Origin of the sequence: uncultured Thiodictyon sp. (assembly GCF_903946935.1) — a bacterium.
Classification (GTDB): domain Bacteria; phylum Pseudomonadota; class Gammaproteobacteria; order Chromatiales; family Chromatiaceae; genus Thiodictyon.
The window spans coordinates 1-55,852 of sequence record NZ_CAJAXH010000249.1 but is presented as its reverse complement, the minus strand read 5'-3'; the positions used below and the strand labels follow the sequence as shown (position 1 = coordinate 55,852).

54 protein-coding genes (1 of these 54 cut by a window edge) are annotated in these 55,852 nt (G+C 66.3%); 20 read left to right on the top strand and 34 right to left on the bottom strand.

Annotation, left to right across the window (positions count from 1 at the left end; translation table 11 throughout):
• From QZX93_RS22100 to tssA, 13 genes are all read right to left on the bottom strand, one after another.
• Positions 1-631, bottom strand: partial view of a uroporphyrinogen-III synthase gene (locus QZX93_RS22100; protein WP_295391320.1) — the 5' portion only. Its footprint begins 152 nt before the window's first position; the window shows 631 of its 783 coding nt (coding positions 1-631); the start codon lies at positions 629-631; the stop codon falls past the left edge of the window.
• Positions 628-1,557, bottom strand: a complete 930-nt coding sequence (gene hemC / locus QZX93_RS22095; protein WP_295391322.1) for a hydroxymethylbilane synthase — start codon at positions 1,555-1,557, stop codon at positions 628-630. Before hemC ends, QZX93_RS22100 begins: the two co-directional genes overlap by 4 nt.
• Positions 1,558-1,919: 362 nt before the next feature.
• Positions 1,920-3,266 (bottom strand): tetratricopeptide repeat protein, encoded by a 1,347-nt coding sequence (locus QZX93_RS22090; protein ID WP_295391324.1) that lies wholly within the window; start codon positions 3,264-3,266, stop codon positions 1,920-1,922.
• Between the two features lie 114 nt (positions 3,267-3,380).
• Complete coding sequence (locus QZX93_RS22085) at positions 3,381-3,770, bottom strand: hypothetical protein (protein WP_295391326.1); 390 nt, start codon at positions 3,768-3,770, stop codon at positions 3,381-3,383.
• A 756-nt stretch (positions 3,771-4,526) separates the two neighbouring features.
• Positions 4,527-7,295, bottom strand: a complete 2,769-nt coding sequence (gene tssH, locus QZX93_RS22080) for a type VI secretion system ATPase TssH (protein ID WP_295391328.1) — start codon at positions 7,293-7,295, stop codon at positions 4,527-4,529.
• A gap of 297 nt (positions 7,296-7,592) precedes the next feature.
• Entirely contained in the window at positions 7,593-8,675 is a 1,083-nt protein-coding gene (gene tssG, locus QZX93_RS22075) for a type VI secretion system baseplate subunit TssG (RefSeq protein WP_295391330.1), read from the bottom strand.
• Positions 8,672-10,561, bottom strand: a complete 1,890-nt coding sequence (gene tssF, locus QZX93_RS22070) for a type VI secretion system baseplate subunit TssF (RefSeq protein ID WP_295391332.1) — start codon at positions 10,559-10,561, stop codon at positions 8,672-8,674. The genes tssG and tssF overlap by 4 nt, the downstream gene beginning before the upstream one ends.
• A 12-nt stretch (positions 10,562-10,573) precedes the next feature.
• Positions 10,574-11,077 (bottom strand): type VI secretion system baseplate subunit TssE, encoded by a 504-nt coding sequence (gene tssE, locus QZX93_RS22065; protein WP_295391334.1) that lies wholly within the window; start codon positions 11,075-11,077, stop codon positions 10,574-10,576.
• Entirely contained in the window at positions 11,070-11,900 is an 831-nt protein-coding gene (locus QZX93_RS22060; RefSeq protein WP_295391336.1) for a type VI secretion system accessory protein TagJ, read from the bottom strand. Before QZX93_RS22060 ends, tssE begins: the two co-directional genes overlap by 8 nt.
• A 107-nt stretch (positions 11,901-12,007) precedes the next feature.
• Entirely contained in the window at positions 12,008-12,496 is a 489-nt protein-coding gene (locus QZX93_RS22055) for a type VI secretion system tube protein Hcp (RefSeq protein ID WP_295391337.1), read from the bottom strand.
• Positions 12,497-12,595: 99 nt separating this feature from the next.
• Positions 12,596-14,098 (bottom strand): type VI secretion system contractile sheath large subunit, encoded by a 1,503-nt coding sequence (gene tssC, locus QZX93_RS22050; RefSeq protein WP_295391339.1) that lies wholly within the window; start codon positions 14,096-14,098, stop codon positions 12,596-12,598.
• Position 14,099: 1 nt separating this feature from the next.
• Positions 14,100-14,621: a type VI secretion system contractile sheath small subunit gene (gene tssB / locus QZX93_RS22045; protein ID WP_295391341.1), complete on the bottom strand. Its 522-nt coding sequence runs from the start codon at positions 14,619-14,621 to the stop codon at positions 14,100-14,102.
• 80 nt (positions 14,622-14,701) lie between these two features.
• Positions 14,702-15,742 carry a type VI secretion system protein TssA gene (gene tssA, locus QZX93_RS22040; protein ID WP_295391343.1) on the bottom strand — a complete coding sequence of 347 codons (1,041 nt, stop codon included), beginning with the start codon at positions 15,740-15,742 and terminating at the stop codon, positions 14,702-14,704.
• A gap of 494 nt (positions 15,743-16,236) precedes the next feature.
• Between tssA and rraA the strand changes: the two genes are divergently transcribed.
• A complete protein-coding gene (gene rraA, locus QZX93_RS22035) occupies positions 16,237-16,725 on the top strand; it encodes a ribonuclease E activity regulator RraA (protein WP_295391345.1) in 489 nt (162 codons plus the stop codon).
• A gap of 4 nt (positions 16,726-16,729) precedes the next feature.
• Positions 16,730-18,463: a bifunctional isocitrate dehydrogenase kinase/phosphatase gene (aceK, locus tag QZX93_RS22030; RefSeq protein WP_295391347.1), complete on the top strand. Its 1,734-nt coding sequence runs from the start codon at positions 16,730-16,732 to the stop codon at positions 18,461-18,463.
• A gap of 57 nt (positions 18,464-18,520) precedes the next feature.
• Here aceK and QZX93_RS22025 read toward each other — a convergent pair whose 3' ends face one another.
• From QZX93_RS22025 to nadD, 3 genes are all read right to left on the bottom strand, one after another.
• The gene (locus tag QZX93_RS22025; RefSeq protein ID WP_295391349.1) at positions 18,521-19,063 is read right to left on the bottom strand and encodes a dihydrofolate reductase; all 543 of its coding nucleotides are present in this window, start codon (positions 19,061-19,063) and stop codon (positions 18,521-18,523) included.
• A gap of 39 nt (positions 19,064-19,102) precedes the next feature.
• Positions 19,103-19,456, bottom strand: a complete 354-nt coding sequence (gene rsfS, locus QZX93_RS22020) for a ribosome silencing factor (RefSeq protein WP_295391350.1) — start codon at positions 19,454-19,456, stop codon at positions 19,103-19,105.
• A gap of 123 nt (positions 19,457-19,579) precedes the next feature.
• Positions 19,580-20,209, bottom strand: a complete 630-nt coding sequence (gene nadD, locus QZX93_RS22015) for a nicotinate-nucleotide adenylyltransferase (RefSeq protein ID WP_295391352.1) — start codon at positions 20,207-20,209, stop codon at positions 19,580-19,582.
• 325 nt (positions 20,210-20,534) lie between these two features.
• Between nadD and QZX93_RS22010 the strand changes: the two genes are divergently transcribed.
• Positions 20,535-20,879 (top strand): phenylpyruvate tautomerase MIF-related protein, encoded by a 345-nt coding sequence (locus tag QZX93_RS22010; protein WP_295391354.1) that lies wholly within the window; start codon positions 20,535-20,537, stop codon positions 20,877-20,879.
• Positions 20,880-20,935: 56 nt separating this feature from the next.
• On the opposite strand, the gene moaE is transcribed toward QZX93_RS22010, so the two are convergent.
• The gene (gene moaE, locus QZX93_RS22005) at positions 20,936-21,412 is read right to left on the bottom strand and encodes a molybdopterin synthase catalytic subunit MoaE (protein WP_295391355.1); all 477 of its coding nucleotides are present in this window, start codon (positions 21,410-21,412) and stop codon (positions 20,936-20,938) included.
• 203 nt (positions 21,413-21,615) lie between these two features.
• Between moaE and QZX93_RS22000 the strand changes: the two genes are divergently transcribed.
• Positions 21,616-22,740 (top strand): glycosyltransferase, encoded by a 1,125-nt coding sequence (locus QZX93_RS22000; RefSeq protein ID WP_295391357.1) that lies wholly within the window; start codon positions 21,616-21,618, stop codon positions 22,738-22,740.
• A 380-nt stretch (positions 22,741-23,120) separates the two neighbouring features.
• Here QZX93_RS22000 and QZX93_RS21995 read toward each other — a convergent pair whose 3' ends face one another.
• Positions 23,121-23,498 (bottom strand): hypothetical protein, encoded by a 378-nt coding sequence (locus QZX93_RS21995; protein ID WP_295391359.1) that lies wholly within the window; start codon positions 23,496-23,498, stop codon positions 23,121-23,123.
• Positions 23,499-23,672: 174 nt separating this feature from the next.
• Here QZX93_RS21995 and QZX93_RS21990 point away from each other — a divergent pair, with 174 nt between their 5' ends.
• Entirely contained in the window at positions 23,673-24,344 is a 672-nt protein-coding gene (locus QZX93_RS21990) for an ankyrin repeat domain-containing protein (RefSeq protein WP_295391361.1), read from the top strand.
• A gap of 33 nt (positions 24,345-24,377) precedes the next feature.
• Positions 24,378-24,680, top strand: a complete 303-nt coding sequence (locus QZX93_RS21985; protein WP_295391364.1) for a hypothetical protein — start codon at positions 24,378-24,380, stop codon at positions 24,678-24,680.
• 3 nt (positions 24,681-24,683) lie between these two features.
• Here the strand turns inward: QZX93_RS21985 and QZX93_RS21980 are convergent, their stop codons facing one another.
• Entirely contained in the window at positions 24,684-25,376 is a 693-nt protein-coding gene (locus QZX93_RS21980; RefSeq protein WP_295391366.1) for an MT-A70 family methyltransferase, read from the bottom strand.
• Positions 25,377-25,571: 195 nt separating this feature from the next.
• Here QZX93_RS21980 and QZX93_RS21975 point away from each other — a divergent pair, with 195 nt between their 5' ends.
• Positions 25,572-25,976, top strand: a complete 405-nt coding sequence (locus QZX93_RS21975; RefSeq protein WP_295391368.1) for a hypothetical protein — start codon at positions 25,572-25,574, stop codon at positions 25,974-25,976.
• 211 nt (positions 25,977-26,187) lie between these two features.
• Here QZX93_RS21975 and QZX93_RS21970 read toward each other — a convergent pair whose 3' ends face one another.
• The 4 genes from QZX93_RS21970 to QZX93_RS21955 form a co-directional block, all read right to left on the bottom strand.
• Entirely contained in the window at positions 26,188-28,506 is a 2,319-nt protein-coding gene (locus QZX93_RS21970; RefSeq protein ID WP_295391370.1) for a tetratricopeptide repeat protein, read from the bottom strand.
• Between the two features lie 73 nt (positions 28,507-28,579).
• Complete coding sequence (locus tag QZX93_RS21965) at positions 28,580-29,065, bottom strand: GNAT family N-acetyltransferase (RefSeq protein ID WP_295391372.1); 486 nt, start codon at positions 29,063-29,065, stop codon at positions 28,580-28,582.
• A gap of 165 nt (positions 29,066-29,230) precedes the next feature.
• Positions 29,231-30,478 carry a polysaccharide deacetylase family protein gene (locus QZX93_RS21960; protein WP_295391374.1) on the bottom strand — a complete coding sequence of 416 codons (1,248 nt, stop codon included), beginning with the start codon at positions 30,476-30,478 and terminating at the stop codon, positions 29,231-29,233.
• 336 nt (positions 30,479-30,814) lie between these two features.
• Entirely contained in the window at positions 30,815-34,669 is a 3,855-nt protein-coding gene (locus QZX93_RS21955) for a DUF3683 domain-containing protein (protein WP_295391376.1), read from the bottom strand.
• Between the two features lie 178 nt (positions 34,670-34,847).
• On the opposite strand from QZX93_RS21955, the gene QZX93_RS21950 reads away from it, so the two are divergent.
• From QZX93_RS21950 to QZX93_RS21920, 7 genes are all read left to right on the top strand, one after another.
• Positions 34,848-35,828 carry a D-2-hydroxyacid dehydrogenase gene (locus QZX93_RS21950; RefSeq protein WP_295391378.1) on the top strand — a complete coding sequence of 327 codons (981 nt, stop codon included), beginning with the start codon at positions 34,848-34,850 and terminating at the stop codon, positions 35,826-35,828.
• A gap of 4 nt (positions 35,829-35,832) precedes the next feature.
• The gene (gene pxpB, locus QZX93_RS21945) at positions 35,833-36,519 is read left to right on the top strand and encodes a 5-oxoprolinase subunit PxpB (RefSeq protein ID WP_295391380.1); all 687 of its coding nucleotides are present in this window, start codon (positions 35,833-35,835) and stop codon (positions 36,517-36,519) included.
• The gene (locus QZX93_RS21940) at positions 36,513-37,511 is read left to right on the top strand and encodes a biotin-dependent carboxyltransferase family protein (protein ID WP_295391382.1); all 999 of its coding nucleotides are present in this window, start codon (positions 36,513-36,515) and stop codon (positions 37,509-37,511) included. Before pxpB ends, QZX93_RS21940 begins: the two co-directional genes overlap by 7 nt.
• 277 nt (positions 37,512-37,788) lie before the next feature.
• A complete protein-coding gene (gene pxpA / locus QZX93_RS21935) occupies positions 37,789-38,535 on the top strand; it encodes a 5-oxoprolinase subunit PxpA (protein WP_295391384.1) in 747 nt (248 codons plus the stop codon).
• A 4-nt stretch (positions 38,536-38,539) separates the two neighbouring features.
• The gene (locus QZX93_RS21930; protein ID WP_295391385.1) at positions 38,540-38,863 is read left to right on the top strand and encodes a tetratricopeptide repeat protein; all 324 of its coding nucleotides are present in this window, start codon (positions 38,540-38,542) and stop codon (positions 38,861-38,863) included.
• 229 nt (positions 38,864-39,092) lie between these two features.
• Positions 39,093-39,296 carry a cold-shock protein gene (locus tag QZX93_RS21925; RefSeq protein WP_295391387.1) on the top strand — a complete coding sequence of 68 codons (204 nt, stop codon included), beginning with the start codon at positions 39,093-39,095 and terminating at the stop codon, positions 39,294-39,296.
• A 127-nt stretch (positions 39,297-39,423) separates the two neighbouring features.
• Positions 39,424-41,022 carry an ABC-F family ATPase gene (locus QZX93_RS21920; RefSeq protein WP_295391389.1) on the top strand — a complete coding sequence of 533 codons (1,599 nt, stop codon included), beginning with the start codon at positions 39,424-39,426 and terminating at the stop codon, positions 41,020-41,022.
• Positions 41,023-41,118: 96 nt separating this feature from the next.
• On the opposite strand, the gene QZX93_RS21915 is transcribed toward QZX93_RS21920, so the two are convergent.
• Together QZX93_RS21915 and QZX93_RS21910 are read right to left on the bottom strand one after the other, a co-directional pair.
• Positions 41,119-42,054, bottom strand: coding sequence for a Gfo/Idh/MocA family oxidoreductase (locus tag QZX93_RS21915; RefSeq protein ID WP_295391390.1), 936 nt, complete (start codon positions 42,052-42,054; stop codon positions 41,119-41,121).
• A 75-nt stretch (positions 42,055-42,129) separates the two neighbouring features.
• Positions 42,130-42,297, bottom strand: a complete 168-nt coding sequence (locus QZX93_RS21910) for a hypothetical protein (RefSeq protein WP_295391392.1) — start codon at positions 42,295-42,297, stop codon at positions 42,130-42,132.
• 421 nt (positions 42,298-42,718) lie between these two features.
• On the opposite strand from QZX93_RS21910, the gene apaG reads away from it, so the two are divergent.
• Positions 42,719-43,093, top strand: coding sequence for a Co2+/Mg2+ efflux protein ApaG (gene apaG / locus QZX93_RS21905; RefSeq protein WP_295391394.1), 375 nt, complete (start codon positions 42,719-42,721; stop codon positions 43,091-43,093).
• A 21-nt stretch (positions 43,094-43,114) separates the two neighbouring features.
• Positions 43,115-43,960: a symmetrical bis(5'-nucleosyl)-tetraphosphatase gene (locus QZX93_RS21900; protein ID WP_295391396.1), complete on the top strand. Its 846-nt coding sequence runs from the start codon at positions 43,115-43,117 to the stop codon at positions 43,958-43,960.
• A gap of 19 nt (positions 43,961-43,979) precedes the next feature.
• Here QZX93_RS21900 and QZX93_RS21895 read toward each other — a convergent pair whose 3' ends face one another.
• A complete protein-coding gene (locus QZX93_RS21895) occupies positions 43,980-44,558 on the bottom strand; it encodes a Uma2 family endonuclease (protein ID WP_295391398.1) in 579 nt (192 codons plus the stop codon).
• A gap of 191 nt (positions 44,559-44,749) precedes the next feature.
• On the opposite strand from QZX93_RS21895, the gene leuS reads away from it, so the two are divergent.
• From leuS to holA, 3 genes are read left to right on the top strand one after another with little or no spacing between them, the layout of a single operon-like run.
• Positions 44,750-47,320 (top strand): leucine--tRNA ligase, encoded by a 2,571-nt coding sequence (gene leuS, locus QZX93_RS21890; protein ID WP_295391400.1) that lies wholly within the window; start codon positions 44,750-44,752, stop codon positions 47,318-47,320.
• A complete protein-coding gene (gene lptE / locus QZX93_RS21885; RefSeq protein ID WP_295391402.1) occupies positions 47,310-47,828 on the top strand; it encodes an LPS assembly lipoprotein LptE in 519 nt (172 codons plus the stop codon). The genes leuS and lptE overlap by 11 nt, the downstream gene beginning before the upstream one ends.
• A gap of 17 nt (positions 47,829-47,845) precedes the next feature.
• Positions 47,846-48,883: a DNA polymerase III subunit delta gene (holA, locus tag QZX93_RS21880; protein WP_295391404.1), complete on the top strand. Its 1,038-nt coding sequence runs from the start codon at positions 47,846-47,848 to the stop codon at positions 48,881-48,883.
• A 170-nt stretch (positions 48,884-49,053) separates the two neighbouring features.
• On the opposite strand, the gene QZX93_RS21875 is transcribed toward holA, so the two are convergent.
• Together QZX93_RS21875 and yeiP are read right to left on the bottom strand one after the other, a co-directional pair.
• Positions 49,054-49,338, bottom strand: coding sequence for a hypothetical protein (locus QZX93_RS21875; RefSeq protein WP_295391405.1), 285 nt, complete (start codon positions 49,336-49,338; stop codon positions 49,054-49,056).
• Positions 49,339-49,361: 23 nt separating this feature from the next.
• Positions 49,362-49,925, bottom strand: coding sequence for an elongation factor P-like protein YeiP (gene yeiP / locus QZX93_RS21870; protein ID WP_295391407.1), 564 nt, complete (start codon positions 49,923-49,925; stop codon positions 49,362-49,364).
• Between the two features lie 143 nt (positions 49,926-50,068).
• Here yeiP and arfB point away from each other — a divergent pair, with 143 nt between their 5' ends.
• Positions 50,069-50,491: an alternative ribosome rescue aminoacyl-tRNA hydrolase ArfB gene (gene arfB / locus QZX93_RS21865; RefSeq protein WP_295391409.1), complete on the top strand. Its 423-nt coding sequence runs from the start codon at positions 50,069-50,071 to the stop codon at positions 50,489-50,491.
• Between the two features lie 188 nt (positions 50,492-50,679).
• On the opposite strand, the gene QZX93_RS21860 is transcribed toward arfB, so the two are convergent.
• From QZX93_RS21860 to QZX93_RS21835, 6 genes are all read right to left on the bottom strand, one after another.
• Positions 50,680-50,859 carry a hypothetical protein gene (locus QZX93_RS21860; RefSeq protein ID WP_295391411.1) on the bottom strand — a complete coding sequence of 60 codons (180 nt, stop codon included), beginning with the start codon at positions 50,857-50,859 and terminating at the stop codon, positions 50,680-50,682.
• 148 nt (positions 50,860-51,007) lie between these two features.
• Entirely contained in the window at positions 51,008-51,499 is a 492-nt protein-coding gene (locus QZX93_RS21855; protein ID WP_295391412.1) for a heme-binding protein, read from the bottom strand.
• A gap of 29 nt (positions 51,500-51,528) precedes the next feature.
• Entirely contained in the window at positions 51,529-52,764 is a 1,236-nt protein-coding gene (gene ispG / locus QZX93_RS21850) for a flavodoxin-dependent (E)-4-hydroxy-3-methylbut-2-enyl-diphosphate synthase (protein ID WP_295391414.1), read from the bottom strand.
• Between the two features lie 68 nt (positions 52,765-52,832).
• Entirely contained in the window at positions 52,833-53,687 is an 855-nt protein-coding gene (locus QZX93_RS21845; RefSeq protein WP_295391416.1) for a DUF4743 domain-containing protein, read from the bottom strand.
• Between the two features lie 301 nt (positions 53,688-53,988).
• Positions 53,989-54,792: a nucleoside triphosphate pyrophosphohydrolase gene (mazG, locus tag QZX93_RS21840; protein ID WP_295391418.1), complete on the bottom strand. Its 804-nt coding sequence runs from the start codon at positions 54,790-54,792 to the stop codon at positions 53,989-53,991.
• Between the two features lie 339 nt (positions 54,793-55,131).
• Positions 55,132-55,332: a CopG family transcriptional regulator gene (locus tag QZX93_RS21835; protein WP_295391419.1), complete on the bottom strand. Its 201-nt coding sequence runs from the start codon at positions 55,330-55,332 to the stop codon at positions 55,132-55,134.
• Positions 55,333-55,852: the final 520 nt, after the last annotated feature.

Below are 55,852 nucleotides of genomic sequence, written 5' to 3'. Positions count from 1 at the left end.
CGAGCAGCAGGTCGCGCCCGGCGGCGCCCAGCATCTCGACCAGATTGAGCAGCACCTCGTCACTGGTGGCAATCGCCAGCCCCACCTGCGTCGGCCACTGTTCAAGCAAAGGGCCTGGGTCGACGGCCGGGCGCACCCGCCGATAGACCTCGGCGAACTCGACCGTTGCACCGCGTGAGGCAAGCACTTCCCCGAGCAACGCACGTCCGCCCTCCCCGCGCACGATCAACACCCGCCGGCCGGTCATGGCCGCCAACTCGGGCATCGCCGTCAGGGTCTCGCTATCGAAGCGCTCGGGCGGGACCAGGTCGGGCGCGCGCCCGGCCGTGGTCAACGAGGCCGCGGTGGCGCGCCCGATCGCCGCGAGCCGGGCCGCCCGCGGCCAGGTCGCGTCGCACCCCAGCGCCAGGGCCAGCTCCACCGCGTTGCGGCTGGTGAAGACCATCAGGTCCCAGTCCTGGGCGAGCAGCGCGCGCGCCGACGCCGGATCGGCGACCGGTTGGATCTCCATGGTCGGGAAGGGCAGCGCCCGACCGCCGGCGGCCTCGATCAGCCGGCACAGGCCGGCGGCCTGGGCTTGGGGCCGGGTCACCAGGACCCCAAGCCCCGCCAGTTGACCGCTGGGGCTCATGACTCCTCGTGCAATGCGCTCAGGATCTCCCCGGCACCCTGGGCCAGCAACGCGTCTGCCACTGCCGTGCCCAATGCCTCCGCGTCCTCCTGCGGACCTTCGGCCTCGGCGCGCAGGGTGCGGGAGCCGTCCGGGTCGCCGACCAGGCCGCGCAGGTGCAGGCGCCCGTCGGCCAGGGTCGCGAAGCCGGCGATCGGCACCTGACAGCCGCCGTGCAGGCGTAGGTTCATCGCCCGCTCGGCGCGCACCCGCAGGGCCGTTTCCTGGTGGTGCAGCGGGGCGATCAGGGCATTGACGCGCGGGTCGTCGGTACGGCACTCGATGCCGATGGCGCCCTGGCCGATGGCCGGCAGGCTCTGCTCGGCGGTGATACGGCTGCGGATGCGCGACTCGAAGCCCAGGCGGATCAGCCCGGCCGAGGCCAGGATGATGGCGTCGTAGTCACCGGCGTCGAGCTTGGCCAGACGGCTGTTGACGTTGCCGCGCAGCGGTTCGATGCGCAGATCCGGGCGACGCTCGGCGAGCTGGCACTGGCGGCGCAGGCTGGAGGTGCCCACGCAGGCACCCTGGGGCAGGTCATCCAGCGACTCAAAGCGGTTGGAGACGAAGGCGTCCCGCGGGTCCTCGCGCTCCAGGATCGCCGCCAGGTGCAGTCCTTCGGGCAGTTCCACCGGCACGTCTTTGAGCGAGTGCACCGCGATGTCCGCCTCGCCGCACAGCATCCCCTGCTCCAATTCCTTGACGAACAGGCCTTTGCCGCCGACCTTGGCGAGCGGCGCGTCCAGGATGCGGTCGCCCTTGGTGGACATCCCGATGATCTCGACCCGCAATCCGGGATGGATGGCCGTCAGGGCGGCGGTCACGTGCTCTGCCTGCCACATGGCGAGCGGTGATTTGCGGGTGGCGATACGCAAGGTCTCGGACATAGTGTTAGATACTCAGATGCTCGGCGAAGCCGCATATCCTAACAGGAAGCTGGAAAAGGCGGGGCGATCGGAACCGATCAGGCGCAGGCGTGGTCGGGTTAGCGCAGCGTAACCCGACGTTTCGATGCCGAATGTCGAGTTACGGCGCGCGTTAGCGGTGGCGGGTCGCCAGCGGGACCGGTCGCCGGGGCGGCGCCGGTCACTGGTGTTCTTCACGCATAACCCGCGCTCATGGGATGCGTCCTGATTCGTGGCCGGTCGGAGCGGTCCCTGCCGGGGTGTCGGTCGCCCTTCGGGCCGATCAGGCTGGCGCGATGCCGAGCGGTCTCCCCGAAGGGTGATCGACGGCGCCGGAACGATGATCAAGCCCCCGGTTGTTGAGCCAGCACCAGCCAGAAGGCGACCGGCTCGCCGCGCTCGTGGCGCAGCGATTCGCGCTCGATCTTAACGAGCGCCAGACCTGCCTGCGCCAGCGCGGTCGTCACATACTCCCTGGAATGGGCATAGCGGCCGTGATGGTACAACTGGTAATCGGTCGTCGCGTCCGGCGCGAGCGCCTCGACCGTGAAGCACAGGTGGCCCCCAGGGCGCAGCGTGCGGGCAGCCGCGTGCATCGCGTCTGCAAGCTCACCGAAATAGATCAAGGTATCGGTCGACACGACCAGATCGTAGCGCTTCGGGTGCGTGTCCATAAAGGCGGTCAGTTCGGCCTGGTAGAGCGCGTCGTAAAGGTCGCGCCGACGGGCGTGCTCCAGCATCCCGGCAGACAGATCGATGCCCTCCAGCCGGGCCGCGAAGGGCCGCAGCAGGGTGGCGCACAAACCAGTCCCGCAGCCGGCGTCGAGCACGGCGAGGTCGGTGGCCGCGGCGCCGAGGTGGGCGGCAATCGTCTCGCCCACCCGGGTCGGGGCGCGGTATTGCAGCACCGCCAATTTCGCATCGAAGCTATGTGAAAAGGCGTCGAATACGCTTTGTACATAGGCATCGGAGGCACGCACCGGGACCCCTTCACCGGTACAGGCAGCCAGATGGTGCAATGCCCGCGGGTTGTCGGGCTCGCTGGCGAGCCAGTCGTGAAAGACCGCGGCCGCCTCCTCGAAACGCCCGAGGCGGAGATAGGCCATGCTCTGTATCTCGCGCGCACGTGCGTCCAGCGGCCGGCGCTTGAGTACCTCGGTGCTGTGCTCCAGCGCGTCCTCGCTGCGCCCGTACTGGTCATAGAGGCTGGCCAGGGTGATGCAGGCGTCGGTGAAGTCCGGCGCGAGCTCGATGGCGCGTAGCAGACATCGCTCGGCCTCCCGATAGAGTCCGAACGCCCGCAAGAGCACCGCGTAGTTATGCAGCGTGTCGGGGCGGTTCTTGTCCAGCGCGAGCGCGGCACGATACTCGCGGTCCGCATCGGCGAACCGCTCGTTTTCGAGCATCAGGTTGCCGAGATTGTTGTGAAAGCCCGCATGATTCGGGGCCAGCTCGACCGAGCGGCTCATGAGCCGGAGCGCCTCCGGCGTGTCTCCCTGGGCATGGACCAGCATTCCCAGGAAATGCAGCGCATCCGGATGTTCGGGCGCCACCTCCAGTACGCGCTGGTAGATCTCAGCCGCGGGCTCCAGATGACCGGCTTCGTGCAGTGAGATGGCTAGCGATAGTGCCTCACCGATGGTCAGTTCTTGGTGCGGTTCTGCCGTCGGTGGTGCGGCGGTGGGTTCCATAGGAGTCAAGCCCCGGTGTGTGTCTCGACTGGTTGCCGGACGCGGCCGGCCCGCCTATCGCGAACTCGTGGCGAGCGGGCTTACCGCGAAAGTTGCGCCGGGAGCGCGCTCCAGTCACTGGTAGTAAACGCTGGTAAGGCTACCTCGTTCCATGAAGGATATTTCGATGATGCTGAGTTGGCCGCTATTATTCTGCTGCACGTAAAAGTGATAGGCGCGCCCACGATCGTTGCGCATGGTAAAGTGCAATGTGAAACCACCTTGCCTGAGGTCTTCCGGTTGGTGGACACCTTGTTCAACTAGCACATCATGCACCCCTTGGGGTGAGGCTGCGTCATCTAGGATTTCTCTTGTCCAGGGATGGCGGAAATGTCCGGCCGCGTTCCAGAGCGCCAGCATGACCTGTTGTTGGTTCACCGAGTCCAGAAAGACCTGGTAATTACCAAAACGCTGCGAATAGGTGGGATCGGCCACTTTCCAGTCTTTGTCGAATAAGATTCCCATGTCTCTGAACCTCATCTTTCGGCGTGGCAGTGAAAATGTATCAGCGCCATTTTCCAGCCACAATTTTCCGGACCCATGGCGCCGTGCTGGCGTTTCTGCCAAGACAGCTACCGGCCGGCACTGGTCACTCTTGCGGACCCGGGATGTGTGTTCTAATGAGCCCGCAAGTATAATTGAAAAAGCCGGCAGATCCCTTTGTCGGACCCCGGTGAGTATTCCGTCGGCGGCGGATAGTACGCGAGTCAAACCGATCGCGCCACTGAAGGTCAATGCCCTTGGTGGCGGAGATTAGGCCGATGCGTCGACTTGACAAGGCAGCCGCCAGCATTTTTTGCGACCTACTCGTTCCCCAGGCAGACGAACGCCAAAGCGCCGAGCGCGAGTGCGTGGCGAGCGAAGGGTATTGCCCCATTTCCCCGTCAGTTGATGCCCAAACTTATGGTCTGGGGACTCCGTACAGTCTATATATTTCGCCTTAAGCAAATGTCCGCAGAGGTTCGGGCCGTCGCCGCTCACGGCCGCCACTGCGATGGTCGAGCAATCGATGTCGATCAATCCGCATTGATCAAGTATTTCACCGTGATAAGCCATATCGGAATCCCCCTTGTCATGGTAAACTTGAAGTTTCGCCATACCATTGAGTACGGTTGGCAGCGAAAACGGCAGTCGCTTCCCGGCGCGGAGCGCCTGACACAGGGGTGACACCGCCGCAGCGGTGTCACTAGCGCGAGGTGTCCGGAAAGGAGGGCGGCGTCCTCAGGCGTCGAAGCTATAGCTGAACCCCGCATCGGCCACTCCGATGCTGATCCGCTCGATCTTCTTCCCCTCCATCGTCCGATTCAAAATCTCCCGACTGATGGCCGGCAAGACCGTGTTGGTCAGTATAGCATCGACCACCCGCGCCCCGCTCTCAACCTCCGCGCAGCGCTTGGCGATCAGGTCCACCGCCGACTCGTCATAGCGCAGCTCGGCCCGATGGTTGTCGGCAATGCGCCGCACGATGCGGTCGAGCTGGAGCCGGATGATGGTCCCCAGGATCGCGTCGCTCAATGGGTAATAAGGGATGGTGACGATGCGCCCCAGAAGCGCGGGCGGGAAGGTCTTGAGCAGCGGTGCGCGCAGGGCCTGGGCCAGTCCCTCCATATCCGGCAGCAGCTCCGGGTCCTTACACATGCTCATGACCAGATCGGTGCCGGCGTTGGTGGTGAGCAGGATGACCGTGTTGTGGAAGTCGATATAGCGGCCCTCGGCGTCCTCCATCCAGCCCTTGTCGAAGACCTGGAAGAAGATCTCGTGTACGTCGGGGTGGGCCTTTTCCACCTCGTCCAAAAGCACCACGCTATAGGGCTTGCGGCGTACGGCCTCGGTGAGGATGCCGCCCTCGCCATAGCCGACATAGCCGGGGGGCGCGCCTTTGAGGGTGGAGACGGTATGGGCCTCCTGGAACTCGCTCATGTTGATGGTGATGATGTTCTGCTCGCCGCCGTAGAGTGCCTCGGCGAGTGCCAGCCCGGTCTCCGTCTTGCCCACGCCGGAAGGTCCGGCGAGCATGAAGACACCGATCGGCTTGTTGGGGTTGTCGAGCCGGGCGCGCGAGGTCTGGATGCGCGCGGCGATGGCCTCCAAGGCATGGCGCTGGCCGACGACCCGCTTGTTGAGGGTCTCGGCGAGGTTCAGCACCGCCTTCACCTCGTCCTTGACCATGCGACCCACCGGGATGCCGGTCCAGTCGGCCACCACCGAGGCGATGGCCTGGGCATCGACGCTCGGCAGGATCAGGGGGCTCTCGCCTTGCAGGGCGGCAAGCTCGGCCTGGAGTGCGCGCAGTTTCTCCAGGGTGGCGGCGCGCTCGGCGTCGGTGAGTGCGGGTTCGGCGGGCGCCCCCTCTCCCCGACCCTCCCCCACGAGGGGGCAGGGAGAAGTTTGACTGGCGGCCAGCTCCAGTGCGCTGCCGGTCCCCTCGACCGGAGCGGTGTTGCCGCGCAGTTGGGCGCGCAGGTCCAGGATTTGCTCGACAACGCCCTTCTCCGCGTCCCAGCGGGCGGTGAGTTCCACCAGGCGCTCCCGCTCGGCGGCGATCTGTTCGCTGGCCGCGCGCTCCCGCTCCGTGGTCTCGACACCCACCGCGGACTCGCGCCCGATGATGCCAAGCTCGGTGGTCAGTGCCTCGATCCGCCGCCGGCAGTCCTCCACCTCCGGGGGTTCGGACGACTGGCTGATGGCCACCCGGGCGCAGGCGGTATCGAGCAGGCTCACTGCCTTGTCAGGCAATTGGCGGGCGGGGATGTAGCGGTGAGAGAGGCGCACCGCCGCTTCGAGGCCCTCGTCCAGGAGCTGGACCTGGTGGTGGTTCTCCAGCGTCGAGGCGATGCCACGCAGCATGAGGATCGCCTTCTCCTCGCTCGGCTCGTCCACCTGGACGACCTGGAAGCGGCGGGTCAGCGCCGGGTCCTTCTCGATGTACTTCTTGTACTCGGCCCAGGTGGTGGCGGCGACGGTGCGTAGCGTCCCGCGGGCCAGCGCGGGCTTGAGCAGGTTGGCCGCATCCCCGGTGCCGGCGCTGCCGCCGGCACCGATCAGGGTATGGGCCTCGTCGATGAAGAGGATGATGGGCTTGGGCGACGCCTGGACCTCCTCGATCACCTGGCGCAGTCGATTCTCGAACTCGCCCTTCATACTGGCGCCGGCCTGGAGCAGACCGACGTCGAGCGTGCGCAGCGACACCTCTTTGAGCGGCGGGGGCACGTCGCCGGCGGCGATGCGCAGCGCAAAGCCCTCGACCACAGCGGTCTTGCCGACGCCGGCCTCGCCGGTGAGGATCGGGTTGTTCTGGCGGCGGCGCATCAGGATGTCGATCAACTGGCGGATCTCGTCGTCACGCCCGACGATGGGGTCCAACTCCCCGTTGCGGGCGCGCTCGGTGAGATCCACTGAGAATTGCTTCAGCGCCTCCTGCTTGCCCATCTGGGCCGGGGCCATGGCGTCGCTGGACTCCCCCGGGGCCGCGCCGGCGCCCAGGTGGAAGCCGTCGCTCGCCGTCATGCGCTCCTCCGGGGAGCCGGAGACGATCTCGGCGAAGCCATCGGTGAGTGCGTCGGTCTGCACCTTGTCGAACTGGCGGGAGATGCCGAGCAGCCCGCTGCGCAGTCCCTTGGTCTTGAGGATGCCTACCAGCAGGTGCCCGGTGCGCACCTGCGACTCGCCGAACAGCAGCGTGCTGTAGGTCCATGCCCGCTCCACCACCTCCTCGACATCGGCGGAGAGGTCCGAGATGGAGCGCGAACCGCGCGGCAGCCGGTCCAGTGCTTCGGTGAAGTCGCGCGCCAAGCCCGCCGGGTCGAGCTGGAAGCGGCGGATGATGCGGTGCAGGTCCGAGTCCTGGAGCTGGAGGATCTGGTTGAACCAATGCACCAGTTCCACATAGGGATTGCCGCGCATCTTGCAGAAGACGGTGGCGCTCTCGATCGCCTTATAGGCGAGCGGATTGAGCTTGCCGAAGAGGGCGGTGCGACTGATCTCGGTCATGGTCGGGCTCCGGGGCGCTGTGGTTGGACTATAGTCGGGGCATGGGGTTGATAAAAAAAGAGTATTTGTCCGCAAATAAACGCCAATAAACGCAAATAAAAAAGAGCTGGATCAGCTGCCCTGCGGCGCGGCGCGGGACGGGGTATTCACCCCGTCCCGAATGTTTAGGAAGTCGGTCGGCACCGGCGCAACGTTTCGGACGGGGCGCATGCCCCGTCCCGCCCGAGAGCGCAACCGCGTCCTTTTTCTTATTTGCGTTTAGTTGCGTTCATTTGCGGACAATACTTTTTCTTCGGCCTACCGCAGCGCGTCGCCTTGGTCAGTCTCGTGCCTGGTCTCGGGCCGCTCTCGATTCGGGTCGAGCTTCAGATCGTCCCCATCCCGGCCGAGCGGGCCGCTGGTGAGCCAGGTGGTCCAGCCCAGTCGCTGGCCGGCGCCCAGGCGCAGCCGCGGGACCTCGGCGGCGGCCAGCACCGGATTCAGTTCCCACTCCAGCGCGTCGCCGGTATAGTTGCGAACCGCCGACTTGACCAGCGCCAGGGTCGCGTTGCCGGGCAGCAGGCTTAGATAGTCGGTGAGTCTCACCGGGCCGACTCGCACACGAAACTTGGACTGGTGGTCCCAGACCCGGGCGCCCAGCGTCGTGGTGGCGCCCAAGGCCCCGGTGTCCGGTGTCTCGCCCAGCCGCAGTCGGCAGTCCGCGGGCAGCACCAGCCAGCGACCGACGAATTCCTCAATGCGCACCGGCAAGCCCAGCAACTGCCGCAGGATGGACTCAAGCCCCTGCGGATGACGGGTCTGGCAGGACAGATGGCCGGCGTAATGGCGTTTGGCCAGATCCGGCATGGCGTCGCGGGCCTGGCAGGCGGCCATGGCGTTGCCGCTCAGACTGGCGAGATAGGTGCCGAAACGGTCTTGGTCCGGCCGGTCGAAACTGACCGCCGGTTGCGCCTGGGCCCAGGCCCGGTAGAGCAGGGCGAGCATCCGGTGATGGAAGATGTCGAGAAAGCGCGCAAAGGTGGGGTCGGCGGCATTGCGAGTCCGGTCACGCGCGTATTCAGTCAGGTGCAGTGGCAGGGGGCCATTCGGCCCGAGCAGGCCGAGAAAATAGACCTGCAGGCGCGGCGCCCGTCCGGCGACTGACTGCTCCAGGGCGGCCAGCTCCGCTGGGGCGAAGCGCATGGATGGCCGTTGTCCCAGGCGGATCGGGTCGTCGGCCGGCCGGACCGTGGCACCGATGCGCGGACGCTCCGGTTGCAGGCAATCGAGCCGGCGCAGCGTCTGGCAGAACCCGAAGTCCCAGGGTGCCGCGGCGAGTTCGGCGAGCAAGGCCGAGCGCGCGCGCTCTCGGTCGGCGGCCGATGGGGCGGGCGCGGTCATAGGGCCGGGCGGGCGCCGATGGTCGCCGGCCAGCGCATGAGCTCCCCGCGGCCGGTCCTCAACACGGTCTCGGTGAAGGCATTGATGGTGCAGTAGCGGGCGAAAAATCGGGCCAACACCGCACCGAGCAGGAAGGCGCCGGTACCCTCGAAGGCGGTCTCATCGCACAGCAGCGTGATCTCTAATCCACGCCCATAGGTGACTGGTCGCACCCCGGGCATCCGCCGCACGATGGGGCGCGAAGACACCCGCCGAACGCCCTCCACCTGTTTGCGCACGTCGGCGTCGGTGAGATCCCCATAGAGCGCCAGCAGTTCCCGTAGCGCCGCGGCGCCCTGGCCGCCGTCGGTGTCGGCAATCGACAGATAGTTGAGCGAGAGGTGGCTGATCAGCCGCCAGGCGGTGTCCCCATGGGCGTGGGAGGGACGGGGCGGGGTTGGTCCGCTACGCACGCGCACGGCACGCACCGGCGCACCGGATTCCAAGGTGAAGTCGGTCTTGCCGGTGCCGACCGGCATGTGCAGCGGGAGGTCGCGATTGGTGCAGAGTCCGGCGACACCGAGCTGGCGCAGTTCGGCGGACCAGGGGGCCGCGGCCAGGTCCGCCAGATTGACGAAGACCTCGCTGCCGACATAACTGGAGCGTGTTCCCTGGCGTTGCTGGCGTGTCGACAGGCGTCGCGGCAGGCGGTGGACGCTGTAATAGGCGGGCTTATCGCCCCCCGGGTCCAGGTTGGCCGGGGCGTAGAAGGGGCGGAACTCGCGGGCCTCGGTGGTGCCGGTCCCGAAGCCGGTCACGCTGTCGACCCGATAGACCTCGAAGTCCAGCGGGCGGGTTCGATCCGGGACCAGGTGGTACTCGGGTCCGGTCGAGTCGAGGTGGATGCGGTCGAAACGCTTGGGAAAGAGGTTGATCGCCGGAGCGCAGTGCAGGCCAAAGTTGGCCGCGTCCAGTACCCGCTCAAGGGCCGGCGCGCTCTGGCCCAGGAGCAGGATCAGGTCGACCTCGGTGGCCGCGAGGCGCTGCAAGACGGGTCCTAGTCCGTCGATGGCCAGGAAGAGGTAGCGCTGGGGAAAGGCGAAATATTCGTGGAGGTTGCGATAGCCCTGAAAGGATACCGGGGCGTAGGGCAGCAGCGACTCATCCTCGGCAAAGCCCAGGGGGCGCAACGCGGTGGCCGGCAGGGTCTCGATCCAGGGCACGGGGCGTTCGGTGGGCTGCACCAGGACCCCGACCGTATCGCCCAAGAGCCGGGCATAGAGCTCAAAGGGCAGTTGGTCCGCCCCTTGGAGAAACAGCACCAGTTGGAAGCGTTCCGGGCGTCCCGGGGCGAGTTGGGCGAAGGTGAGGTTGGCGGTGATGCGCAGGCGCAGTCGAATGCCTGCCTTGCTGCGTTTGAGAACCGGCAGGTCGGACCGCGCGACCGGTCCGGTATGGCTGAAATATTCGGCCGCGGTGAGCTCCATGGGCCACAGCCGCACCGGGTGGGCGGTGCGGTACTCGCAGGCGGTCTGCGCGTCCTTGCCCAGGGTGCCGTGCAACACGGTGTCCCGGGGGATGTCGAAGCCCTCGGCGAGTGCCCCCTCCGCCAAATCCGGCTGCAGTTCCACTACCGCCATCGACGGGGTTGGGGCCAGATAGTGCGGATACACCATCTCCAGGAAGTGCTGGGTGAAGGCGGGGAATTCGGCGTCGATCTTGAGCTGGACGCGCGCGGCGAGGAAGGCGAAGCCCTCCAGCAGCCGCTCCACATAGGGGTCCGCGCACTCGAAGCTCTCCAACCCCAGCCGCGCGGCGATCTTGGGAAATTCGGCGGCGAATTCACCACCCATCTCACGCATGAAACGCAGTTCGCGGTTGTAATAATCAATCAGGCGTGGGTCCATTGCTTGATACCCTTAGCCCGCGTACGAGCTCACCTTGACGTCGCCGATGTCGAAATCGATCTCGGTCTTGAGATAGAGCCGCAGCGGGACCGGCTGCGCCCATAGGTCGCCCTCGATGAAAAAGGTCATGGCGTTGTGGTTCATCTGGCCCTCGTTGACTTCCAATCGTACCCTCAGTGTCTGGCGGATGATCCGTGGCTCGAAATCGGCGACCGCCTGGCGCAACGTGCGTTCCAGCACCGCCGCGTCGGTGCCGGAGACGGTGATGCCGGAGAGGTCCGGTATGCCGAAGTTGATCACTGAATTGGCGGCCTCGGGGTAGGCGCCAAGGTCCTGTGCGGCCGCCAGATTGGTGGTGTTGAGTAGCCAGGCCAGATCGCGCAGGACGGTCTCGCGCAGCCGATTCAGTGAGAAGTCTCGCTGCTCACGCGATTCCCGTGTATTTCCCGGCTCGTAATCGGTGAGCCGATCAAGCAGCGAGGGTTGCAGCCGCTCGCGGTGAGTGAGCTCAGCCAAGGGCTTCGCCAGTCGCGGCCGGCGCCTCATCCGCGGGTGAATCCAGATCGATGGCGCGCACATCCATCAGCGAATAGTCGCCGCCGTCGGTAAAGAGCATCCGCTGGCCTTGGCCGATATAGGCCCCCCCGGGCGCCTCAAGCCATTCGGTCCGCCGTGCGCGGCGCAACTCCGGGTCCGGCGAGCGTTCCGAGCCGGGGTAGCGAGTCGGGACCAGACCCACCGATTCGCCCCCGTTGGTCCAGGTGAAATGTGCGGGCATCCAGACCAGGTCACGCAGGTCCTCGGGCTTATCCAGGCGGATCGAGCGAATGCGCTGGAAGGGTACCCAGTAATACTGCCCGTTGGCGATGACTTCCAGGATTGGCCCGAGCCGGGTGTCGCCATCCATGATCCAATCGAAGGCGGTCCCGTCAATGGTGCCGGCGGTGGCCGGGGTCAATTCCAGCGCGCGCTCACGCAGACCCCGCGCCTGTTCATCGGCGCCCTGGGCGAGTTGGCGCTGGGACTCCACCAGGAGCGCCACCCATTCGTCCGGCTTGCCGAAGACCAGGGGGGAGCGCTTGCCGGCGAAGACCTCTGCCCGCAGGGCCTCGCAGCGTAGCGCCTCGCGGTAGGTCTGCACCATGGCCAGGGTCCCGGCATCCAATTCGCCGGCCACATTGAGTTGATTAAGCGCGCGTTCCCACTGTCCCATGAGGGCCAGGAGTTGAAATAAAAAAACCCGAAATTTTGCATTCGCGGGTTCCTTGCGTACCTGATCCTGGATTGCGCGCAAGGCTTCATCCAAATCGCCCGTGCGCCATAGGTCTTCGGCCTGCATGATGTTCTCTCCCGGCAGGTGCGGTGGCAATCAGGCGACCGGTCGCGTCCGTGCCAAGCCACGAACGCGGCCCGGATTGCCGCACTGGGGCAGGCCGTGCCCCGCGGTTACTTCTTGACGTTTTTCGCGATGTCCCAGCCGTACTTGATGGCACCGCCGTCCGCGGAACCATCCTGCTTTTGCGGTTGGTAGTCCACATCGACCTCGGCAAAGTTGAGGCTGATGTTCTCGGTCAGCAGGTCCTGACCACCCGAGCCGCCCGTACTATAGGATGTGACGATCACCTCGGTCATCTTGATTTTCAGATACTCCAAGGGGTCGTCGCCACCGGCCTTGCGCACGGTCAGCAGGCCATCCTTGAACTGTTTGCCGTTGGAGCAATACAGCATCAGGACCGGCGATGACTTGTCGATATACTTGGTGATCGACAGGTCCTGGATCGAGACCTTGCCTGAACCGCCGCCTCCGCCGACGTGCATGCTGCCGGACTGACTCATGCCCCAGGACCAGGCGAGTACATCGATCTCCTTCCCGTGCTTTGAGTCTTGGGACTCACCAGTGACACCGTCGAGTTTGAGAAACATGTCGACAGCCATTTGCTATCTCCTCTTCGAGTTGATTGATCGAACCGCGCACCCGGGTGGGTGCGCCAACCGCCGTACCGCCATCGTTGCAGATCGCCCGATGCCGGAGTGCTAGCCGCCCTTCGCCGACGGTAGCTTGGAGACCAACCGCAAGGAGACGGTCAGCCCTTCCAGCTGATAGTGCGGGCGCAGGAAAAACTTGGAGGTATAGTAACCGGGATTGCCTTCCACCTCCTCCACCACCACCTCGGCCGCGGCCAACGGACATTTGGCCTTGGTGTCCTCGCTCGAATGCGCCGGGTCCCCATCGACATATTGGAGTATCCATTTGTTGAGCCAGCGCTGCATGTCGTCGCGCTCCTTGAATGACCCAACCTTGTCGCGCACGATGCACTTGAGATAGTGCGCAAAACGGCAAGTGGCGAACAGATAGGGCAGGCGCGCTGCCAGGTTGGCGTTGGCCGAGGCATCCGGATCGTCATACTCGAACGGCTTTTGCAGCGACTGGGCACCGATGAATGCGGCAAAATCGCTGTTTTTCTTATGAATGAGCGGCATGAAGCCGTTCTTCGCCAACTCGGCCTCGCGCCGATCGCTGATGGCGATCTCGGTCGGGCACTTCATGTCGACCCCGCCGTCGTCCGTGGGGAAGGTGTGGCTCGGCAGCCCCTCGACCGCGCCGCCCGACTCGATGCCGCGGATGCGCGAGCACCAGCCATACATCTTGAATGAGCGATTGATGTTGACCGCCATGGCATAGGCCGAGTTGGCCCAGCAGTATTTGCTGTGCTCGGCGCTGGCGGTGTCTTCCTCGAAGTCGAATTCTTCGACCGGCGAGGTCTTGGCGCCATAGGGCAACCGGGCGAGGAAGCGCGGCATCGTGAGCCCGAGATAACGCGCATCGTCCGACTCGCGCAGCGAGCGCCAGGCGGCATACTCCGGGGTCTGGAAGATCTTGGTGAGATCGCGCGGGTTGGCCAGTTCCTGCCAGGATTCCATCTGCATCACGGCGGGTGCGACCGCGGAGATGAAGGGGGCGTGAATGGACGCGGCGATCTTGGCGATCTCGCCCAGCAGTTCCACGTCCGGCGGGCTCTGATCGAAGTGGTAGTCGCCGACCAGACAACCGAAGGGCTCGCCGCCGAACTGGCCGTATTCCTCTTCATAGAGCTTCTTGAACAGCGGGCTCTGGTCCCAGGCGGTGCCCTTGAATTTCTTGAGGGTCTTGAGTGCATCCTTCTTGGAGATATTCATCACCCGGATCTTGAGCATCTCGTCCGTCTCGGTATTATTGACGAGATGACTCAGGCCGCGCCAGGCCCCTTCGAGCTGCTGGAAGTCCTCGTGGTGGATGATCAGGTTGACCTGCTGGGTGAGCTTGCGGTCGATCTCCGCGATCATCGACTCGATGCTGCGCACCGCGTCGTCTGAGATCAGCGCGGTCTGCGCCAGGGCCTGGGAGGCGAGGATGGCGACCGCGTCCTCGACCGCCTCGCGGGCCTTGTCCGAGCGGGGCTTGAATTCCTGCTGGAGCAGGGCGGCAAAACCGCCGACCTCAATGGTCTCGGTTTGGCCCTGGGGTTGCGCCGCGTTCTGGGTTTCGGTGTCGGCCATGTCAGTTGCCCTCTGCCGGGGGTTGGTCGCTGGGCTTGGGTGCCGTTGCCAGGGCCTGCAACAGGGTCGGGTCTTTCAGGACCTTGGCAATCAATTCTTCGGCACCGCCTTTACCGTCCATATAGGTCAGCAGGTTGGCGAGCTGGGTGCGGGCCTGGAGCAGCTTGTTCAGGGCGTCTACCTTGCGTGCCACGGCGGCGGGGGAGAAATCGTCCATCGATTCGAAGTTGAGTTCGACGCTGAGATTGCCCTCGCCGGTCAGTGCGTTGGGCACCTGGAAGGCCACCCGCGGCTTCATCGATTTGAGTCGGTCGTCGAAGTTGTCGACGTCGATCTCCAGCATCTTGCGATCCGCGACCGCCGGCAAGGGCTCCGCGGGCTTGCCGGAGAGGTCGGCCAATACCCCCATGACGAATGGAAGTTGGACCTTCTTCTCCGCCCCGTAGAGTTCCACGTCATACTCGATCTGGACCCGCGGGGCGCGATTGCGGGCGACGAATTTTTGGCTGCTCTCTTTCGCCACTGGCGTTCTCCATTGGTTGTGTTAAGGGGTCCCTGGGGAGCGTCCCAGGCGCGGGGTAGCCGCCCCCGGTGTCGGCCCCGTCAGGACTTCTCGGTGGTCCCAAACACCTTCTCGGCCTGCGATAGCGCATCCGGCGCAAGGTCGCGCAGGATATCGACGAAGCTCCCGGTGACCAGACGCTGCGCCCGCTTCAGCAACAGGGGGACTGGGCTTGAAGGCTCGTAACGTGAGTAGTAATCGCAGATCCGCCCGAGTGTCCTCACCACATCCTCGCGCGAGGCGATCTGCCCCGCGTCGCGCGCGGGCGTGGCGGCCGCGCCCCCGGTGGCCGGCGCCGGTGTGTCGTCCGCGTCCGTTGCGGCCGCGTCCGACCCTTCCGGTTGGCGGGGTCTCAAGTGCCCCTGGAGCAAGGTATGAATGTGTTTGAGCGGTTCGGATAACGGGTCGAAGCTGGGCAACTGAGACCGGTCGATGCGTGCCGCCAAGTCGTCGCCGATTGCCCTCAGGGCAACCAGTGCCGCCTGCGCGGCCGCGGTGGCGGCGACCAGACTCTCCAGTTCGCAGTCCTGGAAGGCCCCGGCGATGCCTGCGGCATCCAATGGTTGAGTGCCCGCCGCGGGCTGGGCCTTGCCCTCCGCCACCTCGACCTCCCGGCAGGAGACGGGACCGAAGACCCGCGAGCGGATCAGTGGCGTGGTGCGCAATTGGGCGAGCAGGGTGTCGCGATCGGTGAGTTCCAGTAACACATTGACCCGCGCCGTGGGGTCGTTGTCGTCGCTGGCGTCGAGTTCCGGGTGCAGTCCGTCCCAAAACTCAACGATGAGCCCGTGGATCAGCTCCAATCCAGCCTGTAAGCCCGGCAGTCCTTGTTGCCCGAGCAGGGCGCGGGTCAGTAAGACCGCGACGCGCAGGTCTTTAGAGCGGCCAAAGAGCGCCGTGCTCGACTCCATGACGCGCCGCCAATCGGGCTCCTGGGCGGGGACCACACTGTCGCCCATTTGCCGTTCCGGGGTGCCGGTGGCGGCCTCAACCAAGGCGCGGAAGTCGGGGTCGTACTCCAGGTCAGCCCCGGTGGGTTGATCCTCAGAGACGGCCTTGAGCATGGACGCGGTGTCGATCATAGTCTTACGCAATGCTAAGTTTAGGGTGGTCAGACATAACCCTATGGTACGCGGTGATCCCGTGCTGTCAAGCTGGGTCGCCCGGGGGACCCTCACCAGATTAAGACAGGATGCATATGCCGCCTCAGTACCGCCAACACAACCATTCCGAAAATTTTCTGCGAGCCCCGACCGGCCATGGTGGCCGTATGCAATCCGTGGTCGCCGACCGGCCGGTGCCGCGGCGGCCCCTTGGCACGCTGTGGCACGGCCCGGTCCGTGCTGGGCGAGGCTTGCGGGGATATAGCGGTGCCGTCTTGCACAAAATCAAAAGCCCCAGGACCCCGTCTGGTCTCGGGTTGGCCCCCGGCTGAGTCTCAGGATGAGGCTAATGGTTGGCATTGCCGCCTTTAATTGTTCTCGGGGCGCCGGCTCCCCAACAATCCCACCGCCGGGGAGCGGTGCTGGCCCCGCGATCCCCCCTAAAGTCTGCCCCCCAACTGGATTGAATCGCCATGAACTTCAAGACCGCCGACCTCTACGACCGCTATGAGGCCCGGGTGCGGGTCTGTGACCCACTCTTGCGGGACTTCGGCGGGCGTCGCGCCTTTTATGGCGAGGTGGTCACCGTCAAGTGTTTCGAGGACAACACGGCGATCAAGTCCACCCTGGCGGAGCCCGGGCGCGGGCGGGTCCTGGTGGCGGATGCCGGCGGGTCGCTGCGCTGTGCCATGCTCGGCGACCTGATCGCCGCCAGCGCGCTGAGTCAGGGCTGGGCCGGGGTGGTCCTGTACGGCTGCGTGCGCGATACCGACGAACTCGCCGGCATGGACCTGGGGGTCAAGGCGCTCGTGGCCAACCCGCGCAAGAGCCAGCGGCGCGGGGAGGGGCAACGCGACCTGCCGGTCACCTTCGCCGGGGTGCGCTTCGCCCCGGGCGACTGGGTCTATGCGGACGGCGACGGCATCCTGGTCGCCGACTTGCCACTGCTGCCGCTGGACTGACGCCATGGCCTGGACCGAGGCGAAGCACATCGCCGAGACCGTCCTGGACGGTTTCGACAGCCACTACCGTGAGTTCCGGGAGATCACCGCGGGGGCGCGGGAGCGTTTCGAGGATGCGGACTGGCCGGCGGTCCAGGCCGCCGCCCGCGAGCGGATCGGTTATTACGACCAACGAGTGGTTGAGACCCTGGCCATCCTGCGCCGGGAGTTCCGGCTGAGTGAGCGCGACGAGCGGCTGTGGCGCCGGGTCAAGGTGGAATATCTGCGGATGCTCCCCCTGCACCTTCAGCCCGAGTTGGCCGAGACCTTCTACAACTCGGTCTTTTGCCGGCTCTTCGACCGTCGCTATTACAACAGCGCCAATATTTTTGTGTGGCCGCTCATCTCCACTGAACATCTGGAGGCGGACAACCCGATTTACCGTCCCTATTATCCGGCGCGCGATGGCTTCTCACGCGTGATCTCGCGGGTATTGGATCGGCTGCACTTCAGCCTGCCCTTTCGCAATCGGCGCCGCGACGTCCGCAATCTGATGCAGGCCGTGCATTATCGCTTTCCGCCCAATCGCGCCCTGGCGCAGAACTTCCAGTTGGCGGTCCTCAGCGAGCCCTTCTTTCGCAATAAGGGCGCCTATGTGATCGGCAAGATCATCAACGGGGCGGATCAGACCCCCTTCGCCGTCGCTATACTCAATGATGAACAGGGCGGGCTCTATGTCGATGCGCTGCTCGCCGGCGAGGATGAGATCTCGGATGTATTCAGCTTCTCACGTGCCTACTTCATGGTCGACACCGAGGTGCCGGCCGCGGTGGTGGACTTTCTGCGTCCGCTGATGCCGCGCAAGACCAAGGCCGAACTCTATACCGCCATCGGCTTTCACAAGTTCGGCAAGGCCGAATTCTATCGCGACTTCCTCAAGCACCTACGTTATTCGGCGGATGAATTCATGGTGGCGCCAGGTATCCGCGGCATGGTCATGTGCGTGTTCACCCTGCCGTCCTTTCCCTTCGTCTTCAAGATCATCAAGGATCGCTTCGCGCCGCCCAAGGAGATGACCCGCGCCAAGGTCAAGGAGAAATATCTGCTGGTCAAGATGCACGATCGGGTGGGACGCATGGCGGACTCCTGGGAGTATTCCCACGTCGCTTTTCCGCTGGCCCGCTTCTCCCCGGAATTGCGTGAACAGTTGGAGACCGAATGCGCGGGCAGTCTGGAGTTCGACGGCGATCAGCTCGTTTTTAAGCATCTGTATATCGAACGGCGCATGACCCCGCTCAATCTCTATCTGCATACCGCCGATGACGACGAGCTGCTGCACGCCGTGCATGAATATGGGGACGCCATCAAGAACCTGGCCGCCGCCAATATCTTCCCGGGCGACTTCCTGTTCAAAAACTTCGGCGTAACCCGCCAGGGGCGGGTGGTCTTCTATGACTACGACGAGCTGTGCTATCTCACCGAGTGCAATTTCCGTGAGATCCCCGAGCCGCCCTACCCGGAGATGGAGATGTCCGACGAGCCCTGGTATACCCCGGGGCCGGACGATGTCTTCCCCGAGGAGTTCGCCACCTTCCTGCTCACCGATCCGCGGATTCGCAAGGTCTTCCTGGTGCTGCACCGCGACCTGCTCGACCCCGCCTGGTGGCGCGCCCGCCAGGCCGTGATCCGCTCTGGGCGGTTGGACGACATCTTCCCCTATCCCTCGGAGCGGCGCTTCAAGCGGCCTAAAAAGGCCTGACCCTGTACCCGATTACCGGTTGTTGTTGGGTCAGTCTCATGGTAATTCCGTGATGCGCTACGCCATCCCGCGCGGGGGCAAGGTCGGAATGCGCCTGAGCTCCAAGAAGGTCATGGCGATGGGATTGCGCGCATCGGCCGGATGGGTGCGGCGGGCGACCTCCTGCCACTCACCGGCCGCCCAGGGCGGGAAGCGGGTGTCGCCAGCGACCTGAGTATGCACCTGGGTGAGATAGAGCCGGTCGGCCAGCGGCAGGGTCTGGGCATAGAGGCTGGCGCCGCCGACGATCATCAATTGCGCCTCGCCGGCCGTGGCGCCCAGCGCGGCCTCCAGCGAGCGCACCGGGGTGCAACCGGCGGCCTGGAAGCCCGGGTTGCGGGTGAGGACCAGGTGACGGCGGCGCGGCAGTGGGCCGGGTAGCGACTCCCAGGTGCGCCGCCCCATGAGGATGGTCTGATCCAGGGTCAGCCGCCGGAAGTGGGCCAAGTCCGCGGGGAGGTGCCAGGGCAGGGCGTTGCCGCGACCGATCACGCCATTGTCGGCGACGGCGACGACCAGGCACAGGAGTGGGTCGGCGGCCGGCGCGCGGTGTGCTCTCATGGCGATCCCTCCAGGGTCGCATGCATTTGCCGTCTCGCTTCAGGCCATCGCGGCGGTCTGGGCGACGAGCGCGGGGGCACCCCAGAGGCGCTCCAGGCTGTAGAAGTCGCGCACCTTGGGCAGCATCACATGGACCACCACCCCGTTGAGGTCCACCAGCGCCCATTCGCCCTCGTTGAGCCCTTCGGTGCCCAGGGGCGCCTGGCCGGCCTCCTTGGCGCGGAAGGCCACGGTCTCGGCGATCGCCTTCACATGGCGATCCGAGGTCCCGGAGGCCACGATCATATAGTCGGTGACGGCGGTCTTGCCGCGTACGTCCAATACCTCGATATCCTTTGCCTTCATATCGTCCAGGGTGTCTACCACCAATTGTTTGAGTGTCTCGAGCTGCATGCGGTATCCTCTGCTTTAGGGGGTCGTGGGTGCGGCTGCACCGATTGATAGGATGTTATGTTTTCCGTGAGCGACGCCATTGCCATAGCGACACGAAAAATGCTTGGCGATAGCGGCGCTGAGTCAGCGATACAGCCCGGTCTCACGGATGATCGCCAGTACCGCGTCCGGGACCAGATAGCGGGCGCTGCGGCCCTGCCGGATCAGTTCCCGCACCCGGGTTGCGGCGATGTCCATCTGGGTCACGGGCTGGAACAGGACAAGCCCCGCTGGTGTCTCCCGCAGCGACCGTGGATCGGCGCAGGTCCTCCCGGCCACCAGGTCGGCCAGTGCCGGGGCCAGGGGGCCGCCGATTCCGGGGCGGTCCATCACCACCAGATGGGCCAGGTCCAGGATGGCGCGCGGCCGGTGCCAGTCCATAAAGCCCCGAAAGGCGTCAGCCCCCACCAGTAGGCACAGTGGCCGCTCCTCACCCAACTGCGCACGCAGCGATTTGAGCGTGTCGTACGAGAAAGACCCCCCGGGCCGCGCTAACTCGCGGGCGTCCGCCATGAGGCCGGGCTCACCGGCAATGGCCGCCTCCAGCATGGCGAGCCGTAGTCGCGCCGAGGCCTGGGGCTGCGGGCGGTGGACGGCCACGTTGAGTGGTATGAGGCGCAACTCGGCGAGTTCCAGTGCCTGTAGGCAATCCAGGGCCGGGCGCAGGTGCCCGAGGTGGATGGGGTCGAAGGTGCCGCCCAGGACGCCGATCATGGGCCGGCGCGCCCGGCTGGGCCGCGCCTTGGCCGCCAGTGAAGGATGGGGGTAGGGCCGCGACGCGTTCGCCGCTCCCGGCGCGACCGGCGGCCGATCCGCTCACCGGTCGGTCGGTCGGTCTGGGGCAAGGTCTCCTGGCTCTTGGTCAACAATCGCTCGGCACGCCGATCAGGACTGGTTTGACGCAACCTTAGCAGAACCCGCGGGGATTGTCCCTTGGCACGCGCGCCCGACGGCGGTCATGGCCCCCGGTTGCGGGCGACAATCAGCCGGTTGCCCCCTATCATTAGGCACCCCATCGACTGCCGAGCGCCACCACCCCATGCCCACACTGCGCATCCTGACCAACACCCAAATTCCGGCCGCCGAGCGGGCCAACCTGATGGCCCACGCCTCCCGCACCGTGGCGGACTTGCTCGGCAAACCCGAGGCCTATGTGATGGTCATCCTGGAGGACGGGCGCGACCTGCTGTTCGCCGGCACCGCATCGCCCGCCGCCTATCTGGAACTCAAGAGCATCGGTCTGGCCGAGTTGCGCACGACCCATTATTCGCAGGTCCTCTGTGACCTGTTGGTCGCGTCCTTGGACATCCCCGCCGAGCGCATCTATATCGAATTCGCCGCCCCGCCGCGACACCTGTTCGGTTGGAACGGCGGGACCTTTTAGGTCCGGCATCCCCAGCGGGCGCGCTGCGCCCCGGGCGTCGGCGTCCGGCGCGTTGCTCAAGGCTCGGCCAGCGCCGCCGCCGACCCCCAGCCGTCTGCCGCGGCTTCGTCAGTCTCGCGCGCCTCCACCCAGCGCGTGCCCGCCGCGGTGGTCTCCTGCTTCCAGAAGGGCGCCCGGGTCTTGAGCGAGTCGATCAGGAACTCGCAGGCGCGGAAGGCCTCCCCCCGATGCCGGCTCGCCACCCCGACGAACACGATAGGCTCCTGCGGGGTCAGCGGCCCGACCCGATGGACGATGTGGATCGCCGTGAGGTCCCAGCGCGCGGCGGCCTCCGCGGCGATCGCCGCCAGCGCCTTCTCGGTCATCCCCGGGTAGTGCTCCAGGGTCATGGCGCTGACCGCCGCCCCCGCGTTGCAGTCGCGCATCAGCCCGACGAAGGTGACCAACGCCCCCACCTGGGGTCGGCCGTGCGCCAGGGCCTCCTGCTCCGCGGCGATGGCGATGGGTTGCGTTTGGACGCGAATGGTCTGCATTGGTGTGGCCTCAGTGGGGTTAACGTGAAAGTCGCGCCGGGAGCGCGGTCCATTTTAGGGCGCAATGGCGGATCGCCCTGCGGGCATCCCCCGACGGCCCAGTCATCCCCCAGCGCGCTGGGATCGACAGCAAGTCCGTTTGCGGACACCCGCTCTTTCTTGGGATCATGGCTAGCCGCTCTGTCCACGACCTGAAGATACCCATGTCCACTGCTCGCGCGCCACTCGCCGTCTTTGCCTCTTTCTCCGGGACCGGCGGGGTGGAGCGGATGCTGATCAATCTGATCCGCGGTTTCGTGGACCTGGGGCAGCCGGTGGACCTGGTGCTGGTGCGCGCCGAGAGTCCGCACCTCGCCCGCCTGCCCGACGCGGTCGAGTGCATCCAGCTCCCCACCAATCACACCCTGTTCGCCGCGCCGGCGCTGGCCCGCTATCTGCGGGCGCGTCGGCCCGCGGCACTGCTGGCGGCCAAGGATCGGGCCGGCCGCACCGCGGTGTTGGCCCGCGCCTTGGCGGGGACCGACACCAGGCTTGCGCTGCGGCTCGGCACCAATCTGTCGACGGCGATGGCGGGGCGCGCCGCGGTCTCACGCTGGCTGCGCTATGCCCCAATCCGGCTCCTGTATCCGCGTATCGAGCGGATCATCGCGGTCTCCGCCGGGGTGGCGGACGACACCGCGCGCATCGCCCGGCTGGCGCGTGAGTCGATCACGGTCATCCGCAACCCGGTCATCACCCCGGAGCTGGCGGCCCAGGCTTTGGTGCCCTGCCCACACCCCTGGCTGAACGACGCTGGCCCGGACGCTGGCGTGCCGGTCATCTGCGCCGCCGGTCGCTTGCAGCGCCAAAAGGACTTCCCGACCCTGATCCGCGCCTTCGCCCGGGTGCGCTCGCAGCGCAATTGCCGGCTTCTGATCCTGGGCGAGGGCAACGCCCGCGCCGCCCTGACGGCCCTGATTGCCGAGCTGGGGCTGACGGGGCAGGTGGCCCTGGTCGGATTCCAGTCCAACCCTTACCCCTTCCTGGCCCGCGCTGCACTCTTTGTACTCTCCTCCGCCTGGGAGGGTTCGCCGAATGTGCTGACCGAGGCCATGGCCTTAGGGGTCCCGGTGGTCGCCACCGACTGCCCCAGCGGACCCGCGGAACTGCTGGATGGGGGCCGCTACGGACCCCTGGTGGCGGTGGGCGATGTGCCCGCCCTGGCCGCGGCGATGACGGCCACCCTGGAGCATTCGTTGCCCGCGGACCTGGTGCGCCGCGCGGTGAGCGAGTATGCACAGGAGCGCAGTGCCAGTCGCTATCTGGAGGTGATGGGACTGGCTACTTGAGGCGATTTAAGCGCTGCTGCGCACTGGCCTTGCCCGGCTGAGGACCAACCGCGGTGCCGTCATGTCCGGTTTTTATGCACAAGCCTCAGCGGCTTGGCCGGTCGCCTCAAGGGCTTGGCCCAGTGCGCCGTGCGCCCCCGGGCGATTGTTGCAAGTGATTCTATAGCAAGCATAACTTGCAATCGGTCAATTTCCGGCCAATCTGTTTCCGGGCCAGTGACGGCGCGCCCTCCGACCGCCTTCCCAGGGGTTGCGCACAGACTTATCCACAGGGGCTGTTGATTGATTCCATAAAGTCTTGCTGGGTGCTGGGTTGCGGCAGGATTGCGAGGCTGTAACGAACAATTCACGGCTAAGTCATAGTGAGCCGCGGCGCCCGCTCAGAAACCCTGGCCCTCGCGGGTCAAAATCATCCGCTCCACATCGGCCAGCCGGATCTCGCGCCCGTCCAGGGTGCGGATGACGCGGCCCTCGACGTCGCGGCGGTACGCCTTGTAAGCTGTGATGGTCCCGGTGTTGGCGTTGACCACCTGGACCTCAACCACCTGATGGCCCAGCGCCCAGCTCCGGTACAGGGACCAGCCGGAGCCGAGCAGCATGATGGCGAGCACCGCGGCGGCGAGTTTGCGCGCGGTGCCGGCGGGCAGCAGCGGGGGCGGCACCTCGCCCGGGGGCTGGCCCGCGACGCGCAGCCGGTGCCGGATGAAAAAAAAGGCGGCGACAATCACCGCGGCGGTCAGTAAGAATTTCCAGATCATGGTGTTTGCTGGTTGGTGGGCCTGGCAAATGCGGTCAAACCGCGGAACGGCTGGAGCGATGGGTGCCCCAGGAGCGGAGGCTAACACGAGCGCGCTGCCGCCTTCTCGGGTTGCGGGTCTGTACCCCGGCCATTTACCATCCTGTTCGTTCACTCGCCGACCCACGTGGAGCCCATGCGCCAACCGCCGACCCTGCTGGTCATCCACCTGGCCCTAGCGCTTGCGGTGTTGCTGTCGGCAGGTTGCGGCCAGTCGCCACCGCCGACCGTCAACCTGTTTCGGGCGCTCCAGGTGGATAACCTGGAGCAGATCAGGCGGCACATCGCGGCGGGGACCGACCTGAACCAGCCGGACCGCCACGGCGACCGGCCACTGCACCTCGCCGCCCGGGCCGGTCAGATCGCTATCCTGCGCGAATTGGCGGACCATGGCGCCTCCCTGGTCGCCCTGGACAGTGCCGGCCGCACCCCCCTGGAGTTGGCCTTGAGTCACGGCAAGACCCAGGTCGCGGCGCTCTTGGTCGAGCTCGGTGCCCCGCTCGATGCCCAGGCGATGTTGGTGACCCTGGTGCGTGCCGGTGTGTCGGATCGGGACAGTGTCGATTTCCTGCTGCGCCGCGGCGCGGACCTGAACCGGCCGGACGCCGCCGGTCAGACCCCGCTGCACCAGGCGGTGATGCTGGGCCATCTGGAGACGCTCAAGCGGCTGATCGCCCGCGGGGCGGACGTCAACCGCCCGGACGGCACTGGCCGTACGCCCCTGGCCCTGGCCCGTGCGCTGGACCCCAAGGCCACGCACACCGCCGATATCCAAACGGCATTACAACAATCCGGCGCCCGCCCCTGACGCGGGCGGCGCCCCACCCGCGGAGAGAGCACGATGGCAGAGACAGTGGATGAACTGACCGTTTCCTATACGGAAGACGGTATCGAGACCACCAAGGAATTGGATAAGGTGATCCTGTCCAAGGGTAGTTGGACCACCATCATCTTTCGCCACCAGGACTGGGACAAGGCCAAGGAATGCTATGGCCCGGACAAATACACCATCCGCCGCTACCAGAAGCGTGCCGGCGAATACCGCCAGCAATCCAAATTCAACATCTCCAGCCGCGCCCAGGCGGAGGGGCTGATCAAGGCGTTGCAGGGGTGGTTGAATGAGGGGGATGGCAGCGCTGATTGATGGTCAATCCGACGCCTTGCCGCGATAGGCCGCCGACGCCTCAGGCAGGCCCAGGTGCCCCTGCGTGTGGCCCGTGCGCAGGGCGACCCCATGGAATGAGTTGCGCTCCACGTCTTCATTGCCCCATTGGTCCCAGCCGTCGCGCTGGAAGCGGGCAAAGAGTTCGAGATAGGGGCCGGGCGAACACTGCTCGATGATGTCAAAGATCTCATCCGGTTTGCGCGAGTGTTCGCGCTTCTGGGTCGAGAGCAGATTGACCTGGCGGCGCCCTGGTGCCAGGGTCCGCATGCCGCCGCGCACGCCGAACAGGATCATCTCGGTGACGTTTCTGAAATAAAAGCCCACACCGCGCCCATCCGGCCCGCCGTCCTTGCGGACCTTGTACCAGATCAGGTTCGATTTATAGGTGAAGCCCCAGGCGGCCATGACGCGTAGACCCTCGTTGAGCAGTGCGTTGGGTATCCAGAGATACAGGTGACTGCGCTCGGCGGCCACCGCCGCTATCGGCAGGTCCATGATTTCCTGGATGCCCATCGTCGGGTAGCGCAGCAACCGCTTGTGTTCCGGTGCCATCTTGCCGGTGCGGTTCTGGAATTGCCAGGGGGGGTCGGCGAGGATGGTGGAGTAGCGCTCGGCGACCTTGGAGAGCAGGTCTTCGCCGGGGGTTGGTTCGGTGGTATCGGCGCCTTGGGGCATGCGGGGTCTCCTTGATTCCAAGAACGGGGTCCGGGAAGAATAGGCAGGCTGGCGATTTCGATTGTCTGGGGGGGGGGCGCGGCGTTGAACAAGCCGCCTGCGGCGGCTCGCCGACAGAATGTCGGCGCTCCCAGGGCGGCGCTCCCAGGGCGGCGCTTCCAGGGGGGTATCGCGAATGTGTGGCGGAGTCGGACGATGAACGATCCAGCCGAATCGCCTAAAGGCTGGTACTCGCGGGGCTATCTGCCCCATTTGGATAAGCCTGGGTTGCTTCAGTCGGTCACCTTCCATTTGGGCGACGCCCTGCCGCGGCAGGTGGTCTTGCGGTTGCAGGCCATGGCCGACGATGATGACCTTGAGCGGCGGCGAGAGATCGAGCGGCTGCTGGATGCGGGTTATGGGGCCTGCTGGCTGAACCGCCCGGAGATTGCCGCGTTGGTAGAAGATTCCCTGCTCCACTTCGACGGGATTCGTTACCGCATGCTGGCCTGGACGGTGATGCCGAATCATGTGCATATCGATCACAATCCGGTGAAGGCCGGTCTGGTGGATCGGCCAGAGGCTTGGCCCTTCGGCAGCGCGCGCCTGAGAGAGTCTTGAGATCGTTGGCGCGGGAGCGCCGACGTCTGGGAGCGCCGACATTCTGTCGGCGAGCCGCCGCCAGGCGGCTTGGGGCTCAGGACGAGGTTTCGGGCGACTCGCGTGGCCATTCTCCACAGTTTGCTGCCTGTGCCCCACACTCGCCGACAAAATGTCGGCGCTCCCAAGCGTCGGCGCTCCCAAGCGTCGGCGCTCCCAGGGCGTTCCCGGGTCAGGGCTGCTTCAGTGACTGGCGTAACTGCTCCACCGCCGGGTCGCCCGGCGCGGCGGCGGCCAGTTTGTCCAGCCAGGCGGTTGCCGCGTCGCGCTGCCCGAGCTTGGCGTTGAACTGGACCAGGGCGACGAGCAACTCGGTATTGGCGGCGTCACGGCCGGCGGCGGACTCCAGTATCGGCAGCGCCTCCGGGGTACGCCCGGCGCCGTCCAGGGCGACGGCATAGACATAGGCATAGCGGGTGTTGGTGGGCGCGAGTTCCACCGCGCGCAGCAGGGCCGGCAGGGCCGCGTCCAGGCGCTTGGCCCGTACCCGCGACAGGCCCAGTGCGTAGTGCAGGTCGGCGCTCTCCGGGTCGATGGCCAGTCCCGCCTCCAGTTGCGCCGCGGCCTCGGTCTCGCGCCCCTGCCCGCGATAGAGGTCGGCCAGGTTGGCATGCGCCGGGATGAAACGCGGGTCCAGTGCCAGGGCCTGCCGATAGGCCCGCTCGGCGAGCTGCGGCTCGCCGGCGGCCAGCGCGAGCAGGCCCAGGTTCAGGTTGGATTCGGGTCGGTCCGCGTTGACGGTGGCGGACACCACCGACTCCTCCAGGGCCGCGGTCAACTGCTCCAGGAGCTTGCCGCCGATCCCCTGCGTCATGAGCGGGGCCAGTACCCGCGCCGCCTCCAGTCGAACCGTGCGCGCCGGGTCGGCGAGCAGGGGCCAGGCGTGTTCGGTGCGGGTGCGCAGATCGGTGAGGTCCAGATAGCGGACGGCGGCGGCCCGTACCAGTGGGTCCGGGTCCCCCAGCAGGCGGGTCACGGTCAACAGCACCTCTGGACTCGGGCGATCCGCGCGGTCATGCAGTCGCTCCAGTGCCGAGGCCCGCGCGATGGCTGGCTGGTTGGCGTCCCCGGCCAGGGCGAGCAGGCGCGCCGGGGCGTCCGCCGCGCCGCTGTCCGCCGCGTGCAGGGCCTGGCCGAAATGGGGTCCGCGCCGCGCCGGGTCCGGGAACCAGCCGGCCACCGCGGCGGCGGCCCAGGCGGCGTCTTTGTCCTGGTGACAGTCGGTGCAGGCATTGGGGGTGCCGAGCTCGGCCGACAGGTCCGGGCGTGGCACCCGCAGGCTGTGATCGAGTCGTGGGTCGACCACCATGTAGCGACGCTTGGGCATGTGGCAGGCCACGCAGGCGGCGCCGGTGCCGCCCTGGGTATGGTGATGGTGGCTCGGGTCGTCATACCGGTTCGCCTGGTGACAGCGCGAGCACACAGCGTTTCCCGCGGCCTTGAGCTTGAGGCTGTGGGGATCGTGACAGTCCGAGCAGACCACCCCCTGGCGGTACATGCGGCTCTGGATGAATGAGCCGTGTACATAGTCCTCATCCTTGATTTGGCCGTCCGGGAAATAGAGTGCCGGCTCCAGCAGGGCGAGCCGGAATCCCTGGTGCAGCGGCTCGCCCGGTGTCAGGGTGTCCCAGATCCGACCGCGCCTGGAGTGGCAGCGGGCGCAGGTCTCGGTCTGGGTGTGGGTGGTACGTTGTACCGTGCGGGCCGGCTTGCCGGTGGCGGCGTCGATTTGAAACGCGCCGCCGTCGCGATCCTTGAGGTCGACCGGGAGTCCGAGTCCCGGGGCAGCGGGCGGCGGTGCGCTGCCGGACGCCTTGGCCGCGGCCGCTGCGCGCGCCCAGTCGACGTGTCGGACGCCGGGTCCGTGGCAGGCCTCGCAGGCGACGTTGAGCTCGGCGGCGTGGGTGTCATAGACGTTGCGCTCGGCGTCGTAGCCCTTTTTGAGGTCAGTGGAGTGACAGTCGGCGCACTGATAGTTCCAGGTCTGGTCCGGTGCAGTCCAGTGCAGCGGGTTCTTGAAGTCCATTTTTTCGTTCGGATAGAGGTGGAACCAACGCTGGCCCCCCTGCTCCTTGGGGCGACTGTCCCAGGCGATGCCGAGACTCTGGAGTCGTCCGCCGGGGAAGGCGATCAGATATTGCTGGAGCGGATACCAGCCGAAGGTATAGCGGATCGGGTAGTCCTTGAGCGTCCCGTCGGGGCCGTCGGTGCGTACGAAGAAGCGCCCGTCGCGCGTGAAGAAGCGGGAGGTTACCCCGTGGGCGGTAAACTCCGCGTCCTTGAAGTCGCCCAGTACGGTCTCGGCCGTCGGCTCCTTCATGGCGCGGTCGTGGAATGAGTTGCGCCACAGGTCGACCTCTTTGGTGTGGCACTCGCCGCAGACCTTCACGCCCAGGTAGCCGGCCTCCTCGGCCACCGCCGGGCCGCCGGCGAGGAACGGGAGTAGCAGCAGGGTGGGCAACAGGGTGCGCAGGTGCATGGCGATGGACATCCGGAGGGTTCTGGGCGAAGGGTGATGAGTATACCCCGACCATCGCGAGTGCATCCGGCGTGACCCACCGGGCCTATCGGTCGGTTCGCTGGATGACCTTGCGCATCAACACCTCGTCCTGCCCAGTCACCACCAGGTCCGCGATGACGCCGACCGCGCGAAAGCCGTGCTTTTCATAGAAGCACCGGGCACCTGCATTGAAGCCGGAAACCAGCAGCCAGAGGTTGGGAGACCGGTCGCGGTAGCGCGACTCGATGAACTCGAGGGCCGCGCGGCCGACGCCCTGACCCTGGGCGGGGGGGAGCACGGCGAACAGTTCGATATAGGGCCCGCGCAGCCAGGGGTGACGCACCACCACCAGGCCTTGGGGCTCGTCGTCGCGCAGCGCCAGATAGCGGGTCAGGTCCGGGTGGATGGCCGTGAGCCCGCGGGCCAGGGCCGCGGCGCTGTAACCCAGGGTCCGCCAGGGGTCCATCCCGGCCAGGGTGTCGGCGATCGCCGCGGCCTGGTCCGGTGCCAGGGCCGCCGTCGCGACGAACTCCAACGCATTGCTACTCATCCTGACTCCGGGAATTGCTCACGCCAAGGCGCCAAGCTCGCCAAGCAAAGAATAAGGTGGATCCAATATCCAGCTCACCCGCCGGATCGCTGGCCCAATGCTGATAACGTACTGAAAAACCTTGGCGAGCTTGGCGCCTTGGCGTGACAAATGCTCTTCGCAGGTTCATCGCTTGCCACCGTGTCTGAACAGGGCGTCATAGCGGCGGCTGTCCCCTGGACGCACCTCAAAGCACTCCTCGACCGCCACCGGGCGGCCGGCGGCCAGGAGTTCGCTGACGGTCACGAAGCGGTAGCCCAGTTTGCGCAATTGTGGGATGAACAGAGGCAGGGCACGGGCGGTGTTCCAGCCGCGCCCGTTGGCATGGGCCACCACGATGGCCCCACGTTGGCCCTTGACCCCAGCCAGTACCGTCCGGGCGATGGCCGCGGCGCTCTGTCCTTTGTCCGGGTCCCCGGTAACGATCGACCACTGGATGGACGGCAGCCCGAGTCCGGCGGCGACGTCGAGCGAGCCCTGGTTGCAGGTGCCGTAGGGGAAGCGGAAGACGGCGGGCCACGCGGGCACATGACTCAGGGCCGCGGGCCCGGCCGCCTGGGCGCAGGGGCGCTCGGCCAATGCGCGGCGCAGGACCTGATATTCGGCCTGGGTCCAGACGATTTGGTCACGTACCGCGGGACCGTCCACCACGCGCAGATTGGCATGGGTCCAGGTGTGGTTGCCGATCTCGAATCGGGGGTCGGCCATGAGTTGCATGGCCTGCTCCGGATGGGTGCGCAGCCACTTGCCGCCGGCCATGAAGGTCGCCTTCACGCCTTGGGCGCGCAGGGCATCGACCAGTTCGGCGTCATAGCCGGCGCGCTCGCCGGCCTGCTCGCAGAGGTCGAAGGTGAGTGCCACCAGGCGTTCCTGCGGGTCCGTCGGTTCGACTGACCGGATGGAGCCTTTCAGTTCAGGCGCCAGGGGTGGCAGGGCCGACTCGGCGGCGCGGACGGCCCAGGCCGGCGGCGGGGTGCGATCGGGCTTGAGTCCGTGCTGGATGGTGCGATCCGTCGGCGACCCGGCGAGTTGGGCGGGGGTCCAGCAGGCGTTGAGGAGGGCCGTCGGGTCGCTCCCGTCGGCGACAGGTTCGCTCCGCTCGTCAGGCGCCGGGTCGACCGTCGGGGCGGGCGCGGCAAGGCCGCCTCGCTTCAATAGCAAATCCAGCCGTTGGACTGGGGGCGGGGCGGCCCCGGGGCTTGACGACGGTGCGTCAACCGGCGGCATCGTCAGATCGGCCGACTCTGGGGCGACCCCCGTCTCGGTCGGCGGCTCCGGCAGCGCTGCTCGCTCGTGCAACGCAAAGGTCTCCGCCGCCGATACCGGGGCGCCGAGGCCGACCAGGACCAACAACAAGGCGGTACGAGGCATCATTACAGACACACCAGCGCCGCGTTATGGAACACTGGAATCCCGAAGTCTTCGAATGAACTGATTTCGCCAAGCGACAACGCGCCCGCCAAAATCGATGCCCCAGCCGTGTCTCGCAATTGATTCAACTCCTCGGTTGCAGTATCGCCCAAATGCAGGCGGCGTCCGGCACAATGAGCGGGCGGTGGTCAAGGCCATACCTTGCAATCCCATCGATTTTTTCGTTTTTGCGCTCCAGCGTGGGAGCTAGACACAAAAAACCATCTATCCGTCGTGCGCGAGCCGCGATCCTCGCCCTCGCGCGGCCCTTCCCGCGCACGACGAATCGCACGACGGATTCTACAACAACACCCGCTCGATTCCGCCCGCCGCTTGTTTCAGGAAGGCGCTCTGCCAGCCCTTGCCGAGCAGTCGCTGGGCCACTTCCACCACGATATAGTCGGTCACGAGTCCGGTCTCGTCGGTGTACTTGGACAGGCCCTGCTGGCAGGCCGGGCAGGCGGTGAGTAGCTTGACCTTGCCGCCCGTCGTGCGGTCCCGCCCGGTCAGGGCGCGCAGGCCATTGGTGAGCTCCTCGTGCTTGCGAAAACGGACCTGATTGGCGATATCGGGGCGGGCGCTGCCCAGCATGCCGGCCTCGCCGCAGCAGCGATCCGACAGTCGGACCTCCTGGCCGATCAGTGCATCCGCGACCTTGAGCGGGGCATAGGTCTTCATCGGGGTGTGGCAGGGGTCGTGATAGAGGTATTGCACCCCCGGCACGCCCCCCAGGCTCAGGCCCTTTTCCATCAGCCATTCGTGAATGTCCAGCAGCCGGCAGCCGGGGAATATCTGCTCGAATTGGTATTTGAGCAATTGGTCCATGCAGGTCCCGCAGGACACCACCACGGTGCGGATATCCAGATAATTGAGCGTATTGGCGATGCGGTGAAAGAGTACCCGGTTGTCCATGGCGATCTGCCGGCCGCGCGCATCCAGTCCGGAGGCGCGTTGCGGGTAGCCGCAGCAGAGATACCCCGGGGGCAGGACGGTCTGCGCGCCCTGGTGATAGAGCATGGCGAGCGTGGCCAGCCCCACGTCAGCGAACAGTCGCTCAGAGCCGCAGCCGGGGAAATAAAAGACCGCCTCCGCGTCCTCCGGGGCGACCCGGGGATCGCGCAGGATGGGCACCTGGGTGCGGTCCTCCAGCCCCAGCGCCTGACGGAAACCCTGCTTGGGCAGGGCCACCCGCAGGGGGCGGCTCACCAGGTCCAAGAGCTGACCGAGTGCGTCGGGGTGGCCGGTGGTCGCGGCGGGGTGTGCGGTGCGGCGCCGGGTGAGTCCCAGCGAACGGGCCACCGCATGGCCCAGGTTGAGCCCGGCAAAACCCCATTTGACGAGTCCCTTGCGCAGCAGATGGATGGTGCCCGGGTTGGTGGTGTTGAGGAACTGCATCGCGGCCCAGGCCCCGGGGTTGAAGCGCTGCTGGCGGCGGCTGACCAGGATGCGCCGCATGCGCATGGTGACATCGCCGAAGTCGATGTCGACCGGACAGGGGCTGAGACACTTGTGACAGACGGTGCAGTGGTCCGCCACGTCATTCATCTCCTCGATGTGACGCAGCGACAGCCCACGCCTGGTCTGTTCCTCATAAAGGAAGGCCTCGAGAATGAGCCCGGTGCCCAGGATCTTATTGCGTGGTGAATAGAGCAGGTTGGCCCGGGGGACGTGGGTCGAACACTTGGGCTTGCACTTGCCGCAGCGCAGACAGTGCTTCACGTCGTCATTGACGGCCCCGAGTTCGGTCTCCTCCAGGATGATGGCCTCCTGCTGGACCAGCCGCAGCGACGGGGTATAGGCCTCGGCCAGCCCGGACCCGGGCATGAGCTTGCCGCGATTGAAGCGCTGATGCGGGTCCACCCGCTCCTTATAGGCGACGAAGGCGGCGAGCTTGACCGGCTCCAGATAGCGCAGCTTGGTGATGCCGATCCCGTGCTCACCGGAGATGACCCCACCCAAATCGGTGGCGAGCCGCATGATGCGGTCCACCACTAGGTCCGCCTCATGCAGCATGGCATAGTCGGCCGAGTGGACGGGGATGTTGGTATGCACATTGCCGTCGCCCGCGTGCATGTGCAGGGCCACGAAGAGGCGCGAATCGCGCACCCGGGCGTGACACTCGGCCAGGCGCTCACGCACCAGGGCCAGGTCGTGCCCGGCGAAGGTCTCGCCCAGGCGCTCGCCGACCTCGGCGCGATAGGATTGGCGCAGGTCCCGGCGCAGCATCAGGTCGAGCAGGGTGTCGCCCGGGCGCCGCCGGGACTGCGCCGCCGCGTCCAGCAGGTCCAGGTGTACCTCGGCCGGGGCGTCCAGGTGGTCCAGCACCGAGTGCCAGCGCTCCCGCGCGCGGGTGACCAACGCCCGGGCGGCCTCGCGCTTGGCCGCGAGGATGGCGAGTGCCTCGGCCGAGTCCTGATAGTCCCCGTCGCGGTGCGACTCGGGGAGTTCGCCGGCCAGGTAGTCCAGCACCGCGGCCATGATGGCGTCCTTGTTGCGGATGGACTGCTCGATGTTGATGCGCTCGATCTCGCGGCTGTAGTCCGCCAGCCGGGGCAGCGGAATCACCACGTCCTCGTTGATCTTGAATGCGTTGGTGTGGCGGGAGATGGCGGCGGTGCGGGCGCGGTCCAGCCAGAAGCGTTTGCGCGCCTCGGCACTGACGGCGACGAACCCCTCGGCGTCGCGCGCCCGGGCCAGTTCCACCACCTGCGCCGCCGCCCGGTCGACGGCCGTTGCGTCGTCGCTCACCAGATCGGCGACCAGCACCATCTTGGGCAGTTCGCGCCGGTCGGCCTTGGTGGTGTAGTCCACGGCGCGGACATAGCGCTCGTCCAGGTGCTCCAGGCCGGCCACCTGCACGTCGGCCAAGGCGTCGATGAAGTCCTTGATCTCGACGATGGCGGGCACCGCCAATTCCAGATCGGTGCCGAAGAACTCCAGACAGACGGTCCGTACCTGCTCGGGCATGCGGTGCAGCACGAAGCGGGCGGAGGTGACGATGCCGTCGCAGCCCTCCTTCTGGACCCCGGGCAGGCCGCCCAAGACCTTGTCGGTCACGTCCTTGCCCAGGCCGGCCTGACGGAAGGTGCTGCCCGGTAGGGTCAGGACCTCGGGTTGGCCGCGTGCTGTGGTGCCATCCGGGGCGAAGCGCGAGAGCCGGAAGCGCACCTGTGCCTGATCGTGGATCTTGCCCAGGTTATGGTCCAGCCGCTCCACCAGCAGCCAGTCGGCATCCGGGGTTACCATGCGCCACGAGGCGAGATTATCCAGCGCCGTCCCCCACAGGACCGCCTTCTTGCCACCCGCGTTCATGGCCACGTTGCCGCCGATGCAGGAGGCGTCCTGGGAGGTCGGGTCGACGGCAAAGGCCAGCCCATTGGCATCCGCCAAATCCGAGACCCGGCGCGTCACCACCCCGGCCCCGCACAGCACCGTCGGCACCGGGTCCGCCACCCCGGGCAGGTTGATCCGCTCCACCCCGGAGAGTTGCTCCAGCTTTTCGGTGTTGATGACGGCCGTCATGGGGTGCAGGGGGACCGCCGAGCCGGTGTAGCCGGTGCCGCCGCCGCGCGGGATCAGGGTCAGACCGCAGTCGATACAGGCGCGCACGATGGGTGCGACCTCGGCCTCGGTGTCCGGTGAGAGGACGACGAAGGGCAATTCGACGCGCCAGTCGGTGGCGTCGGTGGCGTGCGAGACCCGGGCCAGGCCGCCAAACCCCAGGTTGTCCGCCCGGGTGATGCCCGCCAGGGCCTGGCGTAGCCGGTCGCGGGCCGCCTGCTCGGTCTTGAACCAGTCCCGGAAGCGCGCGACGGCGGCGCGGGCGGCGGCCAGGAGTTCGGTCGCACCGGCGTTGTCGTTGAGGCGCAGTTCGAACTGGTCGAGCCGGTGGTCCAGTGCCGCGAGCAGCAGTCGGCGGCGGTCGAGGTTCTCCAGCAGGTCGTCCTGAAGGTAGGGATTGCGGGTGATGACCCACATGTCACCCAGCACCTCGAAGAGCATGCGCGCCGAACGCCCGGTGCGCCGCGTCCCCCGCAGCGCCTCGATCAGCCGCCAGCGGGGCTCGCCCAGGAAGCGGATCGCGATCTCCCGGTCGGAGAATGAGGTGTAGTTATAGGGGATCTCGCGGATGCGCGGCTGGGTATTAGCAGTCATGGGGGTTCGGGTCCGGCGGGCGGGCGTATTGCACTGCACAAAATGGTACTCCAAGCCCGGCCGCTGGTGGCCGTGAATCGGCGGCGCGGCGGGGCCGGGCGGTAAAATAGCAGGACGCTGCCCGGCCACCCGGGATGGTTCCTTGCCCAGACGCCAAGACATTCACACGAAGGCCAACATGAACAGTCATCGCCCCGAAGCCTCGGCCAGGCCGAACCGCCCCGGTCTCGGGGTCTTCCTGGATCTGGCGAGCGTCGACCGCGACGACCTCGACCTGGGGCGGCTCACCGCCGCCTGCGACCGCTGGGCGTTTTGGCCCGCCACCGCGCCGGGGGAGATCGCCGGGCGTATCCGCGCGGCGGAGGTCGTCGTCACTAACAAATGCGTGCTGGATGCCGACCTGCTCGGCAAGGCGGCGGCCCTGCGGCTGGTCTGTGTGGCCGCAACCGGCACCAATAACATCGACCTGGAGGCCGCCGCCCGACTGGGTATCGCGGTGCGCAACGTTCCGGGCTATGCAACGGCCGCGGTGGTCCAGTATGTGTTTGCTGCCATCCTGAGCCATTACACGCGCCTTGCCGACTATCGGGCCGCGGTGGCGGCCGGCGCCTGGTCGCGGGCCGAGCACTTCTGTCTGCTGGAGTACCCGATTGAGGAGATTGCCGGCCGCACCCTCGGTATCGTCGGTCTCGGCGATTTGGGCCGCGGGGTGGCGCGGGTGGCGGAGGCCTTCGGCATGCGCGTGCTGATCGCCCGGCGGGATGCGATGGACGCGCGCCCCGGCCGCATTGCGTTGCACGACCTGTTGGCCCAGGTCGACGTGTTGAGCCTGCACTGCCCACTGACCGCCGAGACCCGGGGGCTGATCGGGGCGGCGGAGCTCAACCTGATGCGGCGCGATGCGCTGCTCATTAACACCGCCCGCGGCGGCATTGTCGATGAGTGCGCCCTGGCCGCGGCCCTGCGCGCGGGCCTGATTGGCGCCGCCGCCCTCGACGTGCTGACCCGCGAGCCCCCGCCGCCGGACCATCCGTTACTGGCCGCGGACATCCCCAACCTGAGTATCACGCCGCATGTGGCCTGGGCCAGTCGCGGGGCGCGTCAACGCCTACTGGACGCGGTGGCGGATAACATTGGGCGTGGGGTGGTGCCGAGATGACCGGATGAGCATGCGCCGGATCGGCCCGCTGGGGGATAGTGCCGTGCTGGTGGAGTTCGAGCGTGACGCCGCTGCCGCGCCGACGGTCCAGGGCTTTTGTGCCGCGCTGCGGGCGCGGGGCTGGCCCTTTATGCTCGACCTGGTGCCGGCCTTCCGGAGCGTCTGCATCCATTATGACCCGCTGCGACTCGACGGGTCCGGTTGGACCCCGGCGACCTGGTTCGCGGAGTTGGAGACGCTGTCATCTGCGCCGGAGACCGGGTCCGGTGCGTGCCTGCATCGGCTGCCGATCTGCTATGAGACCGGGTTTGGTCTTGACTTGGATGCGGTCGCGCAGCAGTTGGGCGCGACGGTGGAGACGCTGATTGAGCAGCACCTGGCGGCGGTGTATACCGTGGCCATGATCGGATTCGCTCCGGGATTTCCCTATCTGGAGGGTCTGCCGGGGAGGCTTCGCCTGCCGCGCCGTGCCACCCCGCGTAGCCGAGTCCCGGCCGGCAGCGTGGCCATCGCCGAAGACCTGTGCGGTATCTATCCGGTGCAATTGCCCGGCGGCTGGCATGTGCTGGGGCGCACGCCGGTGCGGTTATTCGATGTCCATCGCCACTCACCCAGCCTGTTGCAGGCGGGGGATCGGGTGCAATTCGAGCGCATCGATGGCAGGCAATTCGAGTCGTTCGGTCCATGTTGAAGGTCCTGCGGGGCGGGCAGTTGTCCAGCGTCCAGGATGCCGGCCGCATGGGCTTTCAGGCGCTGGGCGTCACGCCCGGTGGTGCCCTGGATACGGTGGCACTGCGGGTGGGCAACTGGCTGGTCGGCAATGCCGATCACCTTGCGGCGATCGAAATGACCTGGGCCGGTCTACAGGTCAGCTTCACCGAGGACGCCCTGATCGCCCTCACCGGCGCGCTGGCTGAGGTGTCCTGTGAGGCGCTGTCGGTGCCTTTCTGGCGGCCGGTATGGATCAGGCGAGGCAGCGTGCTGCAGATGGGCCAGGTCATTGAGGGTGCCCGGGTCTATCTGTGTGTGCAGGGCGGTATCGTGACGCCGACGGTCATGGGGGGGCAGGGCACCGATTTGCGCAATCGATTCGGCGGGCACGCGGGTCGCGCCTTGAAGGCGGGCGATACACTTGTGGTTGGGCCGCAGCCGAACCGCTATCCGCGTTTGCATGCCGGGTTGCAATGTTCTCCGGCGGGCTTCGCCAGTCCACCCTGGCAGGTCTCGATGTGGCGTGACAGCGGCATGCCGGCCGATCGGCCGCTCAGGCTGCTGGCGGGGCCGCAGCAGTCCGGGCTGGGACGTCAGGGCCTTGAGTCCCTGCATTCGGCGCAGTTTCTGGTGCTGCCGCAGTCCGATCGCCAGGCGTTGCGTTTGCAGGGTGTCGCACTCAAGGCGCGGTATGATCGGCAGCCGTCCGCCGGGGTGTGCTTCGGGGTCCTGCAACTGCCGCCGGACGGTCATCCGATCTTGCTCCTGGGCGATCACCAGACCACCGGGGGCTATCCGGTGATCGGGGTCACGGCCAGCGTCGAGCGCACGCGTCTGGCCCAGCTCAAGCCGGGTGACAGCGTGCGCTTCGTCCCCTGCGGGCAGGACGAGGCGCATCGACTGTTGCAGGAGCGTGAGCGGCGCTTAATGACGATCCGCCGCGAACTGGCGCAGCGTGCCGAGTGCGGGTGATCCTAAATCCGGAAATTGCTCACGCCAAGGCGCCAAGCTCGCCGAGAAAGACCATGAGATGCGTCGAGTGTCCAACTCACCCATCGAGTGAATCACCGATCACCGATAAGGGACTGAAAAGCCTTGGCGAGCTTGGCGCCTTGGCGTGACAACCGCTCTTTTTAGGATGATGGGTCTGATCGCGTGACAGCGCGCAACGGTGTCAGGAGAACCGGAGTGCAGTGCGGGGTTCTACCGATGTCTCTCTCACGACGGCCTTTCTGGCTATAGGTCAATCATGGATATCAATGCCGATCTCGGTGAAGGCGGTGACTGTGACGCATTGCTGATGCCACTGATTGACCGCGCCAACATCGCCTGCGGCGGTCACGCCGGTGATCGGGCCAGCATGCGCGCGGCGCTGCGGCTGGTCAGGCAGTATGGCGTCAAGGCCGGGGCGCATCCGTCATATCCCGATCGCGAAGGGTTCGGTCGTATAGAGACCGGTGCCTCACCGGCTGCGATCGAGGCGGACTGCATCCGGCAATTGACCGATTTCCGGCAGGCGGCGGATGATTGTGGCGTCACCATCTCCCATGTCAAGCCGCACGGTGCACTCTATCATCGCTTGATGCAGGACGCGTCGGCCGCCGATGCCTTTTTGCGCGCGGTGAATGCCGTGTCGGTCGACGCCGCGGTGATGGGTCTGCCCGCAAGCGTATTGCAGCGGCAGGCCCGCCTGGCGGGGGTCGGTTATCTTGTGGAGATGTTTGCCGACCGGTATTATGAAGCGGATGGCCAACTGACCCCGCGCAGCCATCCGCGCGCCCTGATCGAAACGCTCGAGACGGCGCTCGGACAGGTCCTGTCGGTGCGCGACGGTGGGGGTGTGCGCGCCCGTACCGGGCAGTTCATCGCGTTGCACGCCGATTGCGTCTGTGTGCATGGCGACGGCGAGCACGCGCTGGTCCTGGCGCGGGCGCTTCGCCGCGTGTTGGCTGGACCGCGTTTTTGGGATGAGCGCGTCGACCACCGAACAGGATGAAGCCATGTCCATCATCGACAATCTCCAAGCCATGCTGGCCCGCGGTCAGGACTCGGCGCTGCTGCGCTACGGGCTGGGCAACGCGTATCTAAAAGCCGAAGCGCCCGCCGCGGCGGCCGAGCACCTGGCTGAGGCGGTGCGGCAGGACCCGAGCTACTCCGCCGCCTGGAAGCTCTATGGCAAGGCGCTCGCCGCGCTCGGCCGGCAGGCGGAGGCGCTTGACGTGTTCGATCAGGGGATTGCCGCCGCCGAACGCAAGGGCGATCTTCAGGCCGCCAAGGAGATGCGGGTCTTTCGCAAGCGTGCGGAGAAGGCCCTGGCGGAGTGACCCCGGGGCGGCGTCGGGACATCCGGCAACGGCGATCGCCGGAATCTTCCGGTCGGCATAAAAGCGCTTGCAAAGTGAGTCGGCGTCGCGTACTGTGGCGCCAGTGCAGTATTTTCCCTGTAGTGTTCCGGTAGTACCTCCTCTCCGCAGTGTGTGGCAGATCCTTCCGTAATATCCCGACAGTTTTCTGCATATACACCGAGTAGAGTTTTATCAAGAGGTAAGCGTAATGGCTTCAGGTACAGTTAAGTGGTTCAGTGACGAGAAGGGCTTCGGCTTCATCGCCCCGTCCGACGGCTCCAAGGACGTCTTCGTCCATCACAGCGCCGTTCAGGGTGGTGGCTTCAAGTCACTGGCCGAGGGGCAGAAGGTCTCGTTCAACGTTGAGCAAGGCCAAAAGGGCCCCAGCGCGACCAACGTCGTTCCCGAGTAAGACTCGGCACCAGGTGCCCGTCACCTGGTCTAAAAAGCCCCGCCCTATGGCGGGGCTTTTTTATGTCCGGTCCGTCGACTGTCGGCGGCCCACCCTCTTCTCGCTCCAGCCTGTGACGGAACCCACTGTGATCTCCACTGCCAACATCACCATGCAGTTCGGCGGTAAGCCGCTGTTCGAAAACGTTTCAGTTCAATTCGGCGGCGGCAATCGCTACGGCCTGATCGGCGCCAACGGGAGCGGTAAGTCCACCCTGATGAAGATCCTGGGTGGCGACCTGGAGCCTAGTGCCGGCAATGTGTCGGTGGAGCCACACAAGCGCATCGGCAAGCTGCGCCAGGACCAGTTCGCCTTTGAGGACCACAGGGTGCTGGATACCGTGATCATGGGTCACGACGAGCTGTGGCAGATCAAGCAGGAGCGCGACCGCATCTATGCCCTGCCGCACATGAGCGAGGAGGACGGCATGGAGGTGGCGCACCTGGAGGTGCATTATGCCGAGCTGGACGGCTACACCGCCGAGGCCCGCGCCGGCGAGTTGCTGCTCGGGCTGGATATCCCGTTGGAGCAGCATGAGGGGCTGATGAGCGCCGTGGCCCCCGGCTGGAAGCTGCGCGTGCTGCTTGCCCAGGCGCTGTTCGCCGACCCCGACGTCATGCTGTTGGACGAGCCGACCAACAACCTGGATATCAACAGTATCCGTTGGTTGGAAGAGGTGTTGAACGCGCGCAGCAGCACTATGATCATCATCTCCCATGACCGGCACTTTTTGAATAGTGTCTGCACCCACATGGCCGACCTGGACTATGGCGAGCTGCGCGTCTACCCGGGCAACTACGACGAATATATGACCGCGGCCAGCCAGGTGCGGCAGCGCCAGTATGCCGACAATGCCAAGAAGAAGGTCCAGATCGCCGAGTTGCAGACCTTTGTCAGTCGCTTCTCGGCCAACGCCTCGAAGGCCAAGCAGGCCACCTCGCGCCAGCGCCAACTGGAGAAGATCAAATTAGAGGACATCAAGCCCTCCAGTCGGGTCAATCCCTTCATCCGCTTTGGCCAGGACAAGAAGCTCTATCGCCTGGCGCTGGAGGTCAAATCGCTGGCCAAGGGCTATGACGGCGTGCCGCTCTTCAAGGGGCTCGACCTCACGGTCGAGGTCGGCGAGCGGGTCGCCATCATCGGCCCCAATGGGATCGGCAAGACGACCCTGCTGCGCAGCCTGGCCGGGGATTTGACGCCCGACCACGGCGCGGTGAAGTGGTCGGAGAACAGCAAGTTGGGCTATGTTGCCCAGGACAACACCGAAGATTTTACGCAGGACGCCACCCTCTACGACTGGATGGACCAGTGGAAACAGCAGGGCGATGACGAGCAGGTCATTCGCGGCACCCTGGGGCGGCTGCTGTTCTCCCAGGACGAGATCAAGAAGTCGGTGAAGGTGATCTCCGGCGGTGAGCGCGGTCGCATGCTGTTCGGCAAGCTGATGCTGCAAAAGCCCAATATCCTGCTGATGGATGAGCCCACCAACCATCTGGACATGGAGTCCATCGAGGCGCTCAACACCGCGCTGGAAGACTATCCCGGCACCCTGATCTTCGTCAGTCACGACCGCGAGTTCGTCTCCTCGCTCGCCACCCGCATCATCGAGCTGACGCCCCAGGGCGTGGTCAACTTCCGCGGCAACTACGAAGACTATCTACAACGCGGCGAGCGCGCGGCGGCGTAAGTCTAAATCCGGCAATTGCTCACGCCAAGGCGCCAAGCTCGCCAAGAAAACCTTGGCGAGCTTGGCGCCTTGGCGTGATGACGGCCCTTTCCACTGTCAGTGCCCGATGCGGGCACGGACCTCCAGTGCGACTTCCAGGGCCTTGAGCCCGATTGCGCCATTCACCAAGGGTGCAGCTCCGGTGCGAACACTCGCGACGAAGGCCGCCAGCTCCTGATCCAGCGGCTTCACCGGCTCCACCTGGAGGCGTTCGCGGGCGATCTCCGGGCGTTCGGCGCCTGGGGTCTCCCTTAGCCAGGCGCGGTCGATGGTCTGGCCGATGAAGTCGAGCGACAGATAGCCGCCGGACTGGAAGACCCGGATGCGCCGCGTCTGCTTCTCCGAGACCCGGCTGGCCACCACGTTGGCCACGGCGCCGTTGGCGAACTCCAGGCGGGCGCTGGCGATGTCCACATGAGGGGTCAGCACGGCCGCACCGACCGCGGAGATGCTGCTGATCTCAGCGTCGATCAGGGACAGGATGATATCGATGTCATGGATCATCAGGTCCGAGACCACATCCACATCGGTGGCCCGCTCGGTGAATCCGCCCATGCGCTGGGCCTCGATATAGCGGGGGGCGCCGATGCGCTCGGCCAAGGCCATGACCCCGGCGTTGAAGCGCTCCACGTGACCGATCTGAAGCAGTGCATCATGGTCGCGGGCCAGGCGGACGATGGTCTCGCCGTCCGCCCGGGTGGCGGCGATAGGCTTCTCGATCAGGACGCCGAGGCCGCGCCGCAGGAAGGGCTCGGCGGCGTCCAGGTGGGTCGTGGTCGGGACCACGACACTGACCGCATCCACCCGCTCGGCCAGTTCGGCGAGTGAGTCGCAGACGGCGCAACCGGCCTCGGCCGCGACCGCCTGGGCGCGCGTCCGGTCGGCGTCGACCACGCCGATCAGCTCAACCCCAGACATCCGCGAGTAGATCAGTGCGTGAAAGCGCCCCAGATAACCGACACCGATGACGGCGACGCGCAGCTTTTGTGACATGGCGGCTACCTGTCGTCGATTCGGGGAAATGGTTGGGACCGATCGGCGGTCATGGGGGGACGCCGCGTCCCGGCCTCAGCCACCCACGCCACTGGCGGGCGGCCCCTGCCTGGCGATCGGGACCGGGTCTCCGCCGTAATACACATTGATCTGGTAGGCGACAGTCACGGACATGCCGAGCGTCACGACGATCAACAGGAGAGAGAACAGATCGGGTTTCCGACGGCTGTGCTTATGGGTCATGGACGTACCGACGATCACTTCGATTGACGCTCAGACAAGGAGTTAGGGTTAACAACTCACGAAACTTGTGGATTTGCGTCCCGGTGAGTACCTCTGCATGGCCACTGACCCACACCGGACTGCTAGCCCCTTAGGCCCTATTATTACCTGTTCCTTTGCGCTTGTCTGCTTTCGTTGATGATTCGTCGATGTGCGCCGAAACCCCTGCAATGTCATGGTCTGGCGTTGCGCCGGGGGATGGGTCGCCTTCCTGCGAGCACCTCCGGTAAGGTACCCTTAAGGTTCGGTGACTCGCTCACCGGGCAAGGGCCTGCGCTGATCCATTGCGTCGGGCAAGCCAGGGGCCTGGTGTCTGCCGCAGACCGCCCGCCCGCTGGCGCGTTCCAACACCCATCCACCGCCATTCCGCATTGAGGTTCAAGTGCAGCGTCACGCGATCAAGGTCTTGGCCCGCAGCCAGTTTCAGCCGGAGCAGTCGGCCCCCGGTGAGGGGCGCTATGTCTTCTCCTATACCGTCACCATTGAAAATCAGGGGAGTGAACCGGCCCGACTGCTCGATCGCCATTGGATTATCACCGACGCCGACGGCCAGGTGCAGGAGGTCCGGGGCGAGGGGGTGGTCGGCGAGCAACCGCACCTGAAGCCCGGCGAGCGCTTCGCCTACAGCAGCGGGGCCATGCTGCCGACCCCGGTCGGCAGTATGCATGGGAGCTACGGCATGATCGGCGACGACGGGACCCGGTTTGCGGCCGAGATCCCCGCCTTTTCGCTGGCCTCCCTCGCCCGGCTGCACTGAGTCGTCCCGCGCCCTCAGCAGATGCCGACCTACGCCATCGGGGACATTCAAGGCTGCGAACTGGAACTGCGGCGGTTGCTGGAGCGCCTGCGGTTCGACCCCGCGCGCGACCGCCTGTGGTTCGCCGGCGACCTGGTCAACCGCGGCCCCGGGTCCTTGGGGGTGCTGCGCCTGGTCCGTTCACTGGATGCCTGCTCGGTCGTGGTCCTGGGCAACCACGACCTGCATCTGCTCGCCTTGGCCGCCGGCAATGAAAGGCACGCCAAAAAGAGCACGCTGGCGGAGGTCCTACAGGCCCCCGATCGCGATGAACTGCTCCACTGGCTGCGCCATCGACCGCTGCTGCACCACGACGCCAACAAGGGCTTCACCCTGATCCATGCCGGCCTTCCGCCCCAATGGACGCTGGCCGTGGCCCAAGACTGTGCCCGCGAATTGGAAGATGCCCTGCGGGGGCCCGACTACCTGGACTATCTGTTCGCGCTCTATGGCGACCAGCCGGCGCGTTGGGACCCGGAGCTGGCGGGCATGGAGCGCCTGCGTTTTATCACCAACGCACTGACGCGTTTACGCTATTGCACCCCGGACGGGACCTTGGCCCTGAAAGAAAAGCGCCCGCCGGCAAGCTGCCCGGCGGGACTGGTGCCCTGGTTCAAGTGTCCGGGCCGGCGCAGTGTCGATGCGCGCATCATCTTCGGTCACTGGTCGGCGCTGGGCTATTGGGACCGGGACAATGTGTGGGGCATCGACAGCGGTTGTCTGTGGGGCGGCCACCTGACCGCCGTGCGGGTGCGCAAGTCCAAGCCGATCGAGCCGTTGCATCTGCCCTGTGAGGGCTATCTGGTTCCCGGCGAGGGCGGGGATTGACGCGGGCGCGGCCGCGCCCTCAGTCCGGAAAGAGCTGCGCCATGGACACCGTAATCCGTGCGCCTTCGACGTCCACGCTGACCTCCCCCGCGGTTACCGAGTGGAGTTGTCGGTAGCGACGGCCAAAGCGGTCGGGGTCACGGTGATCGTGCAGTGTCCGGTGTCGCAGGTCCACCACCCAGTAGCGGCGGATGCCGGCCCGGGCATACTTTGCCAGCTTGGTGCGCAGATCCAGGGCAAGGCTGGAGTCCGCCACCTCGATGACCAGCAGCACGTCGTCGCCGGTGGGGTTTCCTTTCCGGTAGTAGTCGTCGCGGCATTTGAGCACCGACAGGTCTGGATAGAGCTCAGTCCCGTCGTCCAGGACCAGTGCCCCCTGGACCCGGACGATCGCCTTACCGACCAGCTGGGAGGCGAACGTCATGGTGAGGGTGTCGGTGGTGCCCCCGTGGGGCGGTCCGATAGGCGGCATGTCCCGCATCTCCCCGTCGATCAGTTCCAGTCGGTCGCCGTCGCCGAAGCAGCCGGCCTCGATCATCCGGTGGAACTGTTCCACGCTGATGCGGTGAATCGGGTTGCTGAGGTCAAGCGCTGCCATCTTTTTTCGTCCGGGTCTGGGCTTGGATTACAGCAAAAGGTACCAGATTCGGCCCGGCCTGACACGATCCCGGGCGGCGTCGGGCGTGCCCCGGGTCGCCGTGACCGCCCCCGACGCGGTATGCTGTCGCCGACCGTCCGACCGATCTTCAGCACCCAGCGCGTCCACCCGAAGCGAACCCCTGCAACCCTATGCAACACGACTACGACCCGCGCGGCATCGAGGCCGCGGCCCAGGCCTTCTGGGAAGAACACCGCAGCTTCAACGCGGTGGAGGACCCCAGCCGCGAGAAATTCTACTGCCTCGCCATGTTCCCCTACCCGTCGGGGCGGCTGCACATGGGCCATGTGCGCAACTACACCATCGGGGACGTGATCGCCCGATACCAGCGCATGCAGGGCAAGAATGTCCTCCAGCCCATGGGCTGGGACGCCTTCGGCCTGCCGGCGGAGAACGCGGCCATCAAGCACGGCATCCCGCCGTCACAGTGGACGCGCTCCAACGTCGCCTACATGAAGGCGCAGTTGCGCAGTCTCGGCTTCGGCTACGACTGGGAGCGCGAACTGGCCACCTGCGACCCGGACTACTATCGCTGGGAGCAGTGGCTCTTCACCCGGTTGATGGACAAGGGCCTCGCCTACCGTGCCACCGCCATGGTCAACTGGGACCCCATCGACCAGACGGTGCTGGCCAACGAGCAGGTGATCGATGGCAAGGGTTGGCGCTCCGGCGCGGTGGTGGAGAAGCGCGAGATCGAGCAGTGGTCGGTGCGCATCACCGACTATGCCCAGGAGTTGCTGGACGCCCTGGATGGCCTGACCGGCTGGCCGGAGCAGGTGCGCACCATGCAGCGCAACTGGATCGGGCGCTCCGAGGGGGTCTACATGGAGTTCGGCATGGCCGACTCGGGCGAGCCGCTCGGCATCTACACCACCCGTCCGGACACCGTGATGGGCGTCACCTACGTGGCGGTGGCCGCTGAACACCCGCTTGCCCGCCGTGCCGCGGAGAGCAATCCGGGGCTGGCCGACTTCATCGAGTCGTGCCGCCAGGGTGGGGTCTCGGAGGCCGAGATCGAGACCATGGAGAAGCGCGGCCACGCGCTGGGGATCGACGCCACCCACCCGATCACCGGTGAGGCGGTGCCGATCTTCGCCGCCAACTTTGTACTCATGGGCTATGGTACCGGGGCCGTCATGGCGGTGCCTGGCCACGATCAGCGGGACTGGGAGTTTGCCGAGAAATATGGCATCCCCAAGCGCCAGGTCATCCACCCGGCCGACGGCAGCCCCTGCGGGATCGAGTCCTGCGCCTATGTGGAGAAGGGCGTTTTGCGGGACTCGGGGCCGTTCGACGGATTGACCTCGGAACAGGCCTTCGACGCGATTGCGAACTGGCTCAAGGAACACGGCAAGGGCGAGAAGCGCGTTAACTTCAGGCTGCGCGACTGGGGCGTCTCCCGCCAGCGTTACTGGGGCTGCCCGATCCCGGTCGTGCGCACCCCCGACGGCGGCGTCCGTCCCGAAACCGATTTGCCCGTCCGCCTCCCCGAAGACGTGGTGGTCGATGGCTCCGGCTCGCCCCTAAAGAGAATGCCTTCGTTCTCGAATCTCCCCAACGGGGAGATTCGAGAGACTGACACCTTCGATACCTTCTTCGAGTCGAGTTGGTACTACGCCCGCTTCTGCTCCAGCGACTGCACCACGGCGATGCTCGACGAGCGGGCGCGCTATTGGTTGCCGGTGGACCAATATGTCGGCGGCATCGAGCACGCGGTGTTGCACCTGCTCTACGCCCGCTTCTTCCACAAGTTGATGCGCGACGAGGGCCTGGTCGATTGCGACGAGCCATTCACCCGGCTGCTGACCCAGGGCATGGTGGTGGCCGAGACCTGGTACCGTGAGGACGCGGAGGGCCGCAAGGAGTGGTTCAGTCCGGCCGATGTGACCGTCACTCGCGATGAGAAGGGCAAGCTGCTCCATGCGGTGCTCGCGGCGGACGGGCAGCCGGTACATTTCGGCGGCATCGAGAAGATGTCCAAGTCCAAGAACAACGGGGTGGACCCCGAATCGCTGATCGAACGCTACGGGGCCGATACGGTCCGTTTGTATACCATGTTCACCTCGCCGCCGGACCAGTCGCTGGAATGGAACGACGACGGGGTGGAAGGGGCCTACCGGTTCCTCAAGCGACTGTGGACGCTGGCGAGCGCCAAGGCCCATTTGATCACGGGCGACTCTAGGGGTCGGAACCTCTTGGCGGACCCGCATGAGGCGGCCGTCGCCATCCGCCGCGAGATCCACACGGCACTCAAGAAGTCGCTCTTCGACTACGAGCGCCAGCAATACAATACCGTGGTCTCCGGCTGCATGATGATCGTCAACGCGCTCTACAAACTGGATGATTCACCCGGAGCGTTGCGTGTGCTGGACGACGGGCTGAAGATCGTGCTGTGTCTCCTGGCCCCGATTGCCCCCCACGTCACTCACCACCTGTGGCAGGAACTGGGCTTTGGCGCAGACATCCTCAACGCCCCCTGGCCAGCGGTGGACGAGGCGGCCCTCAAGCAGGACAGCATCGAATATGTCCTCCAGGTCAACGGCAAGGTGCGCGGCAAAGTCAGTGTCCCCGCGGACGCGGACCAGGCCGCCATCCAGGCCTCGGCCCTCGCCCAAGAGGGGGTGCGGCGCCATACCGAGGGTGCGACGGTGCGCAAGGTCATCGTCGTTCCCGGCAAACTGGTGAACATCGTTGTCAGTTAATCGCGTTCAAAGCCGGCGGGCGGCACTGCGGGCGCTGCTCCAAGCGCTGTCTTTGCTGCCGCTCGCCAGCTGTGGCTTTCACCTGCGCGGCGCACTCGCGGTCCCGGCAGCGCTCACGCCCTTGTATGTCCAGGGCGGTGCCGGCTCGCCGGTCTTCCAGGCCATCCAGGAACAACTCTCCGGCAGCACCGTCCCGGTGGCCACCAGCCCGAGCAAGGCCAAGCTGATCCTGCGCATTCTGGGGGAGGGGCGTACCTCACGGGTGGTGGCCACCAACTCTGCCGGCAAGGTTCTGGCCTATGAGCTGCACTATCTGGTCACTTACGATGCGGTGCTGGCTGACGGGAAGGAGTGGCTGCCGAGACAGCGATTGGACCTGGTGCGGACCTTCGACAATCCGGACGTGGAGGTGTTGGGTAAGCAACTCGAAGAGGTGCAGATCTATCAGGAGTTTGCCATCGACGCGGCGGATCGCATCTTGATGCGATTGCGCACCGCACTGCACTGAGTCGCGGTACGAAGGCCATGCGGCTGCGCTTCACTCAGCTCGCCGATCAGCTCGCACGGGGCCTGGCCCCGATCTATCTGATCTGCGGGGACGAGCCCTATCAACTCGGCGAGGCCGCCCGGTCGATTCGCGCGCGCGCCCGTGCCGCGGGCTTCGACGAGCGGGAGGTGCTGGACCAGGACGGCGCCTTCGACTGGGGCGCACTCACCGCGAGTGCCAATGCGATGTCGCTGTTTTGCGCGCGCAAGCTCATTGACCTGCGCATCGGCACCGCCAAGCTTGGTAAGGAGGGTGGGGCCGCCGTGCGCGCCTATTGCGAACGGCCCTGCCCGGACAATCTGTTGCTGATGACGGCCCCCGTGCTGGAGCGCAAGGAGCTTGAGACCCAATGGGCCAAGGCGGTGGAGGCGCAGGGCGTGGTGGTCCAGGTATGGCCGCTCAAGGAGCGGGAGCTGGTCCAATGGCTGGAGCAACGGCTCAAGTCCGCCGGCTTCGTCCCGGCGCGCGGGGTGGCGGACCTGCTGGCCGAGCGGCTCGAGGGCAATCAGCTGGCGGCGGCGCAGGAAATCGAAAAGCTCAGGCTATTGCGCGAGCCGGGCCCCCTGGCGGTGGATGACCTCTTGGGTACCCTGGCGGACAGCGCCCGTTTCGACCTCTTTGCGCTCACCGACGCGGCCATCGCCGGGGACCGGGCGCGCGTCCAGCGGGTGCTGGCGGTCTTGCGGGCGGAGGGGACCGCCGCGACCCTGGTGCTGTGGGTCTTGGCGCGGGACCTGCGGATGCTGGCCCAGGCCGCCTGGGCCAAGGGGCGGCAGGGTTCGGCGTCCCAGTTCGTGGCCCAGCAGCGCGTCCCGCGCCAGCGCCAGGAGGCGATCGAGCGCGCCTTGCGCCGTCTCTCAGGCACCCTGCTGCGCTCGCTGGTGCGCCAGTGTGCCCTGGCGGATCGCTCGATCAAGGGTCTAGGCCCCAACGATGCCTGGGAGCGGCTGGCGTTCATCGCCGACACCCTCGCCAGCGGCGCGCTGCGTCTCCCGCCGCCGCCAACCCCGCGCTGAGGGATCGCGAGTCAACCTAAGTCCGGGAATTGGTCACGCCAAGGCGCCAAGACGCCAAGAAAAACAATGCAGTCCCTGTATTGTCGGAGTCGCCTGTGGGGTACATGGCCAATGCGGATAACTCACTGAATAACCTTGGCGTCTTGGCGTGAGCACTGTTCTTTCTGGGGTCAGGCGTCCGGTGCGGACCCGACCAGGCCGTTGCGCTCCAACACCGCGTAGACCTTGCGGCTGGTCCGCGCCAGCCGCGACAGATCGCCAAGCCTTGGCGCCTCCCCGGCGGCCAGGCGGCGTTCCCAGTCGTCGAGTTCGCCCTCCAGAAAGTCCAGGAGCTTGCGCGAGCACCCATCGCACGCGCCGGTGCAGACCCGCGATTGCGGGGCCTCGAACGGGATCGCCGTCCGGACCTGGGCGATCAGGCCGCACATCGCGGTGTTGGTGTCGGGCTTCGTCAAGATCGGGTGGCTGGTGCAGCGCCTCAGACCCGCGACATAAAGTCGCCGGTCAGTGTATTGACCTTGATGGATTCACCCGCGGCCAGGTACTCGGGCACCTGCACCACCAGCCCGGTGCTCAGGGTCGCCGGCTTATTGCGGGCGGAGGCCGAGGCGCCCTTCATGGCGGGGGCGCAGTCAGTCACCTCCAGAATCACCGTGGCGGGCAGCTCGATACCCACCGCCACCCCGTCGACCACCAGGGCAAAGATCCCCTCCAGGCCCTCGGTGAGATAAGGGAGTTCGGACTCCAGGCCCTCCAGGTCGAAACCATATTGCTCATAGGTGTCCCGGTCCATGAAGGTGCAGCCGTCGCTGTCCTGAAACAGGAACTGCACGGCGCGCCGCTCGAAATCGACCGTCTGCACCTGCTCGTCGCCCTTGAAGCTCGCCTGAAACTTCTGGCGATTGACGACGTTGCGCCCGCGCACCTTGTAGAGCGTGTTACCGCTACGCGACGATGCGGTCTGGACCTGGAGGTCGGTGATATAGACCACCGCACCGTCCACCTCCAGGACGCTTCCCTTCTTGATCTCACTGGCTTTCATATGTTCGCTTGCCCACCGGGCTCAAAGATTTTGAAGTCCCATCATACAGGCGCGGAAGGGTCTCGGGGGGCTGGGGCAGCAGTCTGCCGCCACCGGGGACCAGCGACGGCCTACCGGGTCGGCGTCTGGGGTAGAATCCGCCCATGATCCAGGTGACCGCACACATTCGCATCGACCCCGCCGAGCTCCAGGAGCAATTCTGCCGCTCCCCGGGACCCGGCGGGCAGAACGTCAACAAGGTCGAGACGGCGGTGCAGCTGCGCTTCGACGTGGCGCGCTCGCCGTCCCTGCCGGAGGACGTACGCGCGCGTCTGCTGCGGATGGGCGGACGGCGGGTCGACAACTCAGGCGTCCTCACCATCGAGGCGCACCGCTTCCGTACCCGCGAGCGCAACCGCGAGGACGCCCGCGAGCGGCTGGTTGCGCTGATCGCGCGCGCCGCCCACCGGCCCAAGCCGCGGGTGGCGACCAAGCCTACCCGCGCCTCCAAGGAGCGGCGGCTGGAGTCCAAGAAGGCGACCTCAGTGACCAAGCGGCTGCGTGGGCGGCATGCGGGGGAGGACTGAACCCAGAAAGAGCGGTTCTCACGCCAAGGCGCCAAGCTCGCCAAGGCTTTTCAAAGCGTTATCGGCGTTCGGCGACTCACCTGCCGGGCGAAGCCGAGGCGGCGCACATCGCTTTGTTTCTTCTTGGCGTCTTGCGCCTTGGCGTGAGCGCCGCGTGTTCCAGGGCAGATGACTCGGTCATCACCTCCTCATTCCTCCGTCTCCACCACCACCCCGCCCCCATGGCGCCCGGTAATGATCACCAATTTGCCCAGCGTCGGGTGACGGGCGGTGACGACCGTGAAGTCGTCCGCGTCCTTTTCGGCCAGGGTCTCACTCTCGTCCTTCAGGTCACGGATGACCGGGGGATTGGCGTCGAACATGCGCATGGGTTGGCTCCGGGTGGATGGGTGGTCAGCAGTCAGCGCCAGCCAACGATGAGGCAAGCCTGATCAAATAGGCACTGCAAGCGGTGAGATCCAGCGACGAGACCGGATGCAGCGCGTCCGCAGGGCGGACGGACGCTGCCTGGTCCGGCTACTGCGCCCGGTCCAACTCCTCTTGGACCTTGGCGATGCCGGCCAGGGCGCACTCCTCGTCGGTCTCGCCGGCCGGCGAGCCGCTCACCCCGAGCCCGGCCACCAGGGCGGTCCCGCCCACCAGGACCGGTACCCCGCCGGCGGCCATCAGCACCCCGTCGGCATGGCCGAGGGCGCTATTGGCACGCTCGTGCATGGCGGAGGTGGCACCGCTGAAATGGACCGCGGTCTTGGCCTTCTGCGCGCTGAGATCGGCCATCAGGGGGGCGACCAAAGTGTCGCGCAGGGTGACCTGGACGCCGCCATCCCGATCGACCACGGTCGCCGCGACCTCGAATCCCTTGTCCCGACAGGCGGCGATCGCACCCTCGGCGATTTTGAGCGCGGCCCCCATCGACAGGTGCCGGACCTGGACCAACAGGGGGTCCTCGGCCAGCGCGGGGGTGGCGATCAGCAGGGCCGCGGCGGCGGCACACAAGGTCTTGGTCATTGTCGGGTCCTCTGTGATGGGGCGAGGCATTAACCGTAACGCCGCTCGATGTAATCGTCCACCATGCGCTTGAACTGGCCGATGAGGTCGTCCCCCTTGAGGGTAGCCGCCTTCTCGCCGTCCACATAGACCGGCGCGGCCGGGTGCTCACCGCTCCCGGGCAGGCTGATGCCGATGTTGGCGTGTTTACTCTCGCCGGGGCCGTTCACCACGCAGCCCATCACCGCCACTTGCATGGTCTCCACCCCCGGATAGCGGGTACGCCAAGCGGGCATCTGTTCGCGCAGATAGGTTTGAATATCCTGGGCCAGGTGCTGAAAGGTGTCGCTGGTGGTGCGTCCGCACCCCGGGCAGGCGGTGACCATCGGGGCGAAGGAGCGCAGACCCATGGTCTGGAGGACCTCCTGGGCGACCTGGACCTCGCGGGTACGTGCCTCCCCCGGGGCGGGGGTGAGTGAGACCCGGATGGTGTCGCCGATGCCCTCCTGCAACAGCACGGCCAAGGCCGCGGTGGAGGCCACGATGCCCTTCGAGCCCATGCCGGCCTCGGTGAGGCCCAGATGCAACGCGTGGTCGGTGCGGGCGGCGAGCATCCGGTAGACGGTGATCAGGTCCTGTACGCCGCTCATCTTGCAGGACAGGATGATGCGGTCCTTGGGCAGGCCCAGTTCGACCGCGCGGGCGGCGCTGGCGACGGCCGATTCCACCATGGCGTCGTGCATCACCTGATCGGCCAGCTTGGGGGTCGCGGCGCGCGCATTGGCGTCCATCATGCGCACGATGAGATCCTGGTCCAGACTGCCCCAGTTGACGCCGATGCGCACCGGGCGGTCATAGCGGGCCGCGATCTCGATCATGGTGGCGAACTGGCTGTCGCGCTTCTCACCGCTGCCCACGTTACCGGGATTGATGCGGTACTTGGCCAGGGCCTGCGCACACTCCGGGTAGTCGGTTAGCAGCCGGTGGCCGTTGAAATGGAAGTCACCGACGAGCGGGACGGCACAGCCCTCCGCATCCAGCAGGGCGCGGATCGGCGCCACCGCGCGGGCGGCGGACTCGGTGTTGACGGTGATGCGCACCAGTTCCGAACCGGCCCGCGCCAGGTCCGCCACCTGGCGCACGGTGGCGGCCACGTCGGCGGTGTCGGTGTTGGTCATGGACTGGACCACGACCGGCGCCCCGCCCCCGACGGTGATCGAGCCGATGCGCACCGGGACCGTGGTACGCCGCGGGAGCGGGGACTGGGGGGGAGAGACTGAGTTCATACTGACCTCGCCGCGGGGCGGCCTGGGGACTTGGAAAAAAGCCGTGCAAAGATGAACCCTGCGGGGCTTTAGGGCAAGTGCGAGCGTAACCCCTGGATGATCGGGAGATAGTCCGGGTGCTCCTGATCGAGGCCGCCGTGGCGGACCAGGAAGTCGATAATCACCAGGTTGCAGTTGAGCTTGAACTCATCCGTGTCGCGGACCAAGTCCGCCACCGCCGCCAGCGGCAGGCGGGCGAAGGACTCCACCTCGCCGTCGGTGCAGCGCGGTACGAAGTCAGGCGGCAGTTCAAGGTCGTAACAGAACATCACATCCGGCTTCAGCCCGTCCCGGGCCTCCCGGCAATAGGTGACGGCACCGACCGCCACCGCCTGGTCGGCCAGCGCGGGGGCGATGTCCGCCTCCTCGCGGCACTCCTTGCGCAGGTTCTCGCGCAGCCCCACCCCGTGGGGCAGGCCGCCGGCCACCAGGTTGTCCAGACACAGTGGATAGACACGGCGGTCGGCGGCGCGCCGGCCGATCCAGAGCTCGATGCCTGCTGGGGTCCGCACCAAGCCGTTCAGGTGCTGCCCAAAGGCGCGTACCCCGAACCAGGGGGCGGCGGTGCGGTCGATCAGGAGCCGCGCCTGGTCGCGGCGGCCCGGGGTCACGGCGTAGCGCTCGCCGTGCAGGTGGGCGATCAGGCCCTCAGCGACCAGGGTCTCGACCACCTCGGCCAGGCACTGCGAGCGCGCCGCGAACTCCGCCGGGGCACCGACCCAGTCGACCCGCTCGGCGTCCACGCTGAATTGATCGGGCCAGCGCCGAAGTTCCTGCGCAACGGCCGGCCGCAGCGAACCGATGCGCTCACCGGCCAGGGTCCAGGGCAGAAAGCCGGCCGGGTTCCAGGCATTGCAGGCGTGGATCTTATCGAGGTAACTCATTATCTTAAATCAGGAAATTGATCACGCCAAGGCGCCAAGACGCCAAGGAAGACAATCGGATGCGTTTAGTATCCAGATTATCCGCCGGATGAACGCCCGGCCTTGATCATCAATTCCGGCCACGGGCAGATGTAGGTCGCCCTTCAGGGCGACCAAGCTTGCGCGATGCTGAGGGGTCGCCCTGAAGGGCGACCTACAGCGGCCGGAAGGATGATCGAGGCCGAATGCCCCAACACCGAATAATGCACTGAAAAACCTTGGCGAGCTTGGCGCCTTGGCGTGACAACTCTTCTTTCCAGGATCATTCATGCGCTTTGGCGTCTTCCCACAGGTGCTCCATCTGCGCGCGTACGGCCGGCCCCGGCTGCAATCCCTGCGCGGCCAGCCCCGACTCGATCCGCGCAAAGCGCCGTTCAAACCGATGGTTCGCCGCCCGCAGGGCCTGCTCGGCATCCACCCCCAGATGCCGCGCCAGGTTGACGCAGGAGAACAGCAGGTCGCCGATCTCATGCACCCGCTCGGTGGGGTCGACGTGCTCGGCGAGCGTCTCACGGCACTCGTCCAACTCCTCTTGCACCTTGTCGAGTACCCCCGCGATGGCGTCCCAGTCGAAGCCCACCCGGGCCGCCCGCCGCTGGAGTTTTTCGGCACGCACCAGGGCTGGGAGCGCTTGGGCCACCCCGGCCAGGACGCCGACGCTAGCGCGCCCCGAGTCGCCCGCCCGCTCACGCTCCAACGCCTTCTCCCGCTCCCAGTGGGCGCGCACCGCCGCCTGATCGCCGAGCGCCACATCCGCAAAGACGTGCGGGTGGCGCCGGACCATCTTGTCGCAGATGGCCCGGACCACATCCGGGAAGGCGAAGGCCCCCTGTTCCTGCGCCATGCGGGCATGGAAGACCACCTGGAACAGCAAGTCCCCCAACTCGTCGCGCAGATCGGTCAACGAGCCGGACTCGATCGCCTCCGCCACCTCGTAGGCCTCCTCCAGCGTAAACGGCAGGACGGTGCTGAAGGTCTGCGCCAAATCCCAGGGACAACCGCCCGCCGGGTCGCGCAGGCGGGCCATGATGCTCAACAGTTCGTCGATGGTGGTTTGTTCGGACATGGGCTTCGCTGATTCGATGGTCTGTCGTTGGTCGCAGGGATGCGCCGGAACGGCGGCCATCATAACTCCGGTCCCCAGGCTTCTCGTGACACCGCTCCGGAGACTGGGCAAGTATTCGCAGACACCAAACCCCGCCGCGCTTGGGAGCGCCGACAGCCTGTCGGCGACGGCGCGAAGCGCCGTTGGATCCTCGCGAAAACGAGGCCCTTCGCGATTCACCGCGAACCCGCGAATCGCCTGTGGCGGCTGGCCGACAGAATGTCGGCGCTCCCAGGCGCTCCGCGCCGGGAGCGCCGGCGGCCGGAGCGATGATCAAGGTGCGCCGGAACTTAAGTTCCATCAGCGCCGTATCGGCAGCGCCTCGGTAGTGCTGAGGCTACCGGCCCACGCCTGCACCGCCTGGTGGTCGATGACTTGGCCAGCGTCCACCTCGGCCAAGGCTTCGCGGGTCAGACGGCTGCGCTCCTGTTCCTGGTCGACTTTCTCCGCCGGCAAGATCGGAACCTGTGCGGTCAGCACCTTGGTTGCGGCCTGCGCCATGGTCTTTGCCCCAGTATCTGCTGATTTAAAATCATAGTGATTAAGCTTGATTGATACAACCGCGACAGGTCCCGCCGCCCGCCCTTGCGGCGGCCCGTCGGGCCTTGATCATCGTTCCGGCCAGCCGGTCCGTCTGCAACCGGAGGTCGAAGCTTTACCGTGAAAGTCGCCGTAAGCCGATGTCTGTGAAGTAGGTTTCACGCGAAAACCACGAGCGGGCGCAGGAGCGCCCCGTTAGCCTGAAAGACTTTCATGGTCAGGGGTGGCAGGCCCCCCTTCCATGGCCGTTAGCGTGAAAGTCGCGCCGGGAGCGCGGTCCAACTCTCCCTCCCCCCTCGTGGGGGAGGGCGGGGTGGGGGAACGGCCGGCACCCGCCACTTTCATCTTTCGGGGTGGCGCGGGCGCCATGTCCGTTAGCCGCGACTAGTACCGCAGGATGAAAGTGCTCGGACCATGTCAAGCTAGGCTGCCAACGGCTTGCCTTGGTAGGTCCAGCGGAATGGTTTGGCCATTGTCTTGT

Bases quoted from the DNA above. Each gene is read 5' to 3' on its own strand.
- QZX93_RS21975 (WP_295391368.1), top strand. From the start codon at position 25,572: ATGAACGATCCAGCCGAATCGCCTAAAGGCTGGTACTCGCGGGGCTAT.
- hemC (WP_295391322.1), bottom strand. From the start codon at position 1,557: ATGTCCGAGACCTTGCGTATCGCCACCCGCAAATCACCGCTCGCCATG.
- QZX93_RS21915 (WP_295391390.1), bottom strand. From the start codon at position 42,054: ATGTCACAAAAGCTGCGCGTCGCCGTCATCGGTGTCGGTTATCTGGGG.
- leuS (WP_295391400.1), top strand. From the start codon at position 44,750: ATGCAACACGACTACGACCCGCGCGGCATCGAGGCCGCGGCCCAGGCC.
- QZX93_RS22055 (WP_295391337.1), bottom strand. From the start codon at position 12,496: ATGGCTGTCGACATGTTTCTCAAACTCGACGGTGTCACTGGTGAGTCC.
- rsfS (WP_295391350.1), bottom strand. From the start codon at position 19,456: ATGCAGCTCGAGACACTCAAACAATTGGTGGTAGACACCCTGGACGAT.
- QZX93_RS21985 (WP_295391364.1), top strand. From the start codon at position 24,378: ATGGCAGAGACAGTGGATGAACTGACCGTTTCCTATACGGAAGACGGT.
- mazG (WP_295391418.1), bottom strand. From the start codon at position 54,792: ATGTCCGAACAAACCACCATCGACGAACTGTTGAGCATCATGGCCCGC.
- QZX93_RS21970 (WP_295391370.1), bottom strand. From the start codon at position 28,506: ATGTCCATCGCCATGCACCTGCGCACCCTGTTGCCCACCCTGCTGCTA.
- QZX93_RS21960 (WP_295391374.1), bottom strand. From the start codon at position 30,478: ATGATGCCTCGTACCGCCTTGTTGTTGGTCCTGGTCGGCCTCGGCGCC.
- QZX93_RS21895 (WP_295391398.1), bottom strand. From the start codon at position 44,558: ATGGCAGCGCTTGACCTCAGCAACCCGATTCACCGCATCAGCGTGGAA.
- QZX93_RS21990 (WP_295391361.1), top strand. From the start codon at position 23,673: ATGCGCCAACCGCCGACCCTGCTGGTCATCCACCTGGCCCTAGCGCTT.
- QZX93_RS21950 (WP_295391378.1), top strand. From the start codon at position 34,848: ATGAACAGTCATCGCCCCGAAGCCTCGGCCAGGCCGAACCGCCCCGGT.
- QZX93_RS21835 (WP_295391419.1), bottom strand. From the start codon at position 55,332: ATGGCGCAGGCCGCAACCAAGGTGCTGACCGCACAGGTTCCGATCTTG.
- tssC (WP_295391339.1), bottom strand. From the start codon at position 14,098: ATGGCCGACACCGAAACCCAGAACGCGGCGCAACCCCAGGGCCAAACC.
- QZX93_RS22090 (WP_295391324.1), bottom strand. From the start codon at position 3,266: ATGGAACCCACCGCCGCACCACCGACGGCAGAACCGCACCAAGAACTG.
- QZX93_RS21900 (WP_295391396.1), top strand. From the start codon at position 43,115: ATGCCGACCTACGCCATCGGGGACATTCAAGGCTGCGAACTGGAACTG.
- arfB (WP_295391409.1), top strand. From the start codon at position 50,069: ATGATCCAGGTGACCGCACACATTCGCATCGACCCCGCCGAGCTCCAG.
- QZX93_RS22060 (WP_295391336.1), bottom strand. From the start codon at position 11,900: ATGCAGGCCGAAGACCTATGGCGCACGGGCGATTTGGATGAAGCCTTG.
- QZX93_RS21980 (WP_295391366.1), bottom strand. From the start codon at position 25,376: ATGCCCCAAGGCGCCGATACCACCGAACCAACCCCCGGCGAAGACCTG.
- tssG (WP_295391330.1), bottom strand. From the start codon at position 8,675: ATGACCGCGCCCGCCCCATCGGCCGCCGACCGAGAGCGCGCGCGCTCG.
- rraA (WP_295391345.1), top strand. From the start codon at position 16,237: ATGAACTTCAAGACCGCCGACCTCTACGACCGCTATGAGGCCCGGGTG.
- QZX93_RS21940 (WP_295391382.1), top strand. From the start codon at position 36,513: ATGTTGAAGGTCCTGCGGGGCGGGCAGTTGTCCAGCGTCCAGGATGCC.
- yeiP (WP_295391407.1), bottom strand. From the start codon at position 49,925: ATGAAAGCCAGTGAGATCAAGAAGGGAAGCGTCCTGGAGGTGGACGGT.
- QZX93_RS21930 (WP_295391385.1), top strand. From the start codon at position 38,540: ATGTCCATCATCGACAATCTCCAAGCCATGCTGGCCCGCGGTCAGGAC.
- holA (WP_295391404.1), top strand. From the start codon at position 47,846: ATGCGGCTGCGCTTCACTCAGCTCGCCGATCAGCTCGCACGGGGCCTG.
- nadD (WP_295391352.1), bottom strand. From the start codon at position 20,209: ATGATCGGCGTCCTGGGCGGCACCTTCGACCCCATCCACCTCGGGCAC.
- QZX93_RS21955 (WP_295391376.1), bottom strand. From the start codon at position 34,669: ATGACTGCTAATACCCAGCCGCGCATCCGCGAGATCCCCTATAACTAC.
- QZX93_RS21855 (WP_295391412.1), bottom strand. From the start codon at position 51,499: ATGACCAAGACCTTGTGTGCCGCCGCCGCGGCCCTGCTGATCGCCACC.
- QZX93_RS22085 (WP_295391326.1), bottom strand. From the start codon at position 3,770: ATGGGAATCTTATTCGACAAAGACTGGAAAGTGGCCGATCCCACCTAT.
- QZX93_RS21845 (WP_295391416.1), bottom strand. From the start codon at position 53,687: ATGAGTTACCTCGATAAGATCCACGCCTGCAATGCCTGGAACCCGGCC.
- ispG (WP_295391414.1), bottom strand. From the start codon at position 52,764: ATGAACTCAGTCTCTCCCCCCCAGTCCCCGCTCCCGCGGCGTACCACG.
- tssH (WP_295391328.1), bottom strand. From the start codon at position 7,295: ATGACCGAGATCAGTCGCACCGCCCTCTTCGGCAAGCTCAATCCGCTC.
- QZX93_RS21910 (WP_295391392.1), bottom strand. From the start codon at position 42,297: ATGACCCATAAGCACAGCCGTCGGAAACCCGATCTGTTCTCTCTCCTG.
- moaE (WP_295391355.1), bottom strand. From the start codon at position 21,412: ATGCAGACCATTCGCGTCCAAACGCAACCCATCGCCATCGCCGCGGAG.
- QZX93_RS21925 (WP_295391387.1), top strand. From the start codon at position 39,093: ATGGCTTCAGGTACAGTTAAGTGGTTCAGTGACGAGAAGGGCTTCGGC.
- QZX93_RS21860 (WP_295391411.1), bottom strand. From the start codon at position 50,859: ATGCGCATGTTCGACGCCAATCCCCCGGTCATCCGTGACCTGAAGGAC.
- aceK (WP_295391347.1), top strand. From the start codon at position 16,730: ATGGCCTGGACCGAGGCGAAGCACATCGCCGAGACCGTCCTGGACGGT.
- pxpA (WP_295391384.1), top strand. From the start codon at position 37,789: ATGGATATCAATGCCGATCTCGGTGAAGGCGGTGACTGTGACGCATTG.
- QZX93_RS22000 (WP_295391357.1), top strand. From the start codon at position 21,616: ATGTCCACTGCTCGCGCGCCACTCGCCGTCTTTGCCTCTTTCTCCGGG.
- QZX93_RS22025 (WP_295391349.1), bottom strand. From the start codon at position 19,063: ATGAGAGCACACCGCGCGCCGGCCGCCGACCCACTCCTGTGCCTGGTC.
- QZX93_RS22010 (WP_295391354.1), top strand. From the start codon at position 20,535: ATGCCCACACTGCGCATCCTGACCAACACCCAAATTCCGGCCGCCGAG.
- QZX93_RS21995 (WP_295391359.1), bottom strand. From the start codon at position 23,498: ATGATCTGGAAATTCTTACTGACCGCCGCGGTGATTGTCGCCGCCTTT.
- tssA (WP_295391343.1), bottom strand. From the start codon at position 15,742: ATGATCGACACCGCGTCCATGCTCAAGGCCGTCTCTGAGGATCAACCC.
- tssF (WP_295391332.1), bottom strand. From the start codon at position 10,561: ATGGACCCACGCCTGATTGATTATTACAACCGCGAACTGCGTTTCATG.
- QZX93_RS21965 (WP_295391372.1), bottom strand. From the start codon at position 29,065: ATGAGTAGCAATGCGTTGGAGTTCGTCGCGACGGCGGCCCTGGCACCG.
- pxpB (WP_295391380.1), top strand. From the start codon at position 35,833: ATGAGCATGCGCCGGATCGGCCCGCTGGGGGATAGTGCCGTGCTGGTG.